Source organism: Paenibacillus larvae subsp. larvae, from assembly GCF_002003265.1.
Lineage (GTDB): Bacteria > Bacillota > Bacilli > Paenibacillales > NBRC-103111 > Paenibacillus_H > Paenibacillus_H larvae.
The window spans coordinates 3,406,029-3,463,699 of sequence record NZ_CP019687.1 but is presented as its reverse complement, the minus strand read 5'-3'; the positions used below and the strand labels follow the sequence as shown (position 1 = coordinate 3,463,699).

52 protein-coding genes, 3 rRNA genes, 2 pseudogenes and 1 riboswitch (2 of these 58 cut by a window edge) are annotated in these 57,671 nt (G+C 46.1%); of the genes and pseudogenes, 4 read left to right on the top strand and 53 right to left on the bottom strand.

Going from position 1 to position 57,671, the window contains the following annotated elements; all coding sequences use genetic code 11:
- The 37 genes and pseudogenes from hslO to BXP28_RS17735 all read right to left on the bottom strand — a co-directional run.
- On the bottom strand, nucleotides 1-801 hold the 5' portion of the coding sequence (gene hslO, locus BXP28_RS17920) for an Hsp33 family molecular chaperone HslO (protein ID WP_023482214.1). 72 nt of this gene lie to the left of the window's left edge; 801 of the gene's 873 nt are visible here — the first part of the coding sequence; the start codon lies at nucleotides 799-801; its stop codon lies off the left edge, out of view.
- A gap of 35 nt (nucleotides 802-836) precedes the next feature.
- The gene (locus BXP28_RS17915; protein WP_023482215.1) at nucleotides 837-1,604 is read right to left on the bottom strand and encodes a type III pantothenate kinase; all 768 of its coding nucleotides are present in this window, start codon (nucleotides 1,602-1,604) and stop codon (nucleotides 837-839) included.
- On the bottom strand, nucleotides 1,601-2,482 hold the full coding sequence (nadC, locus tag BXP28_RS17910; RefSeq protein WP_023482216.1) for a carboxylating nicotinate-nucleotide diphosphorylase: 882 nt from the start codon (nucleotides 2,480-2,482) through the stop codon (nucleotides 1,601-1,603). Before nadC ends, BXP28_RS17915 begins: the two co-directional genes overlap by 4 nt.
- On the bottom strand, nucleotides 2,475-4,085 hold the full coding sequence (nadB, locus tag BXP28_RS17905) for an L-aspartate oxidase (protein ID WP_023482217.1): 1,611 nt from the start codon (nucleotides 4,083-4,085) through the stop codon (nucleotides 2,475-2,477). The genes nadC and nadB overlap by 8 nt, the downstream gene beginning before the upstream one ends.
- 36 nt (nucleotides 4,086-4,121) lie before the next feature.
- Complete coding sequence (gene nadA / locus BXP28_RS17900) at nucleotides 4,122-5,060, bottom strand: quinolinate synthase NadA (RefSeq protein ID WP_023482218.1); 939 nt, start codon at nucleotides 5,058-5,060, stop codon at nucleotides 4,122-4,124.
- A gap of 178 nt (nucleotides 5,061-5,238) precedes the next feature.
- On the bottom strand, nucleotides 5,239-7,272 hold the full coding sequence (ftsH, locus tag BXP28_RS17895; protein WP_023482219.1) for an ATP-dependent zinc metalloprotease FtsH: 2,034 nt from the start codon (nucleotides 7,270-7,272) through the stop codon (nucleotides 5,239-5,241).
- A gap of 92 nt (nucleotides 7,273-7,364) precedes the next feature.
- Entirely contained in the window at nucleotides 7,365-7,904 is a 540-nt protein-coding gene (gene hpt, locus BXP28_RS17890; protein WP_024095437.1) for a hypoxanthine phosphoribosyltransferase, read from the bottom strand.
- A gap of 46 nt (nucleotides 7,905-7,950) precedes the next feature.
- Nucleotides 7,951-9,390, bottom strand: coding sequence for a tRNA lysidine(34) synthetase TilS (gene tilS / locus BXP28_RS17885; RefSeq protein ID WP_023482221.1), 1,440 nt, complete (start codon nucleotides 9,388-9,390; stop codon nucleotides 7,951-7,953).
- A gap of 42 nt (nucleotides 9,391-9,432) precedes the next feature.
- A complete protein-coding gene (locus BXP28_RS17880; protein WP_023482222.1) occupies nucleotides 9,433-10,344 on the bottom strand; it encodes a protein kinase domain-containing protein in 912 nt (303 codons plus the stop codon).
- Nucleotides 10,328-11,043, bottom strand: a pseudogene (locus BXP28_RS17875) (vWA domain-containing protein). The gene BXP28_RS17880 and the pseudogene BXP28_RS17875 overlap by 17 nt, the downstream one beginning before the upstream one ends.
- 220 nt (nucleotides 11,044-11,263) lie before the next feature.
- Nucleotides 11,264-13,759 carry a stage II sporulation protein E gene (gene spoIIE, locus BXP28_RS17870; RefSeq protein WP_077585155.1) on the bottom strand — a complete coding sequence of 832 codons (2,496 nt, stop codon included), beginning with the start codon at nucleotides 13,757-13,759 and terminating at the stop codon, nucleotides 11,264-11,266.
- Nucleotides 13,760-14,114: 355 nt separating this feature from the next.
- Nucleotides 14,115-14,594, bottom strand: a complete 480-nt coding sequence (locus tag BXP28_RS17865) for a S1 domain-containing RNA-binding protein (protein WP_023482225.1) — start codon at nucleotides 14,592-14,594, stop codon at nucleotides 14,115-14,117.
- 115 nt (nucleotides 14,595-14,709) lie between these two features.
- On the bottom strand, nucleotides 14,710-15,012 hold the full coding sequence (locus BXP28_RS17860) for an FtsB family cell division protein (protein ID WP_024095442.1): 303 nt from the start codon (nucleotides 15,010-15,012) through the stop codon (nucleotides 14,710-14,712).
- A gap of 61 nt (nucleotides 15,013-15,073) precedes the next feature.
- A complete protein-coding gene (gene yabQ / locus BXP28_RS17855; RefSeq protein WP_077585154.1) occupies nucleotides 15,074-15,619 on the bottom strand; it encodes a spore cortex biosynthesis protein YabQ in 546 nt (181 codons plus the stop codon).
- A 14-nt stretch (nucleotides 15,620-15,633) separates the two neighbouring features.
- Nucleotides 15,634-15,915: a sporulation protein YabP gene (yabP, locus tag BXP28_RS17850; protein ID WP_023482227.1), complete on the bottom strand. Its 282-nt coding sequence runs from the start codon at nucleotides 15,913-15,915 to the stop codon at nucleotides 15,634-15,636.
- Nucleotides 15,916-16,188: 273 nt separating this feature from the next.
- Nucleotides 16,189-16,446: an RNA-binding S4 domain-containing protein gene (locus BXP28_RS17845; RefSeq protein WP_023482228.1), complete on the bottom strand. Its 258-nt coding sequence runs from the start codon at nucleotides 16,444-16,446 to the stop codon at nucleotides 16,189-16,191.
- Nucleotides 16,446-16,718: an HU family DNA-binding protein gene (locus BXP28_RS17840; RefSeq protein WP_023482229.1), complete on the bottom strand. Its 273-nt coding sequence runs from the start codon at nucleotides 16,716-16,718 to the stop codon at nucleotides 16,446-16,448. The genes BXP28_RS17845 and BXP28_RS17840 overlap by 1 nt, the downstream gene beginning before the upstream one ends.
- Nucleotides 16,719-16,811: 93 nt before the next feature.
- Nucleotides 16,812-18,326, bottom strand: coding sequence for a bifunctional methyltransferase/pyrophosphohydrolase YabN (yabN, locus tag BXP28_RS17835; RefSeq protein ID WP_023482230.1), 1,515 nt, complete (start codon nucleotides 18,324-18,326; stop codon nucleotides 16,812-16,814).
- 14 nt (nucleotides 18,327-18,340) lie between these two features.
- Nucleotides 18,341-20,041 (bottom strand): putative polysaccharide biosynthesis protein, encoded by a 1,701-nt coding sequence (locus BXP28_RS17830; protein WP_023482231.1) that lies wholly within the window; start codon nucleotides 20,039-20,041, stop codon nucleotides 18,341-18,343.
- 125 nt (nucleotides 20,042-20,166) lie between these two features.
- Complete coding sequence (spoVT, locus tag BXP28_RS17825) at nucleotides 20,167-20,709, bottom strand: stage V sporulation protein T (RefSeq protein WP_024095446.1); 543 nt, start codon at nucleotides 20,707-20,709, stop codon at nucleotides 20,167-20,169.
- A gap of 206 nt (nucleotides 20,710-20,915) precedes the next feature.
- Entirely contained in the window at nucleotides 20,916-21,971 is a 1,056-nt protein-coding gene (locus tag BXP28_RS17820; RefSeq protein ID WP_023482233.1) for a peptidylprolyl isomerase, read from the bottom strand.
- On the bottom strand, nucleotides 21,958-25,479 hold the full coding sequence (gene mfd / locus BXP28_RS17815) for a transcription-repair coupling factor (RefSeq protein ID WP_023482234.1): 3,522 nt from the start codon (nucleotides 25,477-25,479) through the stop codon (nucleotides 21,958-21,960). Before mfd ends, BXP28_RS17820 begins: the two co-directional genes overlap by 14 nt.
- An 80-nt stretch (nucleotides 25,480-25,559) precedes the next feature.
- Nucleotides 25,560-25,790, bottom strand: coding sequence for an anti-sigma-F factor Fin family protein (locus BXP28_RS17810; protein WP_024095449.1), 231 nt, complete (start codon nucleotides 25,788-25,790; stop codon nucleotides 25,560-25,562).
- Nucleotides 25,791-25,886: 96 nt separating this feature from the next.
- Nucleotides 25,887-26,447 (bottom strand): aminoacyl-tRNA hydrolase, encoded by a 561-nt coding sequence (pth, locus tag BXP28_RS17805; protein WP_023482235.1) that lies wholly within the window; start codon nucleotides 26,445-26,447, stop codon nucleotides 25,887-25,889.
- Between the two features lie 443 nt (nucleotides 26,448-26,890).
- On the bottom strand, nucleotides 26,891-27,424 hold the full coding sequence (locus BXP28_RS17795; protein WP_024095451.1) for a hypothetical protein: 534 nt from the start codon (nucleotides 27,422-27,424) through the stop codon (nucleotides 26,891-26,893).
- Between the two features lie 481 nt (nucleotides 27,425-27,905).
- The gene (locus BXP28_RS17790) at nucleotides 27,906-28,505 is read right to left on the bottom strand and encodes a 50S ribosomal protein L25 (protein ID WP_023482237.1); all 600 of its coding nucleotides are present in this window, start codon (nucleotides 28,503-28,505) and stop codon (nucleotides 27,906-27,908) included.
- Nucleotides 28,506-28,590: 85 nt separating this feature from the next.
- Nucleotides 28,591-29,988, bottom strand: coding sequence for a bifunctional UDP-N-acetylglucosamine diphosphorylase/glucosamine-1-phosphate N-acetyltransferase GlmU (glmU, locus tag BXP28_RS17785; RefSeq protein ID WP_036655542.1), 1,398 nt, complete (start codon nucleotides 29,986-29,988; stop codon nucleotides 28,591-28,593).
- A 128-nt stretch (nucleotides 29,989-30,116) separates the two neighbouring features.
- Complete coding sequence (gene spoVG, locus BXP28_RS17780) at nucleotides 30,117-30,401, bottom strand: septation regulator SpoVG (protein ID WP_036655543.1); 285 nt, start codon at nucleotides 30,399-30,401, stop codon at nucleotides 30,117-30,119.
- A 115-nt stretch (nucleotides 30,402-30,516) separates the two neighbouring features.
- Complete coding sequence (locus BXP28_RS17775; RefSeq protein ID WP_036655545.1) at nucleotides 30,517-30,906, bottom strand: RidA family protein; 390 nt, start codon at nucleotides 30,904-30,906, stop codon at nucleotides 30,517-30,519.
- 19 nt (nucleotides 30,907-30,925) lie between these two features.
- Nucleotides 30,926-31,746, bottom strand: a pseudogene (purR, locus tag BXP28_RS17770) (pur operon repressor).
- Nucleotides 31,747-31,907: 161 nt separating this feature from the next.
- Nucleotides 31,908-32,762, bottom strand: coding sequence for a 4-(cytidine 5'-diphospho)-2-C-methyl-D-erythritol kinase (ispE, locus tag BXP28_RS17765; protein ID WP_036655548.1), 855 nt, complete (start codon nucleotides 32,760-32,762; stop codon nucleotides 31,908-31,910).
- A 113-nt stretch (nucleotides 32,763-32,875) separates the two neighbouring features.
- On the bottom strand, nucleotides 32,876-33,058 hold the full coding sequence (locus BXP28_RS17760) for a small, acid-soluble spore protein, alpha/beta type (protein WP_024095455.1): 183 nt from the start codon (nucleotides 33,056-33,058) through the stop codon (nucleotides 32,876-32,878).
- Between the two features lie 219 nt (nucleotides 33,059-33,277).
- Nucleotides 33,278-33,553: a biofilm formation stimulator Veg gene (gene veg, locus BXP28_RS17755; RefSeq protein WP_023482244.1), complete on the bottom strand. Its 276-nt coding sequence runs from the start codon at nucleotides 33,551-33,553 to the stop codon at nucleotides 33,278-33,280.
- Nucleotides 33,554-33,797: 244 nt separating this feature from the next.
- Nucleotides 33,798-34,676, bottom strand: a complete 879-nt coding sequence (gene yabG, locus BXP28_RS17750; RefSeq protein ID WP_023482245.1) for a sporulation peptidase YabG — start codon at nucleotides 34,674-34,676, stop codon at nucleotides 33,798-33,800.
- Nucleotides 34,677-34,726: 50 nt separating this feature from the next.
- Nucleotides 34,727-35,632, bottom strand: a complete 906-nt coding sequence (gene rsmA / locus BXP28_RS17745) for a 16S rRNA (adenine(1518)-N(6)/adenine(1519)-N(6))-dimethyltransferase RsmA (protein ID WP_023482246.1) — start codon at nucleotides 35,630-35,632, stop codon at nucleotides 34,727-34,729.
- Nucleotides 35,629-36,183 (bottom strand): ribonuclease M5, encoded by a 555-nt coding sequence (gene rnmV, locus BXP28_RS17740; protein ID WP_023482247.1) that lies wholly within the window; start codon nucleotides 36,181-36,183, stop codon nucleotides 35,629-35,631. The genes rsmA and rnmV overlap by 4 nt, the downstream gene beginning before the upstream one ends.
- 117 nt (nucleotides 36,184-36,300) lie before the next feature.
- Nucleotides 36,301-37,452 carry a resuscitation-promoting factor gene (locus BXP28_RS17735; protein ID WP_036655552.1) on the bottom strand — a complete coding sequence of 384 codons (1,152 nt, stop codon included), beginning with the start codon at nucleotides 37,450-37,452 and terminating at the stop codon, nucleotides 36,301-36,303.
- 275 nt (nucleotides 37,453-37,727) lie between these two features.
- Nucleotides 37,728-37,948: riboswitch (cyclic di-AMP (ydaO/yuaA leader) on the bottom strand.
- A gap of 256 nt (nucleotides 37,949-38,204) precedes the next feature.
- On the opposite strand from BXP28_RS17735, the gene BXP28_RS17730 reads away from it, so the two are divergent.
- Both BXP28_RS17730 and BXP28_RS17725 read left to right on the top strand, forming a co-directional pair.
- On the top strand, nucleotides 38,205-38,948 hold the full coding sequence (locus BXP28_RS17730) for an ABC transporter ATP-binding protein (RefSeq protein WP_036655553.1): 744 nt from the start codon (nucleotides 38,205-38,207) through the stop codon (nucleotides 38,946-38,948).
- Nucleotides 38,948-40,162, top strand: coding sequence for an ABC transporter permease (locus BXP28_RS17725; RefSeq protein WP_023482250.1), 1,215 nt, complete (start codon nucleotides 38,948-38,950; stop codon nucleotides 40,160-40,162). The genes BXP28_RS17730 and BXP28_RS17725 overlap by 1 nt, the downstream gene beginning before the upstream one ends.
- On the opposite strand, the gene BXP28_RS17720 is transcribed toward BXP28_RS17725, so the two are convergent.
- A complete protein-coding gene (locus BXP28_RS17720) occupies nucleotides 40,155-40,922 on the bottom strand; it encodes a TatD family hydrolase (RefSeq protein ID WP_023482251.1) in 768 nt (255 codons plus the stop codon). The two genes, BXP28_RS17725 and BXP28_RS17720, sit on opposite strands and share 8 nt — an antisense overlap.
- Nucleotides 40,923-40,959: 37 nt before the next feature.
- Nucleotides 40,960-42,225, bottom strand: a complete 1,266-nt coding sequence (locus BXP28_RS17715; RefSeq protein ID WP_023482252.1) for an HD domain-containing protein — start codon at nucleotides 42,223-42,225, stop codon at nucleotides 40,960-40,962.
- Between the two features lie 346 nt (nucleotides 42,226-42,571).
- On the opposite strand from BXP28_RS17715, the gene BXP28_RS17710 reads away from it, so the two are divergent.
- A complete protein-coding gene (locus tag BXP28_RS17710; protein WP_023482253.1) occupies nucleotides 42,572-42,826 on the top strand; it encodes an AbrB/MazE/SpoVT family DNA-binding domain-containing protein in 255 nt (84 codons plus the stop codon).
- 124 nt (nucleotides 42,827-42,950) lie between these two features.
- On the opposite strand, the gene rsmI is transcribed toward BXP28_RS17710, so the two are convergent.
- From rsmI to BXP28_RS17660, 10 genes are all read right to left on the bottom strand, one after another.
- Nucleotides 42,951-43,820, bottom strand: coding sequence for a 16S rRNA (cytidine(1402)-2'-O)-methyltransferase (gene rsmI / locus BXP28_RS17705; RefSeq protein WP_023482254.1), 870 nt, complete (start codon nucleotides 43,818-43,820; stop codon nucleotides 42,951-42,953).
- Nucleotides 43,821-43,830: 10 nt separating this feature from the next.
- Nucleotides 43,831-44,586, bottom strand: coding sequence for a tRNA1(Val) (adenine(37)-N6)-methyltransferase (locus tag BXP28_RS17700; RefSeq protein WP_036655555.1), 756 nt, complete (start codon nucleotides 44,584-44,586; stop codon nucleotides 43,831-43,833).
- A gap of 90 nt (nucleotides 44,587-44,676) precedes the next feature.
- Complete coding sequence (gene yabA / locus BXP28_RS17695) at nucleotides 44,677-45,012, bottom strand: DNA replication initiation control protein YabA (RefSeq protein ID WP_023482256.1); 336 nt, start codon at nucleotides 45,010-45,012, stop codon at nucleotides 44,677-44,679.
- Nucleotides 45,013-45,030: 18 nt separating this feature from the next.
- Nucleotides 45,031-45,840: a PSP1 domain-containing protein gene (locus BXP28_RS17690; protein WP_023482257.1), complete on the bottom strand. Its 810-nt coding sequence runs from the start codon at nucleotides 45,838-45,840 to the stop codon at nucleotides 45,031-45,033.
- A gap of 2 nt (nucleotides 45,841-45,842) precedes the next feature.
- Complete coding sequence (gene holB / locus BXP28_RS17685) at nucleotides 45,843-46,808, bottom strand: DNA polymerase III subunit delta' (RefSeq protein WP_023482258.1); 966 nt, start codon at nucleotides 46,806-46,808, stop codon at nucleotides 45,843-45,845.
- 51 nt (nucleotides 46,809-46,859) lie between these two features.
- Nucleotides 46,860-47,306, bottom strand: coding sequence for a YaaR family protein (locus tag BXP28_RS17680; RefSeq protein ID WP_036655559.1), 447 nt, complete (start codon nucleotides 47,304-47,306; stop codon nucleotides 46,860-46,862).
- A gap of 46 nt (nucleotides 47,307-47,352) precedes the next feature.
- Nucleotides 47,353-47,682 carry a cyclic di-AMP receptor DarA gene (darA, locus tag BXP28_RS17675; RefSeq protein WP_036655561.1) on the bottom strand — a complete coding sequence of 110 codons (330 nt, stop codon included), beginning with the start codon at nucleotides 47,680-47,682 and terminating at the stop codon, nucleotides 47,353-47,355.
- Between the two features lie 32 nt (nucleotides 47,683-47,714).
- Nucleotides 47,715-48,380, bottom strand: coding sequence for a dTMP kinase (gene tmk / locus BXP28_RS17670; protein ID WP_023482261.1), 666 nt, complete (start codon nucleotides 48,378-48,380; stop codon nucleotides 47,715-47,717).
- Between the two features lie 70 nt (nucleotides 48,381-48,450).
- A complete protein-coding gene (locus BXP28_RS17665; RefSeq protein ID WP_230460608.1) occupies nucleotides 48,451-49,920 on the bottom strand; it encodes an aminotransferase class I/II-fold pyridoxal phosphate-dependent enzyme in 1,470 nt (489 codons plus the stop codon).
- Nucleotides 49,921-50,114: 194 nt separating this feature from the next.
- Nucleotides 50,115-50,300 (bottom strand): sigma factor G inhibitor Gin, encoded by a 186-nt coding sequence (locus tag BXP28_RS17660; RefSeq protein ID WP_024095463.1) that lies wholly within the window; start codon nucleotides 50,298-50,300, stop codon nucleotides 50,115-50,117.
- A gap of 166 nt (nucleotides 50,301-50,466) precedes the next feature.
- Between BXP28_RS17660 and BXP28_RS17655 the strand changes: the two genes are divergently transcribed.
- A complete protein-coding gene (locus BXP28_RS17655; protein WP_024095464.1) occupies nucleotides 50,467-50,982 on the top strand; it encodes a hypothetical protein in 516 nt (171 codons plus the stop codon).
- A gap of 207 nt (nucleotides 50,983-51,189) precedes the next feature.
- On the opposite strand, the gene rrf is transcribed toward BXP28_RS17655, so the two are convergent.
- From rrf to BXP28_RS17635, 4 genes are all read right to left on the bottom strand, one after another.
- Nucleotides 51,190-51,306, bottom strand: a 5S ribosomal RNA gene (gene rrf / locus BXP28_RS17650).
- A gap of 234 nt (nucleotides 51,307-51,540) precedes the next feature.
- Nucleotides 51,541-54,521, bottom strand: a 23S ribosomal RNA gene (locus tag BXP28_RS17645).
- 241 nt (nucleotides 54,522-54,762) lie between these two features.
- A 16S ribosomal RNA gene (locus tag BXP28_RS17640) occupies nucleotides 54,763-56,317 on the bottom strand.
- The 16S, 23S and 5S rRNA genes sit together here, the layout of an rRNA operon.
- Before the next feature lie 868 nt (nucleotides 56,318-57,185).
- A protein-coding gene (locus tag BXP28_RS17635) for a carbon-nitrogen hydrolase family protein (protein WP_023482264.1) crosses the window boundary here: on the bottom strand, nucleotides 57,186-57,671 show its 3' portion. It continues 372 nt past the right edge of the window; 486 of the gene's 858 nt are visible here — the last part of the coding sequence; the start codon falls outside the window, past its right edge; it ends in the stop codon at nucleotides 57,186-57,188.

The window sequence follows — 57,671 nt, the reverse complement described above, 5'->3', positions numbered from 1 at the left end:
ACATACAATCTCTGCTCCCTCTTCTTCTATGAGGGATTTCAGCTCATCACGCCCCAGGCTGATCAAGGTGTTCTTCACTCTTTCACGGGAACAGAAACATTTGAAATACACGGGGGATTTCTCAAGGATTTGCACAGAAGGCAGAATATCGGCCAATATATCCTCGAGTGACTTGCCTTGATCCAATAATGTTGATATAGGAGGAACCCCTGCAAGCTGCTGCTCAATCTCGGTAATAGTCTGGTCGGAAAGTCCCGGAAGAAGTTGAATAATCCACCCTCCAGACGCTCGAACCGTATAATCCACGTCTACCAGTACACCTAGGGCGACGGCAGAAGGAGTTTGTTCGGATTTGGCAAAGTAGTACGTGAAATCCTCGGCCAATTCTCCTGAAACAATGGGAATGCTTCCCCTGTAAGGCTCTTTCAGCCCCAGATCCTTAATGATATACAAAAAACCGTCTGTTCCTACTGCGCCCGCTACATCCAGTTTATCGACCGCATTCAAAGGGAGATCTACAAGCGGTTCACTTACATATCCTCTTACTTCTCCCTTAGCGTTCGCATCCACCACAATCTGTCCAATCGGTCCTCCGCCTTTCACCTGAACCGTCAGCTTCTCTTCCCCTTTCAGCATTGCACCCATCATAAGGGCGGCTGCTGCAGTTCGGCCTAAAGCGGCGGTAGCTACGGGAGTAGTTCCATGTCTTTGTCGCATTTCTTCTGTCAGATGGGTCGTTTTCACGGCAAATGCCCGGACTTTACCATCCATAGCCGTACCGCGGATTAAATAGTCTTTCATGCTTCTACCTCATTTACAACTTTCGTCAGTTTTCTTTATTTTGCATTCTTTTCGTAAATAAAGCGTAGCCCTTCCAAGGTTAACAAGGGATTCACTACGGAAATAGTCCGGGATTCGCTGGCGATCATCTCGGCCAAACCACCGGTTGCTACTACTTCAGGGCTTGTGCCGTATTCTTCGATTATTCGTGAAACAATACCGTCCACCTGTCCCACATAACCATAAACGATGCCGGCCTGCATGGCGGAAATCGTATTTTTGCCGATTACGCTTTTAGGCTTTATCAGCTCAATGCGGGGCAGCTTGGCAGCGCGCTGGTATAGGGCTTCCGTAGAAATACCGATACCGGGTGCAATTGCACAACCCAAGAGCTGTCCGGACGCATCGATATAATCATAAGTTGTAGCTGTACCAAAGTCTACTATGATGCACGGTGCCCCATAAAGCTCCAAAGCCGCTACAGCATTGACAATCCGGTCTGCCCCCACTTCCTTGGGATTATCAACGCGAATGTTCAGGCCGGTTTTTATTCCAGGTCCTACTATGTAGGGAGCCCTATTTAAGTATTTTAAACAAAGTTCTTCAAGGACAAACATAAGTGGCGGGACGACCGAAGAAATAATTACGCCTTCGATTCGTTCGACGCTGATGCCCGCTAGGCGGAAGAGGTTGTAAATCAGGACTCCATATTCATCACTGGTTCCCGAACGGTTCGTGCTGATCCTCCAATTACGGTGTAAAGCACTCCCCTCGTATAGGCCAAGTACAATATTCGTATTTCCCACATCTACAACTAAAATCACTGGAGATCCCCTTTCCTGTTGTTCAAGTCCAGGCTGATATCCAGTGCAGGCACGGAATAGGTAAGCCTGCCGACAGAAATGACATCCACTCCGGTTTCCGCAACCTGCTTAATGGTTTCCAGACTGATGGATCCCGAAGCTTCCACTATAACATGGGGCAGTTCCCGCTTGACACGCTTTACCGCCTCTTTCATCCGGTCAGGTTTCATATTATCCAGCATGATGATGTCGGCCTTGGATTTAATTGCCTCCTCAAGCTGCTGCTCATTCTCCACTTCCACTTCAATTTTCATCGTATGGGGAATGGCATCTCTAGCGGATAGAATAGCCTGCTGAATACCCCCGGAGCCTTTTATATGATTATCTTTGATCATAACTGCATCATAAAGGCCGAATCGGTGATTGTGACCTCCGCCTACACGGACCGCATATTTTTCGAGAAGACGATGGCCCGGTGTTGTTTTTCGAGTATCGACAAGCCTAACAGGCAGCCCTTCCAAAGCATGAACAAATTGTCTGGTCCTTGTAGCTATTCCTGATAAACGCTGCAATAAATTTAAGCTGAGCCGCTCTCCCATTAAAAGGCTGCGGGTACTTCCCTTCACAACGGCGATAATTGTTCCCTTGGAAATGGATCGGCCCTCCGTCACTTGAGGCCTAAAGTCTAATTGAGAGTCTACTAGAGTAAAGACGGCACGGGCGACCTCTAACCCTGCAAGTATTCCGTCTTCTTTCACATGAATAATGCCTTCTGATTCATGTTGTTCAGGTATGGTGGACAAGGTGGTTATATCCCCGGTCCCCAGATCTTCCTCCAGCCACGTTTCCAGCAGAGGATATAATTTTCGCATATTCAATTGGGGTATAGCTTCAGACATTAGGAAAACACTCCTCCACTGCTTCCTTGCGTATAAACGAGATATGCTTAATCCAGGTATCGTTATGACTTTCTGGATAATCCCCACGGAAGTGCCCGCCTCTGCTTTCTTCTCTTTCCAATGCGGCTTGAGCTGTCAGAAGAGCACAGGTCAACAGGTTGGCAAATTCGTATTCTTCCCTCTTGGTAAGACTGCTTTCAAAAATAGGAAGCTGCCTCCTTAGCTCTTCCAAGGCTCTTAACAAGCCCACCTGTGAACGGGTAACCCCGACATACCGGACCATAATCTTTTGGAGTTTTAAACGGCGTTCCACCATAGGTTGCCTAGGTGCTTCTCTTCTTCTTTCCCGTATTTCCATGGGTGAAAAATCCGGTAAAGCCGAGTATTCCTTGATACGGCTTACAATCCGCCGTCCAAATACAATTGCTTCCGACAATGAATTGCTTGCCAGCCGGTTAGCCCCATGTACACCAGTGGAAGATACTTCCCCGCATGCGAACAGACGTTTAACCGTAGTTTCCCCGTAAATGTCTGTCTTCACCCCGCCCATCATATAATGGGCCGCCGGGGCAACCGGAATCCAATCTGAGGTTAGATCCAGGCCGTAATGAATACAGGTTTCATAGATACTAGGAAAACGTTGCCTGATAAAGCTTTCGGACATATGGGTAATATCCAGATATACAAAAGTGGAATTTGTTCTCTCCATTTCATTGACAATGGCTCTGGCCACAACATCACGCGGTGCAAGTTCCAATTGGGGGTGATAGAAATTCATGAACCGCTCCCCCCGTGTATTCCGCAAATATGCACCTTCCCCCCGAACAGCTTCGGAAATGAGAAAACGCGGTGCCCCGGGATAACAAAGCGCCGTTGGGTGAAACTGAATAAATTCCATATCCCGGATCTCGGCTCCGGCCCTGTATGCCATCCCAATGCCATCTCCTGTGGCAATATCCGGATTTGTTGTATAGCGGTATAACTGCCCGGCACCTCCGGAACATAAAACTGTTGCCTCCGCCTTGACAAATACTTTTGTACCGTCGGGCTTTTGTACCAGAGCCCCGTAGCATATACCTTCCCTAGTAACAAGATCAATCACAAAATGGGCATCCCACAGTTCAATGTAGGGAATTTGCCGGGCTTTCTCCGATAAAGCCCTAATAATTTCCGCTCCTGTAGCATCTCCATGAGCATGCAGGATTCTTCTCTGACTGTGAGCTCCTTCTCTGGTTAATGCCAGCTCGCCATTCTCCTCGTCAAACTGTGTTCCTAGACGAATCAGTTCCTGAATCCCTTCAGGTCCTTCATTGACGAGGATATCCACTGCTTCCCTAGAGCACAAGCCCGCCCCCGCAAAGAGGGTATCCTGTAAATGATACTCGGGAGAATCCTCGCTGGAAACAACGGCAGCTATTCCCCCTTGGGCATATCTGGTATTACTATCGAGCAGTGATTTCTTGGTAATCAGAAGTACGTTCTTGCTCTCGCTTGCCTGAATGGCAGCATAAAGCCCTGCAATACCCGCTCCAATAACCATAACATCGGTCTGAACCCAAGGGATTACAGAGAGGTTAAAATCCGTTAAATATCTGGGTATCATGTTTATCACCAGTCCCAAGAGAAAGAGTAGCGCATGCTACTTCACCTGTAACATGCGCTCTAAAGAAAGTCTGGCCTGATCGGCAATATGGGCAGGTACAAAGACCTCCGGCTGCATGGTTTCCAGACAGCGTGCCACCTTTTTCAAATTGTTGACTTTCATATTCGGGCAGACCAGATATTTAGTTGCAAAATGAAACGTTTTATGAGGGCTGTCAAGCCGGAGCTGATATCCTGTTCCATCTTCCGTACCTACGATAAACTCCTGACAACCGGACTCCCTGCAGTATTTGATAATGGCAGTTGTGCTTCCCACAAAATCCCCCATAGCTACAACCTCAGGGCGGCATTCGGGATGCACGACAAATTGGGCGTTCGGATGTTTGGCCTTCATGTCTTCTACATCTTTGACCGTCAGCATGTCATGGGTATTACAGTAGCCTTCCCAAATAATCATGTTTTTGTTTGTGAATTTTGATACATAATTGCCCAAATTTTTATCCGGTACCCATATTATTTCGCCGGTCTCCACTGATTCAATCACTTTAACCGCATTGGCAGAGGTACAACAAATATCGGTTTCCGCTTTAACATCAGCCGAGGTATTAATGTAGGCAACCACAGTAGCATGCGGGTGCTTACGCTTTAGCTCCTTGAGGCCCTCAACATTCACCATATCGGCCATAGGGCAGCCTGCGCGTTCATCCGGTATAATCACCTTTTTGTCCAGAGCCAGTATCTTGGCGCTCTCTCCCATGAAGTGAACACCACAGAAGACAATTATATCCGCATCTGTTTCTGCCGCTTTTTGTGCCAGCAAGAACGAATCTCCGCGAAAATCGGCAATATCCTGAATCTCATCCCGCTGATAGTAATGAGCTAGAATGATCGCATTCCGCTCTTTTTTTAGCTGTTTGATTCGTTCCTTCAATTCCTTCGTTTGCTCTGCTTTCCTTTGCAAAGCCAAGGCTTCCATAACCGGCTTCCTCCCCTAATTTGCAACCCGGCATTTCTCTCTCCGGCTTGAATGTTAATCATCCACGATTCAATGCTAAATATAAAGTTTACAATTAATTTACACAACCCCAGAGCCACTGTCAATTAGAAAAAACCGGACGGCACAAGGAGTGCGTCCGGTTCTTGGTCACAATTGCTTATTCATCTTTTTTATCTTTTTTGATATCTGGATTCTCCTCTTGGGCGGGTTGATCCTTTGTTTCTTCAGGATGTTCTTTATGGTTAGCCTCTTTGGACTCTTCCGGAGCTGAGATAGTTTCTTCATTGTTTTTTGCCAGCTCTTTGCTTTGTCTGGAAGCATCCTGCCCTTGAATGTTAACCTTTACATCATCAGGTTTTTCTTCAAGTTTACCATGTTCCAAAAGCTGAATAATTTCATCCTTATCAAGCTGCTCTTTCTCCAAGAGAGTTTGAGCAACCAGATGAACCTTGTCTTTATGCTCAGTCAAGATCTGCTTAGCACGGTCATAACATTCCAGTGTTATGCGCTGCATTTCCTGATCGATTTCGTAAGCGATGGCATCACTGTAATTTTGCTCGTGGCCGATATCCCGGCCCAGGAATACCTGTCCCTGAGTACTGCCGAATTGCATCGGTCCGAGTTTCTCACTCATACCGAATTCCATTACCATCTTACGGGCAATACCGGTAGCACGCTGGAAGTCACTGTAGGCTCCTGTTGCGATTTCTCCTATGAAAAGCTCCTCAGAAACACGTCCTGCGAGGAGTCCGGTAATTTTATCCAGAAGTTCCGATTTCGTATTCATCATACGGTCCTCGCCTTCTTTAGGCAGCATCATAACATAGCCGCCGGCGCGTCCCCGAGGAATAATCGTAACTTTATGAACCATATCGGCATTCTCCGCATAGTAACCTACGATAGCGTGGCCCGATTCGTGATAAGCCACGGTTTTCTTTTCTTGCTCGCTGATGATTCGGCTTTTCTTTTGAGTACCCACAATCACACGGTCGAACGCTTCTTCGATCTCGCTCATGGAAATATCTTTCCGATTACGCCTTGCGGCAATCAGAGCCGCTTCGTTAAGCAAATTCTCAAGGTCCGCACCAGTGAAACCGGTCGTATACCGGGCCAAAGAATCCAGCTTCACGTCATCGGCAATCGGCTTGTTACGGGAATGTACTTTCAGTACGGCTTCACGTCCTTTTACATCCGGACGGTCAACTGTTATCTGACGGTCAAAACGGCCCGGACGCAGGAGAGCAGGGTCAAGAATATCCGGTCTGTTCGTTGCCGCGACGATAATAATACCTTCGTTAGCCCCGAAACCATCCATTTCTACAAGTAATTGGTTAAGTGTTTGCTCACGCTCATCATGGCCGCCGCCAAGACCGGCTCCACGCTGGCGTCCTACCGCATCAATCTCGTCAATAAAGATGATACAAGGCGCGTTCTTTTTAGCATTTTCAAACAGGTCACGTACGCGGGATGCGCCCACACCGACAAACATTTCAACAAAGTCCGAACCGCTTATGCTGAAAAATGGTACACCGGCTTCTCCGGCTACGGCTCTGGCAAGCAGGGTTTTACCTGTTCCCGGAGGACCATTCAACAAAACCCCTTTCGGGATTCGGGCACCCACGGCAGAAAATTTGCGAGGGTCCTTAAGAAATTCAACGACTTCGACAAGCTCTTGTTTTTCTTCATCCGCACCGGCTACGTCCTGGAACGTAACCCGCTTCTTCTCTTCGTTATATAATCGGGCCCGGCTTTTGCCAAAGTTCATCACTTTGCCGCCCCCACCCTGGGCTTGATTCAACATGAAGAAGAATAAGATGAAAATAATCACAAATGGAACGATCCCGGTTAACAGGGTGAGCCATCCGCTATCCCCATCCATCTTCTGATACTCTTCCGTCTTGACGTCGCTTTCGGCGATCATCTGGAAAAGATTAGGATCTACTGGGGCACGAGTAATAAAGCTCTTCTTATCCTGACTTTGTGGATTTTTGTACTTACCTGTTACAAGATAAGTGTATCCATCCCATTTGAGGGTGACGGATTCCACGTTTTTGCTGGATAGCTCTTGACGGAATTGGGTATAGGATATTCCATCCTTTTGATCATTCTGGTTGCTTATAAAATGAACAATACCGACAGTAACCAGGAAAATAAGTAAATAAAAAGCGGTATTCCGGATAAAGCGATTCATCCGCTACCTCCTCTCACGGCACACTTTTATTATTTTACCACAGCATGTTTAAGCATCACAAGAAATGGCTCAACATACGGGTTGTGTAATGCTTAATTGGAATAGATCTCAGGCTTTAACACACCGATAAAAGGAAGGTTCCGATATTTTTCGGCATAATCCAGTCCATATCCCACAATAAAAGCATCATCAATTTTAAACCCGACATAATCAGGTTCCAAATCTACAGTTCTTCTGGCCGGTTTATTAAAAAGCGTAACTACGGAAACGGATTTTGCGTTTCTCCGCTTCAAAACATCAATTAAATAACTTAAAGTAAGTCCACTGTCTATAATATCTTCGACAATCAGAATGTCTCTGCCTTCCACGGATGTATCCAAATCTTTAATAATTTTTACAACGCCGGAAGATTTTGTTGAAGCTCCATAACTGGATACAGCCATAAAATCAATTTCCAGCGGTACGGTCATTTGTTTAACCAAATCCGCCATAAAAATAAAAGCGCCTTTCAGCACACAGATGACCAAAGGGTTCCGGCCCTTAAAATCTTCGGACAGCTTGCCCCCTAATTCTTTAATTTTTTCCTGAATTTGTTCTTCCGTAAAAAATACTTCTTGAATGTCGTTTAACAAGGATGTACCCCCTACTTTATAGTATGAAAACAAGTAAATTCACATTCTAACGAATGAACGGATCGCCAGAATGGAAACATTTCACCCGCAGCAGGCGCTTGGTTTCCGGGGTAACCAGAGCATGCCCAGAACGCCTCATACCGGGAATCCATAATATCTTGTCATCCGCATCTGTCAAGAGCGGAATACGGTCTCTCCGGCTTGGCGCAATCTTAGCATCAATGAACATATCTTTTACCTTTTTGGAGCCGTTTAAACCCAGTATTTCCATTCGGTCTCCATCCTTCCTGCTGCGAAGACACAAAGGCTTATTCAGCCCGTCCCAGTCGAAACACGCTTCATCGCGGCTGAAAGGGATATATGCGGAATCCGGTACATTAGAAATCAGCTCTTCCACAGTAAACTTTATCTGCAGACCCGATTCCGGGACAGATATATGTTCAGAGGACTGCTCCAATCGGACAAAATAGGAAAAACTCCTCGCCGCTTCCGTTTCCTTCTGAATGCGAATTGCCTCATACTCCCGGATAAAGAGTAACTCTTCAGGCAAATTCAAGCGGACGTTGGAGTGAGCATCCTGCAAAATCGCCAGACGAATTTGTTCCACGGTGATAAAATCAATTTTTTCCGCCTGTAAAGCAAGATAATTTAATATTAGTTTAATCACACGTCTTTGTAAAGCAAGATGCAGAGAAAGAAAGGCAGTCCGCCCAAAGGAATACGAATCCTTTTGGCATTTTACCAGCGAAGACATCTCACGCCTTGCTTGTTCATCCATATAATCATCTTCACCTTTTACCATTTCAGCCAGCCGGTTTAAAGCCTCGGGAAGATGTTCATTATAGGAAGAAAGAAAAGGAAGTACATCCAAGCGCACTTGATTGCGGAAATATTTGCGGGAATCGTTACTACTGTCCCGAAAAAAATGCAATTGATGTTCATGGCAGTAGCTTATTACCTCATTTTTGTATATACGAAGCATAGGCCGGACCAGTTCCACATTTTTTTCTTTTCTCTTGATAGGAATACCGGTAAGGCCGGAGAGGCCCGTCCCCCTGACTATTCTCATCAATACGGTTTCCGCCTGATCATCCGCGTGATGAGCGAGTGCTATTTTGTCCGCATTATATACATTTGCAATCTTATGTAAAAATTCGTATCTTTTTTCTCTTGCCGCCACCTGAGGATTCAGCGATGTCTCCCGAATATAGGCAGGAACGTCAATCACTCCGACTTCACAGGGTATACCAAGGCCGGATGCAAAGGACATCACATATTTTGCCTCTTCCGCGGACTCTTCTTTACGAAACTGATGGTTAACATGAGCAGCAATCACCTTCCACCCCTGCTCATCCGAAAGCCTGTACAGCATATGAAGAAGGGCAATGGAATCAGGACCTCCCGATACTGCAACTACTACTGTATCCCCGCCTTGAAACAGGTTCTGTTCATGAATGTTTTGTTTTATTTTATCCAGCAGAACCACTGTGCCATCTCCTCCTTACAACACCGAAAACAAGTCACTCTTCTAACGCAGATGAAAATAATACAGGGTCGTGCCGAGCATCAACAAAGACACAAAAAAGCAGACCTTTACCCAGGAGGGATGGCTGGATGAAACGGCGTTCCTAGGTTTAGCATAAAGCTGCTTCCACAAAAGCACCGCTTCCCTCGTTCCTGAGAAAGTACCGCGAAGAGCCCGGAGTAAAAACGGGGATAACTTTTTTAAACAGGGATTTGCCTTAATCACTTCTTCGAGCATGTCAATGCTTCTATTCTGAGGCAGCATCAACGCAGGATCTCCCAGCGAATTTTTGCCGGCTACAGCCAAGATGACCATAACTGCAAAGGAAAACAGGTCATAGCCTTCCTCTGCCAGACGTTCCCCCGCATTCCAATATCCCCGGTCATACATCTCCGTAAATTGTTTGACCGCTTTTCCCTTTGGTGTGACGCCTCCGAAATCAATCAATTCGGCTTGCCCGTATCCGCAGACCACCATATTTTCGATTTTCAGATCCCCAAATATCCACCCGTTTGCGTGCAGGTCCCGGAGCCTTTTCAAAATTTGCAGGCCGATCATATAAATCCAGTCTATCCCCATATCCGCCAAAAAGGAAAGCAGGGGTTTTCCTTCTATGTACTTCATGACAAAAAAAGGGGTTTCTTTCCCCTGAATAACCGCATCATCCACATCAATTAAATATCCCCGAAACGTTGTAGTTTTTTCGGATACTTCCTTGAGGGCATTGACCTCTGACTGATGATCCAGCGGATCAAACCCTATCTTCATAGCATACCTCTGCTGGCCGCTGCGCACAAGCATGACCTGGCCATTAGCTCCTGCACCCAGCAGTTTTTCTACAAGATAAGCCCGGCCGTTCCACTTTCCCTTCAAGGTCATGCCCGGAACCAGGCTATCTTTATACCACGTAGTCACTCAACATCCCATCCTCGTCACTTGACGGCGGTCTTCCTGACACATATTGAACTACGCGCAGCAAGGCCGGCCCAGTGGGTGTGGTACCCTTCATGTTTAATTTATAGAACATCTTGTCTATATTTGCAAGTTCTGACGTCCATCCGGCATCCATCTCCACGTGTTCCTCAGAACCGGACTTTCCGGGAAAATGGAATACAGCCAATTCGCTGTGGCCGGAACGGGAGCGCAAACTTAACAGAAGATCACGAATTGCTTCCCTGACTGCATTCAGTTTAGGTTTCATACTGGCACTTGTGTCAATCAAGAGAGCTACTTTCAGATCAGTACTCTCACTAAGCTCATCTATTAGATGAACTACTTCCGACCGTTTGCCTGGAGGAAGCCCTGTAATTTCAGAAGTGCCTAAAATCTGCTGGAGCTCTTTGCTTACCACCTCCTGCATGGATTGAATTACCGTTTTCCGTGTCATCATTTGGACGGTTTGTGTAAGCAGATGCGCCGGAGCAATACGGCTCATCCCCCCCCTGCTTCCGCAATCTCCCTGATTTCTTCTGCACCAAGCATTCCAAGTTCACCCTGGTCGACAACACCGATCACATTGACCGTTATGCCTTCCTCTTTGGCATGTGCAGCTGCCACTACCGGACTCACTCCGACATTGGAACAACCGTCGGTTATCAATAAGATTTGTCTCATTTATTACCCTCCTAACCAGCTTGCTAGTGTTGTATCACTAGTTTCGCCAAGTTGGAAGGCACTTAATCAAATCTTCTTCACAAAACAACCTATTTTCATAGACAATTTGAAAACAGTTTGCATAGGCCGGTGAGGAAATCCCTCCAGCCGCTGCCCGTAACCCATGAAAGGGATTGGAATTAGCGATATTATCAAGGATTCAAAGGCGGACTATCCATCATCAGCTCACCACCTTCGGACGTTCCATTCTGTGAAGTCCGGGCCACCGGAAGGTTCCCCATTCCGGTCTGTATTTCTCCACCCGGGCTACAACAACGGTCATATCATCATGAACATCCCCCCTATGATATTTCATGACTTGGTCCAGCAAAGCATCCGCGATCTCCTGTGGAGTTTTCGCTTGAAGTTCATGAATGACCCTTTTCATCCAGACTTCTTTATTCACGGTATGCCCGGGAGCGTCATATACACCGTCCGTCATCATAATTAACGTATCTCCGGGCTGAAGCTGGACACTGACCAGATCAATATCAATGTCCTGAATAATCCCTACAGGCAAATTGTTGGCACTGATCGGAATCACCTGACCGCAGCGTTTAATAAAGCTGGGAATCGAACCTATTTTCATAAATGTTGTCTCCGCACTGTATAAATCGATCAGAGCCATGTCGACCGTGGCATACATTTCTTCAGGAGAACGAAGGAGCAGTACGGAATTTACGGATTTGATCGCCAGTTTCTCATCCATACCTGACTGAAGCAGCTGCTGCAGAATGCTTAGTGCTGTAGAACTTTCAGCCCGGGCCCGTTCCCCGTTTCCCATCCCGTCGCTAAGGGCTACAGCGAATTTACCATTGCTGAGCTCCACTGTACTAAAGCTGTCCCCAGATAATAAATCCCCCCCTTTCGCAGCACTTGCTATGCCTGTTTCCACCTCATATTCCTTCGCCGAACCAAAAATGACGGTAGCCAGCCCCTCCGAACGCGGCAATTTCTCTTCACTGATTACAGCAATATGTTCATCCAAAATTTCACTTAACATGGGTGCAATAATTTTGCGGCATTCGTCATATCCGTGTGTATATTGATGAACAACCTCTATCTCTACGTTGCCTTCATCCAGACTGATAATTTCAATAGAGTGGATGGAAAGCCCCAACTGTTCAAGTGCCGAACGGATCTGCTCTTCCTGGATGAATAATTCCTGGGCTTCCCTCTGAATTTCTTTGGCCAGATCGTTCATAATCTGAGAAACTCCGGATAATTGATCTGCTACAAGCTGCCTGCTCTCGGCAATCTGCTGTTTCCAACGCAGATTATTCTGATAAAGATCATACTGCTGCTTCATGATGTTGAGCACCTGCTCCGTCTTGTGGCAATGCTGCTTCCATTCCCGTAGAATTTGCTTTTTTTGAAAGTTCGGATTGAGTTCAATCTCTGTCATCATGCCTGTCATATATTCGTAAGTCTGATAAAAATTTTTCTCCCAACAGGAAGCCTGTTTCCGGCACGTAATACATGTCTTTTGTGAAACAGCCTCAATAAAATGAGACATCTGATCCTCCTGATTATCCTTTGTCTTTTCTGCCGTTACTTGCTTAAAGCTTTGTGAAAGCTGCTGAAATACGTCTGAAAACTGTCTTACCCGGCCTGCTGTTACATCTCTAACTTTTTTCGCATAATCCTGCTGGGATTTCACATGCTCCTGCGTGCCCGGAACGTACTTGGATAACGTCTTTACCAGACTTTTGGGGGTAAGCAGGAACAGCGTAACGGCGACAAGAGACTCCAATGTGGAATTAAATACTTCAGCCTGACTTCCCATGTAAACGGACAATATGGAAGTACCAAGAAACATACCAAACCCGACAGCCATTCGTTTTCCCTCTTTTAACAAACCGGCGAGCATCCCGGAAAAAGCAAGCAAACTCATCTGATAGACAGCGTTCACGTTGGCCAGACTCAGGATTAATCCCGTGATTACTCCAACGGAAGCCCCAAGGGGCGCTCCCCCTACCAAAGCAAAGACAAGAATCAGATACCGGGAAATGATATGTTCAACCGTTACCCCACCGAACAACCATCCCACCGTACCTGTCATTACAGAGGCCAGCAAAATAATGAGACAAATAATCTCCTCGTTTTTTAATTGGTAGTTTTTCCGGGTCAGGGTAAATACAGGAACGGCCTGCATGAAGATGAGTGTCAATACTAAACTCAGAATCCCCTCAACCCCGGCCATCATCACGGAATACCAGGAAAGGTCGGTATTGACCAGGCATCTAAACAACTGTACCAAGAAGGTGGACAAAAATACGATGGCAGGAGCGTAAGAGACATCAGATCTCTCAAACCTTTCAATTCCTTTTTGGATAAGTAGAAAGATCAGCATAGAAGCTACGATAGAACTGGTATGTGGATGCAGAGACAAAACGCTGCCTGTTACTAAAGACAAGGCTGCCCAGGGAAGCATGTCCCTTTTTTGAAAATAGATAACCGCAAAGAAAGCCATAGAAAAAGGAGCAAGCTGATCCAAGATAGTGGCTCTACCAAGCAGAAACCCCATAAGAAGAAGCAAAAGGACCCATTTTTTGGCAATAATTGATTGGACAGCCCTATTCTCTATTGCCTTGGCCTTCACTCCCGTACCCGTTCTGTGTATTAGATTGGACCAATACATCCCCGGGGAGATTCCGGCGTTTCTTTTTCCTATCATTTTGAACACACCACCCATTTCCTATTTGTGTACCCATTATAAAAACAATCTAGTAAATAGTTTGTCAGAATGCGGTGATAGAGAAAAAGAAATTTCCGACAAAGTTACAGGGAGCTGGAAAAGACGTCGAATCCGCTTACTTCGCTACCTTACAGGAATATAGACTGAAAGCCAAAGTCGCCTCTTCCCGAACAATCTGCTTGCGTAAAGCGGAGAAACATAGTAGGGTCTTGTCGATTAAGCCGCCGAGCCAACAAAATATCCTGAAATCTGTATTTCAGAAATAGAAAAAACCACATTTGCTTGTGCAAACGTGGTTTGTTTTGTTTTATCGGATTATTTCGCTAATTAGAATTTAGAAATCTCTTCTTCCGCCTCTACCGCCGCGTTTGGACTCGGTATTTTTCTTCAGCGAGGAAATACGTTCTTCGCTATCCTTGAGGAAACGACTCATCTTGTCTTCGAAAGACATCTTACTTGGGCCAGATTTGAATCCACCCCGGCCGCCGCGATCCCCTCGTCCATACCCGCCACGGTCAGAACCAGATCGGGAGTCGAACCTTCCACCTTGCCGTACCGGGCTAGCTGCTTCAGGAGGCTTTTCTTTCGTCTGCTTGATCGATAAGCCAATCTTCCCGTCCTTGTCCACGTTGATGACTTTCACAAGAACTTTGTCATCAATTTTGAGATGCTCATTAACATCTTTCACATAATTATCTGCGATCTCCGAAATGTGAACAAGACCAGTGACTCCCTCTTCCAGCTCAACGAAAGCCCCAAAGTGAGTAATGCCTGTCACTTTTCCTTCTAACTTGCTGCCCACTTCAATTGCCATAAAGTAAAATGTTCCTCCCTTAAATTGTTGAAAGAATGGCTACGCCGATTATACCGCATCAAGAATATACGGTCAACAAGGCAATATGCCTACTTTAGACCGTTCATCATATTTATTATTTATTCGTCGAGAATAAAGTTTCTCCTTCTTTAGTATAATTCAGTTCTTGACGAATTTTTTGTTCTATATACTCATCGTCACCCAAACGGGTGATTTCCTTCTGCAGGTTCTCATTTTGCTTCTTTACCTGTTCCAGCTGCTGATCCAATTGTTTATTGGCAGCTTCCTTTTCCTTCATCATGCCGTACTGTCCCCACAAGGTCACACCGGCCCAAAGCAAAAACGCTGCAAAAACAATCATAATAAGACGCATTCTACGGCGGGTTCCCGGATTATTACGCTTCGTGGTTTTTGTCATGCCTTTTCCTCCTGGCTTAGGTTTCCCAAAACTACATTACCTATCTTAGCTGAAAGTGAATCTATTTCTTAAACCAATGAAGAATGTTCTTCCATAAGGAGGATATCCAACTGGGAAGCTTTAGCCTTCTCCATATTGGTCCTGTCAGCCAGAGCAGCACCTTCCAAAAAGGATAGAACAATTGTATCATAATTTTATAAAGGAAAATAGCTATCGCCATTAAAAATCCTAAAATAATAATAACCAGCCGGTACAGCCCCTTGACCGGTTTGATCACTAAAATATGGATAGTCTTGTTGAGAAAACGAACCAGCCCATGCACCGTACGGATAAGAAAATACACAGTGCGAATAGTCCATTTACTGAACAAGGGGTAGTACAGCAAAACGCCCAGACAGAGTCCGATAAATACGAACATTCTCACCTGTCCTTCGTTGCTTCCGAGAAGCAGCCGGAATACCAGAATCGTCGCCACAATCCAGTACACAATATCCACTATGGGCATAGCCCATTTAGGGAGCCGGAATCGTTCAAATAGAATGCGGAAAACATCAAACATGGCTCCGAGGGCAAGTCCAGCCGTGAACATTAGGAGTATGGTGATCATTTGTACCTGTAAAATCACCTGAACAACTTACCAAAAAATCCCTTGGGTTTTTCCTGGGAGTGTGCATCGACATAGGAAAGCTCACTAACAAGCCCTTCAATGGCGACTAATCCCTGTTCGAGACTTAAGTTCTTAATATGCAGGTTCTGACCCTTGATCATAAGAAATCCGCATTCTGTTTCTAGAAGGAATTCCTCGCTGTCGAAGCTTTCTACATTAAGAACGCCTGATACTTCGAGCAGCTTCCGATTTAACATTTTAATTTCCTGGCGTTTTTGCTTAACTTGTTCGATCATTGCTTGTACCCCTCCTTCTTACCACTACCATATGGGGGGAAGTCCTATTTTAGAACAAAAAAGAGAGTGATCTTATAACTCTAATTTTTCAGTACCCTATGGTAAAAAAGAATGTGAGGGCCTATGGAAAAATAGGTGCGCACAATAGACGGATATCTGGGGGCATAAATAGTATTCAAATATAACTGTATGATGGATAAATAAGAATTAGAATTTCAAAGGGGAAAGGTTGAAGCCCCGCAAGCTTAGGGCTTTACGGGGCTTTTTATTGTTCTAGGAGATGGCTTCTTCCTTGATGACCGTGTACATCTCGGCAGCTGTCTCTTTGCGTGTCGTATCGGCCAGCATCTCTACGCGGACCGTCACTTTCTTTTGTCCGAACTGTATAGCCAGTTCATCACCGGCTTTGACCGTCGAACTTGGTTTGGCTTCCCTTCCATTAATCCATACACGGCCTTGCTCGGAAACGTCCTTCGCTACGGTTCGGCGTTTAATTAGACGGGAAACCTTAAGGAACTTATCAAGACGCATTACTTAACCGCTTCTTTAAGTTTGTTGCCTGCTTTGAATGCAGGAACTTTGGACTCAGGGATGGTGATAGTTTTACCGGTTTGCGGATTACGGCCCGTACGCTCAGAACGTACACGGGTTTCAAAAGTGCCGAAACCGATCAGTTGCACTTTATCTCCAGAGGAAAGAGCCTCAGTAACTTCGCCAAGGAATCCGTTCAATACAGTTTCTACATCTTTTTTTGTTAGTCCGCTTTTCGTTGCAATGTTGTTAATCAGGTCTACTTTATTCATTGTTTTTCATAACCTCCTCAGTTTTAGAAGAACTTCTTCACCTTCAGCACCTGTAAAGTATACATCCACACGATGCTTATTTGACTCTATTCTTTATGATTTAGGAAAATCCTTCTCGTGAAGGTGATTTGTAAGAACTTTTTTTGCCTGCTGCGATAATTCTTCCATCTCTGATAACCCAGTCTGCTCAATTTCACGGCCGTTTAAACGCAGTTGTTCTTCTATGTAAGAAAAACGTGCTGTAAATTTGCGGTTTGCGGCTGTTAGAGCTTCTTCCGGATCCACTTTCAAGAGACGTGCAAGATTGGCCACAGCAAATAAAAGATCTCCTACTTCTTCAGTCCGCTTATCCTGCCCCAGTTCCAGAGTTTCCCGTACTTCCTCCAGTTCTTCCTCTACTTTCCTGATAACCTCTTCCGGCCTGTCCCAGTCGAATCCGACTTTGGATGCTTTTTTTTGCAGCTTGAAAGCTTTCATAAGGGCCGGTAAATCACGGGGAACACCGGAAAGTACGGACAGCTGTTTCGGATCAATACCTTTTTTCCGTTTTTCTTCATCCTTCATCTGCTGCCAGTTTTGCAAAGCCTCTTCGGAATTATTGGCGCGGTTCTCCCCGAAAACATGAGGATGTCTGCGGACTAGTTTCTCGTTAAGACCGGCAATAATATCGTACACGGTAAAGGCTCCGGTTTCTTCCTCCATCTGCGCATGAAGCATCACCTGCAGCAAAAGATCCCCAAGCTCTTCACACATCGCATCCGGATCATCATCATCGATTGTTTCCAGGACTTCATATGTTTCTTCGATCAGATTCTTGCGGATACTGGCGTGTGTCTGCTCCCGGTCCCAAGGACATCCTTCCGGACTGCGCAAGATTTGAACAATTTCATGCAAACGGGCAAAACAGCGGTTTCGCAATCTCTCATCCTGATTGAGGGGGACGTAGACCAGTGATAAATTCCCGTATCCTTCTAACCGGTCCAGTTCGTAAAGAGGAATGCGGTGAATTTGTTCCTCCCCTTTTACCCCCAAGGCATGGCCTACGACCACTTCGTATTCATCCGGATATACATCCATCAAAGTCAGTTTAACATCCGAAGCGGTATAAGTATCGTATACTTGTCCTATAAGCTGATGCAAGTTCGTCTGTAAGGAATGACTGTTGAGAGCCGTCCCGTCCAGAAGCTGAAATCCGTCAATGGGGTCAAAGCCGAAGCGCAGAAAAGCCTGATCCAGGAAACTTTCTCCGCCCAGCACTTCCAGCCCGATACTTTCGGAGGCACAACGCTCCCTGAGCAGTTGGACCGTATATTCAGCCACCATCGGGTGTCCCGGTACGGCATATACAATCTCTCCCGAAGCCTTTTTTGCCTTCTCTATCAGATGCTCTGCTATTGCCTCATAAACTTCTCCGAATTGCTGCTTCTCTTCGTATAGCGCATCAAACGTTTCAAAGCGAATTTTCTCATCCTGCAGCAGGCGAACTACCGGATGTTGTCCGGTACGCAGGTATAGCGCTTCTGCGTTCTGCAGCTTTCTCCAGATGCCCAAGGTGAGCTGCTGTTCATCTCCAGTCCCGAGACCTACGACGGTTATATTTTCTTTCACGCTGTTTCCTCCCTTTATGGCCTCCGCTCTTCCGGAAGCAAGTTCAGTTTTGCCAGGATCGGCGCGAGCTTCTTCTCAAGGGCCGGTACGCTGTGCAAATCGCTTCGGGTGAGTACCCGGAAGCGGAATAATGCCAGGGCGTAGACGGCCGTCCCGCCCAGCACCCCCACAAGCGCGGCAACCGTATAAATGACGCGCTCTTTCATCGGCAGCAGCGTGCATAGCGCTATGCTGCCGTACACCCAAAGCGGCAGCGAGGCCGTCATAGCCGCCACTGCCGCTATGGGCCGCGCCGCGAAATCGCGCAGCGCGAAGGCCGCACCCGTGCAGCGTTTCAGCTGCACGATGTTTAGCCCCGCGGCGGCGGCATACGCCAGCACTGCGGCGGCAGCGGCTCCGTTGATGCCGTATCTCAGCATCAGCCACAGGTTGCCGGCCACCTTGATCAAGGTGGCGGCAAGCAGGTGTAAGGCCGGAGCGTATAAGGCTCCGGCTCCCTGCAGCAGGCTGCTCGTCACGACATTCATCATGCTGAATACCGCAGTGAACGCCAGAATTGCCATGGTCAGCGAGGCTTCACTATTGCGGAATAGCATGATGTTGATCGGGACGGACAATGCAGCAAGGCCGACTGAGGCCGCGAGTCCGATGATCCAGGTCAACCGGACACTGAATTCGGTCCGGCTTTGGACCTGGTCCACGCGGCCCCGTACCCGCGCTTCCGCAATGGCAGGTACCAGCACGGCTGTCATGGCGGAAGCAATCATCACGACGGCCTGCACAAGAGGCAAGCCGCGATTGTAGAGGCCAAAAACGCGTACCGCTTCGGATATGCTCGCTCCTTCCAGTTGTAAAACCCTCGGTATGGTAAAAGTATCGACCAGATTCAGAATCGGCATCACAATAGCCCCGAGGCAGATCGGTATCGCATAAGCCGTAATTTGTTTTATCAGCTTCCAGATGCTTTCCCGGTTCGATTCTAAGTTTCCCTTCCTGTTCCATTCTGTGGAAAATATCTTCTTTTGTCCTCTCCAGAACCAGCAAACCGCAACAAGACCCCCGACCGCTCCCGTTACGGAACCGAATGTGGCCCCCGCCGCGATCCACTCATCAGAAAAACCGGCATGCAAAAAATACAGGAGCAGGGCTACCAGGGTAATGACCCTGACCACCTGCTCAATAACCTGCGATACGGCCGTGGGAACCATATTCTGATAACCTTGGAAATATCCTCTCATCACGGATAAGGAGGGAACCAAAAGCAGAGCGAACGATATGCTCCGGATGGCATTGGATGCAGCGGGAACCCCGATCAGGGCTGCTATATCGGCTGCACATGTATACAAAATTCCGAAAAAAAATAGGCCTGTCACCATCAAAAGGATACCGGATACTTTGGCAACGCGAAGAGCACCGTAGTGATCTCCCAACGCCGCCTTTTCCGATACAAATTTAGACACTGTAGCCGGAAATCCGGCAGTAGCCAAAAATAGGATTAGGATATATAGCGGATATACAGCGTTGTAAATCCCGAATACGCCATCCCCGGCCAGGTTTTGCAGAGGTATTTTCTGCATGGTTCCGAGCAGCTTGGACATAACAGCCGCAATTCCCAATACGGCGGCTCCACGAAGCCAAGAGACCCGTCCTGTATTCTTCTGCTCTTTCACCTTTGTTCCCCTCATCTCTATTTTCGCTCCCGGCAATCTGCGCATCACTTCATTTTCTGCCTTTTATTATATCAGCATTTTTCTTAAATCCATAAAGCACTTTGAAAAAGAAAGAAGCCTCCTTCTTGATCTATACCAGATCTCTGAAGGAAGCCTTTGTACCGGCAGCTTTACTGTTCCATTTGTTTGGCCAGAAAACCTGCAGCAGTTTCCACCATTTTAGTTTCCACTTCACCCATGCTGACGGATTCATCTTTACTAAGCAGGATAACAGCTCCGATAGGGTCGCCTCCTGCCACGATGGGTGCGATGGCAAACGAACTATACGTTTCAGGGGTATCCTTGCAAATCTCATATTGTCCCGAAGCAGTTTCCAGGACTGATTTGCGGTTCTCCATGCTGGTTTCGACCAATTGGCCGATTGCCTTATCCAAATATTCCTTCTTAGACCCGCCTGCCACAGCTATGATGCTGTCACGGTCCGATATCAGGGAAATGTGGTTAGTACTTTCATACAACGATTCCGCATACTCTTTCGCAAAATCTCCCAGTTCTCCGATGGGGGAGTATTTTTTCAAGATCACTTCCCCGTCACGGTCAACGAATATCTCAAGGGGGTCTCCCTCGCGAATGCGAAGTGTACGCCTGATTTCTTTGGGGATCACCACTCTGCCTAAATCGTCTATGCGTCGAACAATTCCAGTTGCTTTCATGCTTTTCTTAGCTGCCTCTCTTTCCGTGAAGATATAGATACGACTGGAGCAAGTACCATTGTATTCGAGTTATGGAGGGAAATCAAATTCTAGCCATAGTATTCTTCGTCTGGCAATTTCTTATTCAGCCAGCAGACGACGAATAAAATAAAGGACACTCTTAAAGAGTGTCCTAGTGTCCTTGGAACTTGTCCCTTCTCTCTAAATTAAGGAGCCGGAGTGGCTGTAGGCTCAGCACTAGGTGCCGGTGATCCGCTTGGTGCCGGAGTCGGAGAAGGCTGTTCGCTCGGTTTTGGCAAGTTGTTCGTCTCGATAAGTTTTGGAACTTCCTGCTCAATGTAATCTCTCATTTTCTTCTGGGAAAGCTGGGACCTGATCTGATCCTTAACTTCGTCATACGTTTGTTTTTTACGGTTTTCCACTTTCATGATATGGTAACCGTAATCGGTTTCCACCGGATCACTGATCTTATTTTCCTCCAGTGACCATGCGGCCTGCTTAAAAGGTTCTACGAATTGCATCATTTGAGAGTAATCTACTTTTTCATACTTTCCGCCTTTATCCTTAGAACCGGGATCATCGGAGTACTCTTTAGCTAAGGCCGCAAAATCTTCTCCTTTCTCCAGTTTCCCTTTCACTTCCAGAGCACGCGTTTTGGCTTCATCTTTATTGCGCAGATCCTTACCTTCCTGGTCTTTAAGTCCAATAAGAATGTGGCTTACATCTTCCACTTCATAAGCATTCGGTTCTTGAGCCAGATTCTCGTCATACGCTTTTTTTGTTTCATCTTCCGTTACTTGTTTTTCAAATTCCTTAGAGGCATAGAAGTTTTGCTTCAGGATGTTCTCGATGTCTTTAAGCTCCATTTTCTCATCCTTCAGCACTTTATCCGCGCCACCTTCTTGCTGGTCCAGTATTTGTTTCATCTGTTTCATTTGGTCCTGGACTTTTTTATCGGCTTCCTTCTTGGCAGCATCATCCGCCTTCGCTTCCGCTTCTTTAAACATGATGATTTGTTTCAGCATGCTTTGCTGGTAAGCCGGATCTTCTGCAAACTGCTTATAAGCCGGGTTGAAAATATTATTCATCCCGATCAGCTTATTCAATTCGCCTCTGGTTACTTTGCCATTTTCTTTGTAAGTGGCAACAACTTCCTTGTCACCCTTGTCTTTTCCACAACCGCTTAAAACGGAAACGGTGAGGATTACAGTGATCAGGGCAAGTATCCATTTATTCAGAATGCGTGGTTTATTTTGTTGCATTTTGCAATTCTCCCTTCGTTTTCAAAGCCTCTTTGTATTGTACCAGAAACTTCTCTACCAATGCGATCGACTCCTCATTTCCCATTCCTTTACAGCGAACCATAATATGAATCTGCGGTCCGGCTACAAGCTTGATCCGCCCGTCAAATTGCGTGGATAGCTCAAAAAGCCTTTGTCCGTCCAGTTGTCCATTTTGGTCCGGTGATACTTTAATTGAGAAGTCTTCCCCTTTTTGGCTGATGCTTTCAATCTTATAGGCGGCCCCGTAGATTTTGAAACGGGCTACAGCCAATAGGTTTACTACCGCAGGAGGCAAATCACCAAACCGGTCCACCAGTTCTTCATGGAGGTCTTCCACTTCATCTAATGTACGAACATTAGCGACTTTTTTGTAAATTTCGATCTTTTGCATACTGTCATAAATGAAATCCGAAGGCAGATAGGCATCTACATGCAGATCAATCTGAGTATTCCATTCCGCAACAGGTTGGGTTTCTTCTCCTTCCATTTCCTGCTTGCGTTTATTAATCTCTTCAGAGAGCATTTGCGAGTAAAGATCAAATCCTACAGAAGCTATAAACCCATGCTGCTCGGCACCAAGCAAATTGCCGGCACCGCGGATGGCCAAGTCTCTCATGGCAATTTTAAACCCTGATCCAAGTTCTGTAAACTCTTTTATCGATTGCAGCCTTTTCTCCGCAACTTCCGTCAGTACCTTATCCCTTTGATACGTAAAATAAGCATACGCAATCCGGTTGGAACGGCCCACCCGGCCCCTCAGCTGGTAAAGCTGGGACAAGCCCATTTTATCGGCATCGTGGACAATTAATGTGTTCACATTCGGAATATCAACACCGGTTTCAATAATACTTGTGCTGACAAGCACATCATATTCCCCATCCAGGAAGTCCAGGATGGTTTTCTCCAGTTCCTGTTCACTCATTTGCCCGTGTGCCACAGAGACCCGGGCATCCGGAACCAGCATCGAAATCTGATCTGCTATCTGGGTTATCCCCTGCACACGGTTAAAAAGGTAATAGACTTGGCCCTCACGCGCCAGTTCACGTTCAATAGCTTCCCTTACCAGAGTAGGTGTGTGCTCAAGCACATAGGTTTGAACCGGAAAACGGTTTTCCGGCGGCGTTTCTATAACGGAAAGATCGCGTACTCCAAGCATGGACATATGAAGCGTCCTTGGGATCGGAGTAGCTGTCAAGGTAAGCACGTCCACATTTGTTTTAAGCCTTTTGAGCTTTTCCTTATGGGACACGCCAAAACGCTGCTCCTCATCCACAATCAGAAGTCCCAGCTCTTTAAATTTTACATCCTGGGAAAGCAGGCGGTGCGTACCAATCACGATATCTACCGTTCCTGCTTTAATACTTTTTATTGTCTCATTTTGTTCTTTCTTGGAACGGAAACGGCTCATGACCTGAATGTTAAACGGGAAGTCGGCAAACCTTTCCCGGAAGGTTTCATAATGCTGCTGGGCCAGAATGGTTGTGGGTACCAGGACAGCCACTTGTTTACCGTCTATAGCCGCTTTAAAGGCCGCACGGATAGCCACCTCCGTTTTACCGTAACCCACATCGCCACATAGAAGACGGTCCATTGGCAGCGGTTTTTCCATGTCCTTCTTAATTTCTTCAATGGCCCTCAGCTGATCATGGGTCTCATCGTAAGGGAACATTGCTTCAAATTCATGCTGATATGTGCTGTCCTTGCTAAAAGCATAACCAAGTGTAGACTGCCTTTCCGCATACAGTTTTATCAAATCATCGGCAATATCCTTAACGGAAGAACGAACTTTATTTTTAACACGGGCCCACTCTGCTCCGCCAAGCTTATAGATCTTCGGCTCTTTTTCTTCCGAACCCACATATTTTTGGATTAGATCGATCTGGTCGATCGGTACGGAAAGCTTATCCCCGCCGGCATATAAAATATGAAGGTAGTCTTTGTGTATCCCATTGATTTCAAGGGTACCGATCCCTACATATTTTCCGATTCCATGGTTCACATGAACGACATAATCACCGACTTTAAGCTCCTGGTAACTTTTAATCCTTTCCGCATTCTCTATCTTTTTATCTGCCTTCCGGACTTTTCTCTGTTTCTGCGTAAACATCTCGCCTTCAGTTATGACCACAAGACGAATGGAAGGCATCTCGAATCCGGTTTGCAGGTTACCGTTCAAAATTTCCGGTTCCGGAATGTGGTAGTCCTCGAGTACATGGCGGACTCTTTCCATTCTCTCTTCCCCGTTAGCCAGTAAAACCACTCTGGCCCCCGTCTTCTTCCATCGTTCCATTTCCGATTTGAGGACATTCATTTGGCCGTGGAAGTTTTGCATCACCCTGCACATAAAATTAACGATGTTCTGCGGCTGGGTTTGCGGAACCTGGCGTAAAAATAAGGAAAGGTACAGCACAGGAAAAGCAGGGCGGTGCAGCAGGCTTTCATATGTCTTAGACAACGACAAATCAGGAAGCGCCCGTCCCTCCTGAAGAGAGTGGGTAAACCAGTCCGCTTCCTCCCGTTCCAATTGTTTGGCTGTTTCAATCAAACGCGCCGGTTCATCCAGAAGAAGTATCCCGTCTTGCGGCATATAATCAAACAATGTATGGGATTCCGGATAGAATAATGAAATATATTTAAACATTCCGTTAAACGTCTGCTCTTCCCGGAGTTGTTCAATTTCGTACCCTATATTCTCAAGCAGTTTATCCTTAGCCGTCCTGTCACTCATTTTTTCGAGCTGTGCCTGCAAAAGTTCATAAGCTTGCTGAGAGACGCGCTGAAACCGCTTACTATCGGCCACAATTTCCCTGCACGGCGGAATCATAATAGCTGATTGTTTATCTATAGAGCGCTGACTCTCTACATCAAACGTCCGGATAGAATCTACCTCATCATCAAACAGCTCGATTCGCAGGGCTGCTTCTGCAGTCAGGGGATACACATCTATGATACCACCCCGGACACTTATCTCTCCCTTGGACTCCACACGATCCACACGTTCATAACCAAGCTCCGTGAGCCGGGTCAGGAAAGCGTTTATGTCCAGGACATCCCCCAGTTTGACTTCCATGGCGGCTGCTGCAAACATTTCTTTAGGAGGCAGAAGCCTTCTCAGGCCGGCATATGGTGTCACGAGAACACCCCGGAATCCTGCGGCAAGCCGGGTCAGAACATCAATGCGCTGAGCCAGCGTTTCAGGACTGGCCACGGCCACTTCGGCGGCGAGCAATTCCTGAGCCGGATACAACAGCACCTGATTTTCTGGAAGGCATTCAACCAAGTCTTCGGTTATTTTTTGGGCAGAAAACATATTGTGTGTAATTACCAGCAGAGGACGTTGCAGTTCCTGCATCAGGGATGCGATCATCACCTGTCGAGAGGAGCCGGTAAGACCGGCAACGAGCTGCTCTTTCATATCCGAACGGATGCCCGAAACAATGCTCTGAAAATCAGTATCCGTAGAAAAAGCCTTGATTAAAGCTTGCAATCCAAGTACACTCCTCTCACAAAAAGAAGCCTCGGCGGGCTTGCCTAGGCTATAAGATCTTGTTCATGATGCCATAAGCCTCACTGTAAAGGGTTTGGCAACAACGCCAACTCCGGATGGTACTCCAGTGCTTCCCTGCAGTACTCACAGATTACGTGCACTGTTGTTTCTCCATCCGCGTTATAGGCTATTATATCTCTCCGCTCTTCGGGGGTCAAGAAATGGAAGCCCAATTGGAACTCGGACAGCTCATCCCCGTTCAATTCCCCTTGAAGTGTACGGCAGTGGCGGCAAATATACTTTACAGTCATCTTTATGCCTCCTCTTCTTTTCCTATACCTTCCACACTTTTTAGTATGGCCATCTTGAAAGATGGTTAAGCATAGAGAGAAAGCAAAAAATCAAGACTATCCGTTAAACTTTGCCATGGTAGCCTCGAAAGTATGGTCCAAGAAAAATTCCAAAGCTTCACAAGTCTTGTCCAGAATAGACGGCAGCTCTGCCATCTCGGCTTTATTAAAATTCGATAGTACGTAATCAGCTATGTCCTGTCCAGGAGCAGGCCTGGAGATTCCCATACGGATACGTTTAAATTCCTGAGTTCCTATGTGGGCAATAACGGACTTGATCCCATTATGGCCCCCGGCACTTCCTTTATAGCGCAAACGGATTTTACCAAAATCCGTATCCCGGTCATCATACACAATAACTATGTCCTGCACGTCCACTTTGTAATAATCCATAAACGCCCGGATTGCTTCACCTGATAAATTCATATAAGTTACCGGTTTTAGCAAATAGACTTTTTCCGTACCTACCCTTACTTCAGCCAGCTCCGACTTGCATTTGGATTGAAAGCGTACGCCTCCCAATTTTTCTGCAAAACGGTCAATGGCCATAAATCCTATATTATGGCGGGTATGAGTATAAGCTCTTCCCGGATTGCCTAAGCCCACAAAACATTTCACTGTTTCCGAACCCCCAATTTCTTTAACTTTTATTTACTATTCATTGTAACAACTGCACCTATTCTTCTGTCCTACATAATGTACCGCAGAATTTGACGAAAAACATTTGTTTTGAACTTTAAAAGGAGTAGGTGAACAATATGTATGATAACGGTCAGCCATTACTGCAGGACTGCCACTTTCAGGACCATATCGAAGCTGAGGTTCCCGTCCAAGTATACTATCAAAATTCGCATAAAGATATAGGCTTCGTACGATATTACACCACTAACTTTATTAAAATCAACAACACCTATTACAATAGGCACCGCTTTACTTTCATTTCCCGGCCCGGTTATTAACCGGAATCAGGAATCGCGGATTGAATTTGAAAAATAAAAATAGAGCTATTCCTTAGCCTTTTGGGCTTTTTGGAATGGCTCTATCTCGGCAAGTCATTTATATTAGGGATTTTTCAAACCATATCTTGCTAATATGTCATCAGGAACTTTGTAACCTGTTTGTACATATTGTGTTTGTTTAGGCTTCGAGAAGCTGCCGTCACTATAATGCGTTACAGTTTCGACATATTCATAATACCCATAATAAGTATTATAACTGATTCCCAGCCTAAGTTCGGCATAAGTGACCAATCGACCTTCTAACTGATTTTTAATCCACCCGCTTATAGCAGCTACTCCTACGGCTATAAAATGGCCGGGTACACCTGCTGCTTTCCCCATTTGCTTGAATGCAATTCCCACAGAAGTAGCAATAGCACCCACTGTTTCCCCGTTCCCATAAGTCTTATACATATGTTCTACTAGAGTAAAACTGCCACCGGGGGTGGGAATGCTCCTTGGACTTATTCTTTCTTCTGCAATATAGATTATGTTTCCTGGTTCACTATTGCTAACTCTAGCATCAACTGAACCAGGGGAAAGCAAGAAACTACAGCCCGTAAAAGCTGCAAATGCGGAAAGTAAAATCTTTTTCATATATAAACTTCCCATATATGGTAATATATCATGTATGGGTAATTTTGTATGGCATTTTTCTATTTCTTGTCCTTCTTCATCCTTTTATCTATAAAATCTGTAATTCCAAATGCAATCATCATTAAAACAGAAGTACTTATGAAAGTAATCCAACCATTCGTTTTATGCATAGTATAATCAGAAAATATTTGATGAGTTATGATAAAAAAAAGAAACCCGACGATGTATTCCAATTGTTATCCCCCTCTATAATCGCGTCAAAAATTCACTTCCAATTACCAATTTTTATTAAATTAACCTTTATATAACATACTTCATTTATCCATCCTATTCAAGACCAAACTTGTTAGAACTTAGAACTAAGGGCCTTAGGTAATCTTTATTTGCACATAACTAAAAACAGCGGCCCCTCCCGTCAGATACGGGAAGAGACCGCCTTATTATTATCCTCATTTATGCTGCCGACCCTGGAATCCTATTTTTACTCCTCCTGCGGTTCTGCTTGTGTGCCGGTTTCATCTGCGGCCTCTTCTTTCTGTGGAACAAGAATGGTTATCAGAACCTCGTTCCCGTCCGTTACCACTTCCACTCCCTGTGGGACCTCAATATCCGAGACAAGCAGATTCTGGTTAACGCCCAGCTTACTGATATCCACTTTTAACTGCTCAGGCAATCTATCCGGCAGACATCGGACCTCCAATTCCGCCGTTTGAATTTGCAGGATTCCCCCTTCTTTAACATCCGCAGGTTCTCCTGTAAATTCAAGGGCTACAGCAGTACGAACCGGTTCGTCCAGATTAATCTGGTGAAGGTCCAGATGAACCACATCCCCATTAATCGGGTCACGCTGTACTTGTGAAATCATGACCGGCCGTTTGCCCACCTCCGGAATATCCAAATCTATTACCGCATTAGGATGAGTTTTCAACAAAGCCAGAACATGCTTTTTTTCCAGCGCCAATGGCGAGCTTACCAGTGTTTTTCCATAAACAATAGCAGGTATTTTGCCTTCTTTGCGGAGCTTGTTCAACTCTCCTCTAGTTCCTTTATTCCTGGTTGTCCCTTGTAACATGATTCCCATAAGAAAAGAACCTCCTTTACATGGATAAATTTTTATTACCCGAATGAAGGAGGTTATGAAACCATTTTTTCCGTATTTTTATTTTTTATTTTTTATTTTTTATTTTTTTTGCTAATAATCGTTTACGCATAATTTCTGCATATCCGGACTTATTCGTTTGTCTTTGGCGGGCAATGGCCAAATCGTTCTCAGGCACATCATGCGTAATCGTGGACCCGGCCACAACATAAGCGCCCTTGCCAATTTTCACCGGAGCAATCAGGTTGACGTTACTTCCTACAAAGGCGTCATCTTCCACTTCGCAGACGCTTTTATTAAAACCGTCGTAATTGACAGTAACTGCTCCGCAGCCGAAGTTTACATTTTTGCCGACTAACGAGTCTCCTACATAGCTCAGGTGGGATACTTTGGAACCGTCCCCGATGGTAGCATTTTTCACTTCAACAAAGTCACCGATCTTTACTCCTTGCCCGAGCTTGGCACCCGGACGCAGGTAAGCAAACGGACCTACTTGTGTCTCTGCGCCTACTTCGGCTTCCTGGGCCACCGATTGCTTGATGCAGGCGCCGTCATGAACTTTCGTGTCCTTTAAATGAGTGAAAGGTCCGATGATACATCCTTCTCCAATCACCGTCGAACCGGATAAAATGGTACCCGGGTGAATCACGGTATCCGATCCGATTTTTACATCCTTGTGAATGTAAGTATTATCCGGGTCAATCAGGGTAACCCCGTTCAGCATGTGCCCCCGGTTAATCCGTACTTTCATCAACCGTTCAGCCTCGGATAATGCAATCCGGTCATTGACCCCGATAGATTCTGCAGGATCTTCCGTACAGTAAGCTTCTACTGTTTCGCCATCCCCTTTAAAAATGGCAATAACATCGGTCAAATAATACTCCTTCTGGGCGTTATGATTTGTTACCCTGGAGAGGGCCGCGAACAATTTACGATTGTCAAAACAATACGTACCCGTATTGATTTCAGAAATAGCCGCTTCTTCCGGGGTACAGTCCTTCTGTTCGACAATCTTGGCAACCTGGCCGTTCTCTCCTCTTACAATACGTCCATATCCTGCCGGATCCGGCATTCTGGCGGTTAGGATAGTAGCCGCCGCCCCGGAGTTTTTATGAAGCTCCAGCATTTTATTCAGTGTTTCGGAACGTACAAGGGGAGTATCTCCGCATACAACAAACGTATAACCTTCTTCTTCACCGATAGTATCCTTTGCCTGCAGGACAGCATGGCCTGTTCCCAGCTGCTCCTCCTGCATGGCGTAGCTGACCCGGTCACCTAAAAAGTTCTTTACCGCTTCTGCTCCATGACCAACTACAACTAAAGTTTTTGATGTATCTATTTCATCCAAGGTGTCTACTATATGTCCTACCATTGGTTTTCCGCAAACCGGGTGCAGCACCTTGTATAGTTTCGACTTCATCCGTTTCCCCTGGCCTGCGGCCAGTACTACTGCCATAACCTTCAATCCTGACAACTCCTTTATCTGTTACTAGTGTCTATGAATGCAAAATTAATCTTCACTCAATATAGCTCAATTCCGGTCAAAAGAAAAGAGAGCCTCCGGCCCGGCCGGAGCTCTCTTGCAATAAATCATTATGCGCCTTCCTCAATAACTTCCTCTTCTGCAGCGGCACGGTCGTACTCTGCCAGAACTGCAGCCTGGATTTTCTCACGGGTTGTGGAAGAGATCGGATGGGCGATATCACGGAATTCTCCGTCTGGAGTTCGTTTGCTTGGCATTGCTACGAACATACCGTTATTTCCATCGATTACACGAATATCGTGGACTACGAATTCATTATCAATGGTAATGGAGGCAATTGCCTTCATTCTCCCTTCGGAGTTAACCCGGCGAAGTCTTACATCTGTAATTTGCACTTTGTGTTCACCACCTTTTTCCAATCACAGGACTTGGTGTATAATTCCACATTTTAGTGCAAACTCCTTCTCAAAAAATAGGAAAAAACGTATTTTTTATTAAAATTTATGGAAATTAATCCGTTTCGACAGAAATCGATGCAATCGCTTCAATTTCGACAAGGACATCTTTGGGAAGACGAGCCACTTCCACGCAGGAACGGGCTGGAGTATGATCCCCAAAGTATTCGGCATACACTTCATTGAGCTCACCGAACTGGTTCATATCTTTAAGAAAAACGGTTGTCTTGACTACATCGTGAAGTGAACCGCCGGCGGACTCCAGGACAGCAATTAAGTTTTTAAATACCTGATGGGCCTGTTCGCGAATTCCTCCCTGTACCAATTCCCCGTTAGGCTGAAGAGGAATTTGACCGGAGGTAAATACCATTGAATTAATCATGACAGCTTGGGCATAGGGGCCGATTGCTGCGGGTGCTTTTGTTGTAGATACAGTACGGATCATTAAATTATTCTCTCCTTTTTTATTCATCAAAATAATTACCAAGTTCTACCGAAATTTGTTTACTTTTAGAATCTACACCTCTAAGGCGGGCCAAAGAAACGTAATCTTCAATCAGATGCTCCTCCACTTCGGCAGATTCCACGAATACACCAACCCCGGCTACAGTAGCCTTAAATTCCTGGAGCAAATCCATCATTCCCTGAATGGTACCTCCTGCACGTTTAAAATCATCTATAATTAGCACTCTGGACTCTTCAGGGAGAGCTCTGCGGGAAAGAGACATCGTCTGAATACGCTTATTTGAACCGGATACATAATTAATACTGACTGCAGAACCCTCTGTCACTTTATTGTCCCGGCGCGCTGTCACTACAGGCAGATTCAAATAAGTCGCTGTCGCATATGCAAGCGGAATTCCTTTAGTTTCTACCGTCATCACTACATCAAAATTCCTTTCTGCAAATGCAGATGCAAAGATTCTTCCAATCTCATTCAAAATGCGGGGCTCGCTAAGGATGTCGGACATATAAAGGTACCCCCCGGCAGAATCCGTTCGGGATTTTCCAGTTGATGGATCAGCTTTAAAACGAAACTCTTGGATGCTTCCAAAGAAACTTTGGGAATATACCTGACTCCACCGGCTGCCCCTGCCAATGTATGTACGAGACCCAAACCTTCCCCTTCAAACACTTCTTTTATAATGCCCAAGTCCTCACTAATGGACGATTTGGCAGAACCATACCGCTCGGCAAACAAAGTGAGCGGAATTAAAGAATGAGGTCTATCCAACATAAAATGGGTCATTTCCACTAATCTTGCGCTACGTTTTAACTTTTTCATGTCGCACCCTTTACTAAAATCCGAATATTATAAAGTCAATATATCACTGTTATACGCTTTTATTCAAGCGTGGAAAAGGTTTTCTTCCGGTAAGCTTCCTATTTTTTTACCTTTTTCTTACCCTGTAACAAAAAGCCCCCTTTAGGGGACCTTCTTAATCTCTAAGGCAGCATTCTAACCGCATACACATTTTTGCAAAATCCGCGAAGACCATTATAAATCCGGGCAACTTTGGATTCTTTAGCAACCAGACCGAATACAGTAGGTCCGCTGCCTGACATCAGCACTCCGTCCGCACCCAGCTTTTCCATACACTCCTTCAACTGGCGAACCTCCGGATACATAGGTAACATCACATCTTCCAGTACGTTCCCCATCAGGCCGCAAACACCATTGAAATCTTTGGCCTCCAAGGCCTTTATCAATCCATGAGTATCCGGATGGGTTCTGATTTGGTCAGCCTGTAAACGCCCATATATGTCTGATGTAGAAACATTGATCGGAGGCTTTGCCAAAATGACCCAGACCTGCAGAGGATTCACCAGGGGGGTAAGCTGTTCCCCTCTGCCGGCCGCAAGGGCTGTTCCGCCGCTTACGCAAAAAGGCACATCCGATCCGAGCTCCGATCCGAGCCTTTGCATTTCCGAAAAGGAAAGACCGAGTCCCCATAAGCGGTTTAGTCCGCGAATAGTGGCGGCAGCATCACTGCTTCCTCCCGCCAAGCCTGCGGCTACCGGGATTTTTTTATCCAAATGAATATATACGCCGGACCGAACATGATACCGTTCTTTTATCAGTCTGGCCGCTTGAAAAGCCAAATTTTTCTCATCAAGGGGAATGTAGCCTGCCTGGCTGGATATAATAATGGTGTCTCTGGAAATCTCCTGCATTTCGATGCGGTCTGCCAGGTCAACCATAGTCATGACCATTTCGACTTCATGGTACCCGTCTTCCCTTTTTCTTAGCACATCCAGTGCCAAATTGATTTTTGCCGGTGCTTTCTCCAGTACTTTCACCACATTCACCTCTTCACGCGCTTTAAGCCTTATGAAATGGCTGCTCATTATTATAACAAATGAGAAAAAGAAAAGCTAAAGCTCTGTCCGCTTCAGCTTTTTTGTAATGTCTGCTAAGGCCGCTTTTTTTGGGCAGCCTGCTCGGCAATTTGAATAGCGCGTTTGACCATATTACCGGCATCTTTCGCTTTAATGCCTCCCCAGCCCTCTTTTTGTACGGTATCATAAAAGCCAAGGTCTTTTGCAAGCTCATTCTTCAATTGATCTGACATGGTACTACGGCGTCTTCTTCCCATATGAAATCCTCCTTTGCAGCAATCATATGCGACGATGCTTGCCGTAATAGTATGCGCTAAACAGATTTTCCTCATGCGAACCGGATAAATGGGGGACCAACGTATTATTTAGAAGCGAACTTTTTTGGGCCGTAAAATAAATAAAGATAAGGGAAAATGATTTCACCCTTATCTTTCAAAAAAGGCAGAACTCCCGTAGGGAGCCTGCCGGCAAGCCTTTCAGTGCTCAATATACGTAATCCGGGTTTGTCCCTCATCATTGCATACGGTAACTTCTACGGATTCCGTTAATATATCTGCGTAAGTGTAGGAAACTCTCTTGAACGTGTGCTGTTCCTGATCCAGCTTCACAATAAAAACAGAAGGGTAGGTTTCTTCGAGAACACCCGATCGCTCAATGGTCTTTCGGCGGCCACCGTTTGCTCTTAAACGAATCTTTTGTCCTACATGCGGATCCAAACTGCGTTTAATTTCCAACAGCGAATTTTTTGCCATTACCTCAACCACCTCTTTCCGTATATATTATACCCAAACCCTGACATTTTGTCAAGCGAACCAAATATTATATCAGGATGGCAAGTTTATTGTCAACAGTCTATCGGGATTAATTTCAGTTAACTCTTTAGACAGGGTTTGTTATTTTTATGGAAATTATACGGAAAGAAAAGAAAATGGCTCTTGTCGGCTTATATTTACTTATCTTTACACAAAAAAGCACCCTTTAAGGGCGCTATAGATGTTATGGAACGGATTCTTTTTCGTAAGCCTTAAGCCGGGGAACACCTAAGCGGTAGCTTCCTCTGGACTCCAATCCTCCTAAACCCTCGAGGCCTGTTACCGTCAGTTCGGCCATGTCAATCATAGAGATTGTATCCCGTATAGAGGTACAGGCCAATTTGGAAGCAATGCACAGCGGATCTAAGGCGTGAATCAGAATCCGGGCAGGAGAACTTGCAAAATTGGCTCCTGCATGAAGCAAAGCTTCAAAGTGAGACTGGCAAGCCCCCGCCACTATGGTTAGATTATCTCTACTCCGTTCATACTGACGGGCTATTTGAACAGCTTTAACAAAGTATAGCGAATTTTTATAACTCTCAAGGCTGTTCAAGTCCTTTCTCCGGTTCTTAATAAGCCCGTCATGTCCGGTTATAACCACAATATCCGGTTTAATCCGAGGCAATAAACGGTACAGGACATCCGGCATTTGTTTTTCATTAACATAAAAGCCCTCGGCAGGCACTCGAAGCTTGTTGTATAAATGAAGGCTTTTCTTTAAATAAGATGGGTCGCCATCCAGGTGAAGCACTTTCCCCGGCATTTCGAAAAAATGGGAGTGGGCCGCATTCTTTTGAGAGATTACGGATTGATTGCGGGAATGCTGTTGTTTGCGGAACTGCCCCATTCGTCTCATCGTTTCAAGCACCGTAGGCTCGTTAAGCCTGGGGTAATCACTTGAAGAGGATGAATTGGCCCTTTCCAGGTCCTGAACCGGTGCATCGGCCATCAACCGGTAATCCACTCCCCGCAATACCGCCTTCTCGGAGAATATAATTTGTTCAATGCGAAAAAGGATGTCTCCACCGTAGGATTTTCTCGTCACCAGGTCACCCTGCCTCATGGTAATCCCCTCCCCTAGGCTATCCTATGGCGGCATTGGGTAATTGGTGTCTATTTTGTTATTTTCCCTTGCTTATATTGGAGCAATATTTCACTGAGCCGGGCAAATTCCTCAATGCTGAGCGTTTCTCCCCGTCTAGAAGGCTGGATGCCGGCTTCCCGCAAAAGAGCTTCCATCTCTTTCTTATTTTCTTTGCTGCAATATCTGGCAGCCAGGTTGTTATAGATCGTTTTCCGTCTTTGCGCGAATGATGCCTGTATGACCTCAAAAAAGAAAGCTTCGTCACTTACCCTAACCGGTGGTTCCTTCCGCAAGGCAAGTTTAATAACGGCTGAATCCACGTTAGGCTGGGGGACGAAAACGGTACGTGGAACTATTGAAATAACTCTCGCTTCACAGTAATACTGGACAGCAATACTTAAGCTGCCGTAATCCTTTGACCCGGGGACTGCCGCCATCCGCTCAGCTACTTCCTTTTGAATCATGACCACAATATTTTCTAAAGGAAGCTTATTCTCAAGAAGTTTCATAATAATGGGGGTCGTTACATAGTAGGGCAAGTTTGCTACTACAGTAACCGCAGAAACTTGTTGAAATTTATCCCGGAGAAGCTCTTTTAAATCCATTTTGAGCACATCCCCGTGAATCACTTCGGCCGGGTACCCTTCCAGGGTTTCCGACAAAATCGGCAATAGCCTTTGGTCAATCTCAACAGCTACTACTTTACCCGCCTGTTTGGCAAGTTGCTGGGTCAATGCTCCGATGCCAGGTCCAATTTCCAGAGCACCCTTTTGCGAAGTCAGTTCAGCCGCTGATACGATCTGGCGCAGGATATTCAAATCCATCAAAAAGTTTTGCCCCAGACTCTTTTTAAATGAAAATCCGTGTTTTTGAATGATTTCTTTTGTTTTTCTTGGAGTAGCTACATCCCGGGAGGAATGGGAGTGTGAATTCATAAAGTCTCCTCTTCTTTATCCTGTAATTGTTCTACCGCCGCTTCAAATTCCTCCTTGGAGATTTGAAAAATAGAACAGCGTTTATAAAATTGCTTACCATTACAATAACCGATTCCAAGCCGCTTGGCTACTTCCAGACGGCGTGAGGCTGCTTCCGGATGATTGATCAGGCCGGCACGGATCAAGTCCTCCATAGTAAGCTGGGAGACTGCCCCTTCATACTCCGTACGAACGTTTTGCAGAGCTTTGCGGATAACTTCCGGAGTAGCATTCTCCACCCCGATATCCCCTTTATTTTCTGCATCCTCTTTGGTTATAAACGCGTGCTTGCATCCCTGGACTTTGGCTGAAATTATTTTGCGGATTCTTTCCCCCGCGTGATCCGGATCTGTAAAAATAATGACACCCCTGCGCTGCTGGGCCAGAGCTATACGTTTTATAGTAGCCGGATTAATTGCAGAACCTCCTGTTTCAATCGTTTCCGCCTCTACGGCCCGTTTAATGGCTGTTGTATCATCCTTGCCTTCAACGACAATGATCTCTTTAATCATTTAGTTTCCCCTTCTTCTCTTCCTTCAAACTTCACAGAACGCAGAAAAAAGAAGAGGAACCTCCTCTTCTTTTTCGCCATCTTGTATGGGAAGCAGTATACCCTGTTTATGCAGGGATTAGTCTTCGGATGGTTTGTTTGGTCCAATAACGTGAACCGTCAGGCCGCGTTTTACCCCAAAACGGTTCACATGGTCTAATGTATCGAAATAAACGTCGATTTTGTTGCCTTTGATCGCTCCGCCTGTATCTTCCGCACGACGATAGCCGATACCTTCAATGTATACCCACCATCCAAGAGGGATAACACTTGGGTCAACCGCAATGGTTCTTCCTTCTGCAGCTTTTGCACCGGAAGCCGTAGCCATACTTAAGCCTGGCTCTTGAGCGGAGTAGGCCGTCAACGTAACATTTTTCAAGATTTTTTTACTGTTAGCCAGGGGCCCGCCTGAATTCGTTTCAGGTTGTTTCACCGTAGATTTATTAACCATGGCGGGTATTTGTTTCGGTTCGGGAACCGAGGCAATCGTCACAGGTTCTTTTGTACCGACAGCAATGACTTTGTTTACGCTCTCGGACTGTACTTCCTGATTCACAATGGCTTCAGCAACCAGTACGCCATCTTCAAAAATCTTTTCTTTTTTCTTGGACAGGATGCCTTCCTTGCCTTCCTGCACAATTTGTTCCTTGCCTTTTAACAGCTGTTCCTCATTTTTCTTCACAACGTCAAAGGCAATTGGTTCGGTAATGTCCTCATACTCCTTTGTTACCCTGATAACCTGAATGCCCATATTCGGAGTTAGAGCTGAGTCCATGGAAGGTTTTACTTTATCCAAATCTGCCAAAGTTATATTAAAATCCTTCAATGCACTTTCTACCGTTCTTGCAGTTGTGTAAACAGTTTTGGTCTGTCCATCAGCTTTCAGTTCAACCGGTATAGCGTGGTCAATCACAATCTTCTGACCGTCTTGAATTTTGCTGTCCAGCGCTACAGACACATAATCGTGTTCTCCGATTGTAATAGCTTCGTCATCCAGTAGCCGCTGCAGGACCCATTGTCTGGTTTCGACGTTTTTCTCTTGTCCATTCACAACTAGGGATACGCTCTTGGTAGCCGTACCGTACAACAACACCAACAACATGAAAGTCAAAGCGAATGAAATAATGGCCACAATAGAAATCATACGCAAGTTTTCATGCTTCCATCGCAATGCGAAGGACATGCTGGATGATCGTTTTTCATGGGTCTCAGGGTTCGATATATTGCCCACTTCTTCGGTCCTCCTTCAAAGTCCCGCCGTCGAGTTTATGCATGATTAAAATGACGTGACTCAAGTAAAATATAATGAATGCCGTGCCTTGTTAGGCCTCCCCCGTATCCGATGACAAGGTAGTGGCACCAGCGGGTTCAATCCACCTCCTTCTTTAGTCTTTAGTGGATCCCTGACGGATCCTCGTCCTAACGAAAGCAAAAAAAGCCAGGGAAAGAGGAATCTTCCCGTGGCCTGAGAAAATCTGTCTTAATTTTTAAAGACGACACTACAATGTACCCTCTCTCATGTGCTTACGAGGTTAGCTGACGGATTCGGACTGAGAGTAGCCCTACCTTACCCACCCTTGCCGGTATTCTTCACCAGCCCGGACCTGTAAGGATTCACCCCATAATGGTCTGTTACCCTCCGATTAGGTTCGACTTTTCCCACCTATCGGTATTCACAGCGGTTCCCCCCGTTTTCCTGTTACCAGGAAATTCAGCGATCACATTGAGATAGCTTATTAAGTTATCATGAAAGTATATTACGCTGTTCCAGCATATTCTGTAAAGAGGAAGCCACCCTTATTTTCATTAAAATTTGGCTTTATTAGTCCATTATATGAAGATAACCCCCATCTTTTCTGCCTTTTCCTCATTAAAACTAAATTTTTATGAGAATTTCTAAGGAAATGTATTCCAATTATGCTTTTGACTCAGTTTTGATTATAATAGTTTTACAGCATTTAGCAATAAAAGCAGGTGATCATGATGACAGATGTCCTTACCGTTGAAGAACTTTATGGGGGCTATTTGCCAGGAAAACCCGTTTTAAAAAATATCACGTTCTCCGTTAAAAAAGGAGAAATGGTAGGCCTCATCGGATTAAACGGAGCCGGCAAAAGTACCACGATAAAGCACATCCTGGGGCTACTGGAACCCCAACAGGGATCCATACGCATCCACGGAAATACCCTGAAAGAAAACAGAACTTCCTACCGCAGCTCTTACGCTTATGTACCGGAAAGCCCTGAACTTTATGAAGAGCTGACTATCCAAGAGCATCTTGAATTGACTGCCATGGCCTATGGGCTGAATCGAAAAGAGCTGGAAGAAAGAGCTGAGATTCTGCTGAATGAATTCCACATGAAAGAAAAAACCGGCAGTTTCTCCACACAGCTCTCCAAAGGAATGAAGCAGAAGGTTATGATTATGAACGCCTTTCTCGTCAGACCTTCTCTCTATGTGATCGATGAACCCTTTCTGGGTCTTGATCCCTTAGCCATGCGCTCTCTCTTGGATTTAATGTCGAAATATAAGGAAAACGGGGCAAGCTTCCTGCTCAGTTCGCATATTTTATCAACAATTGAAAAATATTGCGACCGGTTCATTGTACTGGACCAAGGCGAAATTGTGGCTCAAGGAACATTGGAGGACTTACGCGGGAAAACGGGAATGCCCGCTGCCTCTTTGGATGAACTCTTCTATTATATGGTTAAAGGCGGAGTACGTTAATGCATCCTCAAACGTTATGGAAAAAAAGATTCGATCATTATATCCAATCTGTTATGGGATATTGGAGAGTTGTAGGAAGAAGCAACTTCGGAGGGTTTCTGGTTTTATTCATTATTGTTTTCTCTTATTATTATGGAAAAACATTGCAGACGCTTCCCGCCTCTTTCCCTTACTTATGGATCGCAATTCCCTTTTTGTCGCTGATGATCTGCCCGGGCAACATTCGTACTTTAATTCGGGAGCCTGATCGAATCTACCTCCTTCCTGTCGAAACAGAGCTGAGCCTATACTTTCAAAAAGCGTTCCGGTACAGTTTCGGCATCCAGGCTTTTCGTATATTTGCGGCCCTGATCCTGTTATGGCCTTTGTACCGGCATTGTACGGGTAATGAAGCCCGGCCCTTTTTGTCGATTCTTGCTTTTCTCCTTATAATGAAGGCTACCCATTTAATGGCTTATTGGCAGGAGACAAAGTGGATTCATCCGGTAATCCGGTCAGTTTCTGTCGCATACCGGTGGCTAACAGCGACGCTTATCCTCCTGATTCTTTTCCAATGGGGAGTTTTGTACGCCGCTATCTGTACTATTTTAGCCATCCTAATCTGGTTGGCAGTTTTTCGATCAACTCGGCGTTATATCATAGGCTGGGAATATCTGATAGACCGGGAAAAGCAGCATAAGTACAGGTTGAATTTATTTTTCAGCTGGTTTATGGAAGTACCGGAATTGGGAACACGTGTGATGCGGAGAAGATGGATGAACGGTATTTTTAAACGAATCCCTTTTGATTCTGCCCATACTTTCCATTATTTATATGCCAAGAGCTTCATCCGCTCTGAATTGTTCAGCATGACGCTCCGCACTCTGGGTCTGGCTTTCATGATCATGTGTGTCAGTTCGGCAGAAATCATGCGGGGTCTGGTAGCAATCGTCGCTTTTCTTATCATAACGGTACAAGTTTCTTCTATAGAACATATGCATACGTATACGTTTTGGATACATATGTATCCCCTTAAAGAAGGTCAGCAAAAAGGAGCTCTCGTGCGGATAACTGAAGTAACGCTAACAGCAGTGGTCGTGCTGTTAAGTGTGCCCTTCTTTATCCGCCTGGAACTCCTGGCAGGGGCGGCTTGGATTATTTTGGGACTTGCATGTGCCCTATGGGCCGGCCGGATTCGGTTGAAACGCAAGTTTAAGGAAATCTGGACTACTTAAGACCCAACAGGCGGATAGCATTCCGGGTAGTGATCTCTGCAAGCTCTTCAAGAGGCATTCCCCTGATTTCCGCAGCTGCTTCCGCCACTAGTCTGACATAACCGGTTTCATTACGTTTGCCGCGGAAAGGATGTGGAGTAAGATAAGGGGCATCCGTTTCCACAAGCAGCCGGTCAAGAGGAACCCGGGCCAAAACCTCCTTCGGCTGCTTGGCATTTTTGAAGGTAACCGGACCTCCGAAGGAAATATAGAAGTTCATATCCAGACATTGTTTGGCTGTTTCCCAGCTTCCCGAATAACAATGCATGATGCCGCCGACTTCGGCGGCATTTTCTTCCTGCAAAATGCGTATAACATCTGCATGAGCATCCCGGTTATGGATGACAATCGGCATCTTCAGCTTATGCGCCAGCCGGATTTGTTTTCGGAAGACTTCCTGCTGAACATCTTTCGGGGATGTGTCCCAGTAGTAATCCAGTCCGATCTCTCCAATGGCTACCACTTTCTCATGGCTGCATAATTCCTCGATCCAAACCAAATCTTCCTCTGTCATATCCTTAGCATCCTGAGGATGCCATCCAACCGTGGAATAAATGAAATCATAACGCTCCGCAAGTTCAATGGAGCTTGGAATCGTTTCACGATTAAATCCCACATTCACTATGCGGGTTACCCCTTGTTCAAGAGCACGCTGAATAACCAATTCCCGGTCTTCATTAAATTGCTCGGCGTTCAAATGGGTATGAGTATCCGTCAACATTCTTGCTGTCTCCCCTTTTCAAAAAAATGTAGGTTTGCTAACCCTTGTTTAACCACTGTTTCAAATTAGAGGTCCGGATATTTAAAAGCAATTCCTCCGGGTAATAAATATGGCGTTTTCCTGCCTGAAGTCCACTGATCGAACGGACAATTTCCGATTTTTTGGAGATTTCGGTGAGCTCTTCTTTCCGGTTCAGGAGCAGGATAGGAAGTTTTTCGTCTTTTTCACCGGGCTTATAAACATCATAAGAAAGATCGGAGGGGAAATCCACTTCACTATAATAATTCGGATCCTTGCCGAGGTCTTCCAAAGCCTCCTGAATCTCTCCCAACAAATCGGGGTGAGGACCGTCTACTGTTATGTATTTAAACAAACGTCTATTAATGAAACGGTGACACAAGTCAGACAGAATCTTATCCTTTTCGTTAATCCAATAGATCAGATTAGTTTGAACAAGAGATTCATCCAACATAAAATAAGAGTCTATAGTTATATGCCCACTCAGGAGACTACGGACCGGTTCCAGCATAAAATGGAATGTATAGCCCCCCTCATATAAATGCTTGGCGCGCATAAATATTTTGTGCAACAAGATTTCAGCACTCCGGGTTACGGGGTGAAAATAAATTTGCCAATACATTTGGTACCGGGACATTAGGTAGTCTTCCACAGCGTGCATGCCGCTTTCTTTTACTACAATATGTTCCTTGTAAGGACGGATTACCCGGAGAATGCGCTCTAAGTCAAACTTGCCATAGTTTACACCTGTGAAATAAGCATCGCGGAGCAAATAATCCATCCGGTCCGCATCCAGCTGACTTGATACCAGACTGACGACAATCTCCTTCTGATAAGTTTTCTTTATAACGTCCGCTACTTTCTGGGGAAAATCCGGAGAAACCTGCTTCAGTACCCGGTTTACTTCTGTATCTTCCAGTACCATGCGGCAGGACCATTCTTCGTGATTCGTACCGAACACTTTTTCAATGGAATGAGAGAATGGTCCGTGTCCCAAATCATGGAGCAAGGAAGCGCACAGGCAAAGAAGACGCTCCTCCTTAGGCCAATCCTCATAATCGTTTCTTTCAAACTGGGATATAATTTTTCGGGTAATCTCATATACACCCAACGAATGTGAAAAACGGCTATGTTCCGCACCATGAAAAGTGTAGAAAGAAGTACCCAGTTGGCGAATACGCCTCAATCTCTGAAATTCTTTTGTATTGATAAGGTCCCAAATCAGGCGATCCTTGACATATACATAATGATGAACAGGGTCCTTGAATACTTTTTCTTCCCTCACTGTCTTAACACCACCTTTGTCGAATCTGATCTATAGAATCGATAGTTATGTAGATTATTGTCGAAAAACATAAATAGAGACATTTCCAATTCCCCGTCCCGTCTAAGAAGCTTGTGAAATTTGTCATTGCCTGTTATTGGATAATAGTTTATTCTAAAGTCCCTTATATATCAAGGCTTAAATTGGTTTCGACCCATAGCGAATTTGTGAATTTTTAATGTTATGTCAGCTAAAGTCAGCTAAAGATCCAATGTACTGGTTGACTAAACTGGGAATGGTTGGTATAGTTAATAAAGAAAAAGAATGTCGAATATTGACGATTCAGCAATTGGAAGGAGAATCATAGATGATGAAATCTACTGGTATTGTAAGAAAAGTTGACGAATTAGGACGGGTAGTCATCCCAATCGAACTTCGCCGTACTTTAGGCATTGGTGAAAAAGACGCTCTGGAAATTTACGTAGACGGCGAGCGCATTATGTTGAAAAAATACGAGCCTGCTTGTATTTTCTGCGGCAACGCTGAAAACGTAACTTACTTCAAAGGCAAAATCGTTTGCCAAAATTGTTTGTCTGAAATGCCAATCCCTGTGACAAAATAAAGAATATAGGTTATAATAGAAAGAGCAATTTTTCTATTGGTAATTCTAACCTTTTTCATATCTCCTTGATATCTCTAGTTCCGGTGATATTTTCACTGTGAACTAGAGATCTTTTTTTCTGGGATTAAGAATCCAGCAAATGATTATATACTTCCCGTTTGGGCAATTTCCGGTCGGCAGCCGTTTGTTTGATCGCTTCTTTCTTGTTTCCGTGCAGGGCAAGATAGTGGGCTACATGTTCCTCCAGTGATAATTTTTTCCACCATATCTCTTCTTCGGCATCCGCCTCTCCAGTTCCTTCCATAATTAGGCAATATTCTCCTATTGGTGGATATTCCTCCAAATGGGCCAAACATTCACGAACTGAGCCTCTGACAAATTCTTCATGCCGTTTAGTCAGTTCCCTAGCCAGGCATATCTGCCTATTCCCCCAATGTTCCTCTATTCCTTCCAGCGTTTTGATAATACGGTGAGGGGACTCGTACAGTAAGAAGGTTGAAGACACATGCTTCCACCGTTTAAGGTGCTCTTCCAGCCTTTTTCGATCCCTTGGCATGAATCCCAGGAATGTAAAAGCATCTGTCGGCATCCCCGAAGCGATTAGTGCAGATAAAGCTGCATTAGGACCGGGAATGGGAATAACAGGAATCCCCTCTTCCATGGCCATCTGGGCTAAATCCGTCCCTGGATCGGAGATGGCAGGAAGCCCCGCATCACTGACCAGGGCTATAGTAGTTCCCTCTTTCATCAGGCGGATCAATTCAGGACCACTGGCCCGCTTATTATGTTCATGATAACTGACCAACCGTCCCGATATACCGAGATGGGTTAAAAGCTTGCGGGTTTGTCTCGTATCCTCAGCCGCTATAATCTCCGCCTCCTGTAAAATACGGACAGCCCGGTATGTAATGTCTTCCAGGTTACCGATAGGTGTTCCTACTAAATATAAGACCCCCCCGCTTTCCGTATTCTGATAGCTTTTTTGTATCTTCATCTATATCCCCTCATTCCAATGCTGTTCTTTCCCCGTAATAGACTGCCATAAGTTCATCACAATACTCATTCTGCTCGTTATAAACGATGAGGGGGGGTTGGGTCCTAATTTCAGGCTTGCCATCTTTCACTCCTTCTATAAGAACCATCATGGCTTCTTCCCCTATACGCGGATGAATAAACCGGATACGTTTCGGCTCAATCCGGTACTGTCTCATCAAAAAACAAATGTCTACCAGACGGCTGGACCTGTGTACCATGGCCATTTTTCCACCTGTGCGCAACAATTTGGAAGCAACGACAATCACATCTTCCAGGGTACAAAAAATTTCATGTCTGGCAGCGGCCACATGTTCATTTTTATTTTTTTCTCCTGTCGGTACAGGCAGATAGGGTGGATTAACAGTCACCAAGTCAAACTGTCCCGTTCCGAGAACTTGGTAAATGTGGCGAAGATCACCATGAATCATATGAAGCTGCTCCTGCAGCATGTTGAGATCCACATTTCTCATAGCCATATCTGCCAGTTTTTGTTGAATCTCAATACCCCATATATGGGCTTTAGTTCTAGTGGAAAGCAGCAAAGGAATAACACCATTCCCCGTGCATAAGTCCATAATTTTCCCCTTGTTTGGCACCGTGCAAAACCGGGCAAGCAGCACCGCATCTAAGGAAAAACTGAAGACCTCTTCGCTTTGAATAATGTGCAGGCCATGTGTCAACAAATCATCGATGCGTTCTTGTGGTAGTAAGGGAACCCTTGTCATAGTAACTCCTTTCTCCTTGTACATATAGAAAAAACCGTAGAGAGGTCCCCTACGGTGTGTACCCGACGCTCCTGCGGGAGTATACCCGCATTATTTATTCAAAAAGGATAGGCAGAACAAGCAGTCTCCCTCCGTCCGAAGATGGCCATAGTACACATTGCAGATATGGAAGCCTTCATTATAAAGCCTGGCGAGATTATCATGCCCTTCTCCAATGCTCGGTACATCTTCTTTAGACGTTCGCTGAATATATTCGTTTTCCTTTTCTTGAAGGACGGCACGAAGCTGCTGATTTTCAAGCATTAAATGCTTATTCTCCTCCAGCAGGGCAATAATTTTCTTCTTGAGTGCGCCTAATTCTTCATAGGCCTTGCCCATTTGCTCTTCAATTTGTCCGACTTCAACAAAAATATCCTGTTTATCCACTGTTTCACCTCAGTGCATTTACGTTACTTCTTGTTCTACCACGTCATCGAACGGTAAATCCATTATTTTACCGAGTTCAAATAACTGCACCTTGGCGGTTTTGGCATTCATATTAAGTGCCAGGACCTTACCATTCCCATAAGAAGTAATGACCATTTTCCCAACAGTAGGCAGGGTATCTTTGGCACTTTCATAGTTGTCATGCTCGTACTTCAGACAGCACATTAACCGACCGCACAATCCGGAAATTTTGGTAGGATTTAGGGAAAGGTTCTGGTCTTTGGCCATCTTAATGGACACAGGTTCAAAATCCCCCAGAAAGGACGAGCAGCACAGAATCCGGCCACATGGGCCTATTCCGCCAAGCATTTTGGCTTCATCACGAACACCGATTTGTCTGAGTTCAATCCGGGTTCTGAAGATGCTGGCCAGGTCTTTGACTAATTCCCGGAAATCGACCCGGCCTTCAGCCGTAAAATAAAAGATAATTTTATTTCGGTCAAACGTATATTCCACATCCACCAATTTCATTTTGAGCTGGTGTTGTCTAATTTTGTCCAGACAGATCGAGAAAGCATCTTTGGCTGCCTTCTTATTCTCTTCCACTAAAACGGAATCCGCCTGATCAGCAATGCGAATAACTTTTTTTAAAGGCAGTACCACATCCTGCTCCTGAACTGTCTTCTTGCCAATAACAACCTTTCCGTATTCGATCCCTCGGGCCGTTTCGACAATAACGGCATGTTCTTTTTCGATCGGCAGTTCAAGAGGATCAAAATAATATATCTTACCCGCTTTTTTAAAGCGGACACCTACAACTGAGTACAATTCTACACCCCCTGTATCCCCACAAGCATTTTCTCCATGACCAACTGCGGATTGGCGTTAGAACGCAAGCGTTTTTGAAGTTCAACAGCCTGCTCCATCATTTGCACCCAGTCTGTCACATCCCGACTGAATGCGAGGGAACTCATCCAGTCCAATTGATCCATATATACAAAAGGCTCATTGCGTCCAAGACGCAAGCGCACCATATCCTTCAACCATAAGATAATAAAATCAAACAGGACAGGCATATGCTCGTTCAAATTGGTTTTGATCAGCTTCTGCTGTACTGTGATGAATGATAAGGGAAATCTGGTTAAAGTCTCTTTCAGTAATTGTATCACTAGGTTTCTCATCTCTGCAAACCAATTTGCTTCTATGAGTTGGACCCCAGCCGTCATCTGGACGGCAGAGCGAACCAGTATCTCAGGAAAACCTTCTTCGATTAATATGCGTGTCATTTCAGCACGTGGCATAGGAGTAAATGAAATCCACTGAGCCCGCGATTGGATAGTTGGAAGCAAGGCATGTCCGTTTTCCGTAATGAGAATCGCCACTACTTGTGACACGGGTTCTTCCAAAAACTTGAGCAGGCTGTTAGCTGCCTGAGTTGTCATTGTTTCTGCTTCACTTACTATATATATCTTGGTACTCGAAGAAGCCGATTTATAGGAGAATTCCTTTTGCAGCTCCCGGATCTGATCGATTTTAATCGAAGCCCCATCAGGTTCTATCATATATAAATCTGGGTGATTCCCATGTTCAACCTTGCGGCACTCTCTGCATTCTCCGCAGGAATCACCGTCTCCATTCAAACAATAGATCGCTTTGGCAAATTCTATTGCCATTTGTTTGCGGCCCGTACCTACTGGTCCGCTGAAAATATAGGCATGGGAAATTTTATCTTCCCGTAAGCTGTTTTGCAGCATTCGCTTAGCCGTGGCTTGTCCACGTATAGACTGAAAAGACATAGCTGAATACACTCCGTCCGAATTTCTTAAGGCGGATCAACCATCATGTGCTTAGTAAAGAAAGTGTATTAACATCCCACGAATTTCACCAATCTGGTGCAATAAGTTAATCCGGCCCTGTTCGGTCTCCAGAAGTTCATCCGCCATTTGAAGCAGTTCCGCATCTACCTCTTCAAGCAGTTTGTACCTCTTGCTTCTCCCTCGGCGGTCCCATCCGCGTGTGTCCTTCAGATGGACCCCGCGGCGCGCTGTTTCCTCCAGAAACTTTTTAACCAGAAGTTTATACTCTCTGAGTTCTCTGAGGGTCATATTCCTAGAAAGACGGTCACCCTGCAGACCGATTTGCTCGAATAGGCGGACAAGCTGCTCCTGGGTGACCTTATTATCATGCCGGATCATCATTTCGGAAAAATTTTTCAGAGAAGTATGGGATGGCACCGGATTTTCCGAAACTTTCATATTTTTACTGGTGGGATGCCACCCTGGGTTAATTTTCACCTGGGGCCTCCTTTTGTTGGGAATATCGTTTATCTATATGATCTGTTTAGAAATGCTCAAAGTTTTCCACCGGCAGAACAAACACTGCAGCGCCGCCGACTTGAACTTCTACAGGGAAAGGAATGTAGGAATCGGCAGTTCCCCCCATGGGAGATACTGGGGTAACTAGTTGATCGCGTACTTTACAGTTGGCCTTAATGACCTCGAACACTTCATTGACGCGCTCATCTTCGATCCCGATCATGAACGTCGTGTTGCCCGCTCTTAGGAAACCGCCCGTACTCGCCAGCTTAGTGGCGCGAAACCCTTCCTTAATCAGGGCATTGGACAGACGGTTGCTGTCTTTATCCTGCACTACGGCAATTACTAATTTCATGGTTGATTCCTCCCTTTTCATTATACCTGATTTTAAGAAAAATGAGACCCATCCAGCAACATTTTCCCTATTTTGCCTTTGAGCCAACTAAAAAAGTCGGTTTGAATCCGGAGGGCGATATCCTCCACATTTCCTTCGGCTTCGATCAGACAGATTCGTTCGGGATTTTCTTTATAGATTTGATGGAATCCTTCCCTTACACGTTGGTGGTAATCCCTTCCTTTTTGTTCAATGCGATCAAGTCCCTCTTCACGCCGGGTCAGCCTACTTCGACTAATCTCCACCGGCACATCCAGCAGGTAAGTCCTGTTCGGCAGAAGTCCGGAGCTGGCAAACCTGTTGACTTCTATCACGCTTTCAAATTCTATTCCAAGCCCATAGGCCTGATAAGCCAGACTGGCATCAATAAAGCGATCGCAAAGAACAATCTTTCCTTGTTTCAGAGCGGGAAGGATAACTTCATGTACATGCTGGGCACGGGAGGCAGCATACAGCAGCACCTCTGTCTGATCCTTCATCTCCTGGTGTTCGGGAGAAAGGATAAGGGAACGGATCTGATCACTGATCGGCGTCCCTCCCGGCTCCCGGGTCTGGAGTACCTGAAACCCCTGTTTATTTAAAGCGTCTGCTAAAAGGCGGATTTGAGTTGTTTTTCCTGATCCGTCCGGTCCTTCGAATGTTACAAATACTCCTTTCACATTACCCTCCTAAAAATTCAGCTGAAACATAGCTGCGATAACCCAGCTTTGCCAGTTATATCTTGGACCCTTAGTATACCTGCAAATATCCGGCTGTGGCCTCTCTTGATCCATGAAAACGAATACCTTGAACGGCCAATTCCTCCAAATACCGGGCAGTTTCAGTTGTAATTAGTTCACCTGGGTACAAGACCGGAATACCCGGCGGGTAAGGAATCACCATCTCAGCCGAATACAGGCCGGCAGCTTGATGAATGGGAACACTGCGGCTTTGGTTAATCCGTTCAGTATTAGGATGGAGATCAAAGACAACCGGGGCGGATATTGACGAAACATGAGGGTTATTCATCATATTCGCTGCCTGGGCCTTTAGTTCCTCCTTATTGATACAAAAATCAGACTCCATACGGCGGAAGGCATTACTAGCCCGGGCCGCTTCTTCTTGAGTAGAAGCCAGGGTGAATAGAAGCAGTACCTGCCGAGGTGTTGCCAGTTCCACATAACACCCTTTAGACTCAAGGTTTCTCTGGATTTCCGGACCGCTCATTACGCCTCGGCGGTCAGAGACGGTTATTTTAAATGGGTCCAGCGTATCAAAAACACTATTAACAGTAGGTGATACTATCTCAAACCGGGGAAGTTCCTCCATCCTTTTGCGAAAGAATCGTACGGTATCCATCCCCTTCTGGATATCCGCTTCCCCCTGTATGTGCATCTGGCGCCGGGCCAAATCCAGGGAAGCCAAAATAGGATACGACGGACTGGAGCTTTGCAGTATTGTTAGCTGCCGTTTAATCTCAGACCGGTCAATCAAGCTGCCTTGAACGTGCAGCATGGCCCCCATCGTCATGGCCGTCAGCATTTTATGTGTGGACTGTACGACCGCATCTGCCCCGGAGGAAAGAGCGGAAGGCGGAAGCTCGGGATGAAATCCGTAATGAGCACCATGGGCCTCATCTACCAGCAGAGGCTTACCATGAGCGTGCATAAGGTCGGCAATCGGTTTTAACTGCTGTCCCATCCCGAAGTAATTTGGATTGGTAATCAACAGTCCTTTGGCTTCGGGATAGGTACATAAAGCTGACGAGACGTCTTCCAGACGCACACCGGCCGCTATACCGCTCTCCTGATCCCACTGCGGTATTAGGAAAACCGCCCGCACACCGGCCAGCATTAAGCCGTGAATAATAGACTTATGAGCATTCCGCTGCACAAGAAGTAAATCCCCCCTCCGGCATACGGAGAGGATCATGGCGAGATTTCCTACGGTGCTGCCACCGACCAGAAAGTGCGTTTCTTCGGCACCAAAGCAATCGGCAGCCAGTTCCTGGGCTTCGCGGATCGCACCTTCAGGCTGATGGAGATCATCCAGCCCGGGAATTTCTGTATAATCGATCTTTAGGATCGATTCGTAAAACGGGGCTTGCCAGTTCATGGCTCCCCGCCCCGATTTATGTCCGGGTACGTGGAAGCTGGCCGGATTCCCGTCTGCATGTTGGATCATTTGTTCATATAAAGGGGCTCTGTGTCTTGGTAGCAACAGTAATAATCTCCCTTCCTGTTTTTCTGTTTCTCTTGATTATACCAGAAGGGGAATTTTTCTTGACTTCAATATTATGAAAAGGCAGTTCCATATTTTTCAAAGTAAACATGGAAGGGAAGCTGACTGTCAGGGTTACAAGAAAAAAAGGCCGCAAAAGGGCCATTGAAATCTGGGTAATTAAATAAAGTAATTTACTTTTTTAACAGATACTTTTTCATTTGATGAACAAAAAAAGGATATTTGGTATCGCATACATCGGTGCGCACCATTTCTGCCTCACATGCTTCGCAAATAAAACCGTCCAATACCGTAATGCCATCGGTTTCTTCCCTGCCGCAAATAATACAGGTGCATGTGCATACCACCGGCTTTTCCATCGGATCATCCCGTCCTTTTTGCAATTCTTAGAATCCGTTTTCATTCTAGTATACCCAGAATCTCTTCTCTTAAACCTTATCTAAAAAAGAGTCTTCCATTCCATAACAAATAGAGCCTATCCTACCGATAATTATGGTACTACCTGTCTTAGAAAGGAAGATCTATTTGCAGCATCCACTTTCTCAAGAAGCCACAATTTATGAATATACGCTGCTCCGAAAGTTTAAAATGAACCCTTTGTTCGGAAGCTTGTATGCCTTAACCGCATTGGTCTGGTGTCTGAAAACAGTCTCATTTATAGATGCAGGTTTAAGTGTCTTAAGCGCAGGGGTTATCTTCCTGCTTCATGCCCTTTTATTAATGGCATTGGTAAAAATAGGACCTTACCGTCCAGATACAGGCTGGACCTGGCAGTACCAGTTGCTTTGGGTGGGCTATCTCCCAACCAAATATGTTAAATACACTACAATGATGAAACTGCACTTGCACGTATTTGCCATAGGAGGATTGGTTATATTAGCTTTTTTTGTTTGGCTGCCTGTACTAGTGCGGGGAGATCTGTTCTTTTTCCACCTCTGGATTCTGTTACCGCGGTTTTTCTTTCTGATGCGCTGCAAACAGCTCAAGGATGTTTCATGGGTGCTCATAACCCGGTGGACACTATCTTGCTACCGTCAATAGTCTCCTGTTATAACTTACGCTAGGGAAGTTGATACCACCTTTTGGTTATCTTACTTTTGCATCCAAAGTGTCCAACTAAATCCCTAGCCTCACTCTCCCCTTCACTCAGAAAATATAAAGAAAGTATACGCGTCTCGAGTCTTAATGGTGAAAAATCATTAAAACAAAAAAACCTTTTTGGATTAGTTCCAAAAAGGTTTTCTTATTGCTTGGCAACGTCCTACTCTCCCAGGACCCTTCGGTCCAAGTACCATCGACGCTGGAAGGCTTAACGGCCGTGTTCGGGATGGGTACGCGTGGTTCCCTTCCGCTATCGTCACCAAACCGGATTTTTCGAAGCATTGCTTCTTCGATCAGACTGCGAAAAAATATCCTACCTTAGACTACCATTTTTGCGAAGCAAAATATGGCCATTCAGATCGGATTTTTCGAAGCGTTACTGCTTCGATCAGGCTGCGAGAAAATATCCTGCCTTAGAAAAGGCATGCAGCTTGAACCAGCCTCTTGCACCCTGAAAACTAGCAGCGAAGCAAAGTGTACTTAGAACAGTTGTTTCTTTAGGATAAACCCTCGACCGATTAGTATTGGTCAGCTCCACGCATTGCTGCGCTTCCACCCCCAACCTATCTACCTCGTCGTCTTCAAGGGGTCTTACTACTTGGGAAATCTCATCTTGAGGCGGGCTTCACGCTTAGATGCTTTCAGCGCTTATCCCTTCCGTACATAGCTACCCAGCTGTGCTCCTGGCGGAACAACTGGTACACCAGCGGTACGTCCATCCCGGTCCTCTCGTACTAAGGACAGCTCCTCTCAAATTTCCTGCGCCCACGACAGATAGGGACCGAACTGTCTCACGACGTTCTGAACCCAGCTCGCGTACCGCTTTAATGGGCGAACAGCCCAACCCTTGGGACCTACTTCAGCCCCAGGATGCGATGAGCCGACATCGAGGTGCCAAACCTCCCCGTCGATGTGGACTCTTGGGGGAGATAAGCCTGTTATCCCCAGGGTAGCTTTTATCCGTTGAGCGATGGCCCTTCCATGCGGTACCACCGGATCACTAAGCCCGACTTTCGTCCCTGCTCGACTTGTAGGTCTCGCAGTCAAGCTCCCTTCTGCCTTTGCACTCTTCGAATGATTTCCAACCATTCTGAGGGAACCTTGGGACGCCTCCGTTACTCTTTAGGAGGCGACCGCCCCAGTCAAACTGCCCACCTGACACTGTCCCCGAACCGGTTCACGGTCCCGGGTTAGAACTCCGATACGATCAGAGTGGTATCCCAACGCTGCCTCCACCGAAGCTGGCGCTCCGGCTTCTTAGGCTCCCACCTATCCTGTACAGATCGTACCAAAGTCCAATATCAAGCTGCAGTAAAGCTCCATGGGGTCTTTCCGTCTTGTCGCGGGTAACCTGCATCTTCACAGGTATTAAAATTTCACCGGATCTCTCGTTGAGACAGCGCCCAAGTCGTTACGCCATTCGTGCGGGTCAGAATTTACCTGACAAGGAATTTCGCTACCTTAGGACCGTTATAGTTACGGCCGCCGTTTACTGGGGCTTCGGTTCATAGCTTCGGGCCTTAAGCCCTAACCACTCCCCTTAACCTTCCAGCACCGGGCAGGCGTCAGCCCATATACTTCGCCTTGCGGCTTCGCATAGACCTGTGTTTTTGCTAAACAGTCGCTTGGGCCTATTCACTGCGGCCCCCTCGAGCTATTCACTCTACCGGGGCACCCCTTCTCCCTAAGTTACGGGGTCATTTTGCCGAGTTCCTTAACGAGAGTTCTTCCGCGCGCCTTAGAATTCTCTTCTCGCCTACCTGTGTCGGTTTGCGGTACGGGCACCTGCACCTGGCTAGAGGCTTTTCTTGACAGTGTGAGATCAAGACCTTCGCTACTGCTATTTTCACTCCCCGTCACAGCCCGGCTTTCATCGTGTGCGGATTTGCCTGCACACCAGCCTCACTGCTTGGACAAGCACTTCCATCAGCTTGCGTCCCTACCCTACTGTGTCACCCCATCGCTCATAGCGGTGTTTGGTGGTACAGGAATTTCTGCCTGTTGTCCTTCGACTACGCCTTTCGGCCTCGCCTTAGGTCCCGACTTACCCTGAGCGGACGAACCTTCCTCAGGAACCCTTAGGCTTTCGGCGGATCAGATTCTCACTGATCTTTTCGTTACTCATACCGGCATTCTCACTTCCAAGCGCTCCAGCTGTCCTCACGGTCAACCTTCTATGCTGCTTGGAACGCTCCCCTACTGCCCTTAATTAGGACCCATAGCTTCGGTGGTGTATTTAGCCCCGTTACATTTTCGGCGCAGAGTCACTCGACCAGTGAGCTATTACGCACTCTTTAAATGGTGGCTGCTTCTAAGCCAACATCCTGGTTGTCTGTGCAACTCCACATCCTTTCCCACTTAACACACACTTGGGGACCTTAGCTGATGATCTGGGCTGTTTCCCTCTTGACAATGGATCTTAGCACTCACTGTCTGACTCCCGGGCACCGAGTGGATGGCATTCAGAGTTTGACTAGACTTGGTAACCCTTGGCGGGCCCCGCACCCAATCAGTGCTTTACCTCCATCACTCTAACCCGAGGCTAGCCCTAAAGCTATTTCGAGGAGAACCAGCTATCTCCGAGTTCGATTGGAATTTCTCCGCTACCCCCACCTCATCCCCGAATTTTTCAACATTCGTGGGTTCGGGCCTCCAGTGAGTGTTACCTCACCTTCACCCTGGACAGGGGTAGATCACACGGTTTCGGGTCTACGCCTGCATACTTCCAAGCAATACAAAGTATTGCTACTTCGTAAGCTTATGCTTTGCCCTGTTCAGACTCGCTTTCGCTGCGGCTCCGGCTCTTCACCTTAACCTTGCATGCAAGCGTAACTCGCCGGTTCATTCTACAAAAGGCACGCCATCACCCTGATTTCCCGAAGAAAATCATAGGGCTCTGACTTCTTGTAAGCACACGGTTTCAGGTTCTCTTTCACTCCCCTCCCGGGGTGCTTTTCACCTTTCCCTCACGGTACTGCTTCACTATCGGTCGCTAGGGAGTATTTAGCCTTGGCAGATGGTCCTGCCGGATTCCGACGGGGTTTCCCGTGTCCCGCCGTACTCGGGATCCACCTTGGAGAGAGCAGACTTTCAGCTACAGGGCTGTTACCTTCTGTGGCAGGCCTTTCCAGACCTCTTCGCCTAATCTGCTCCTTTGTAACTCCGTATAAGGTGTCCCACAACCCCAGTGAGCAAGCTCTCTGGTTTGGGCTCCTCCGCTTTCGCTCGCCGCTACTGACGGAATCACGATTGTTTTCTTCTCCTCAGGGTACTTAGATGTTTCAGTTCCCCTGGTCTGCCTCTTCACTTCCTATGGATTCAGAAGTGAGTGACTGCGCATAACCGCAGCCGGGTTCCCCCATTCGGACATCCCCGGATCAAAGTCTGCTTACGACTCCCCGGGGCATATCGTTGTTCGCCACGTCCTTCTTCGGCTCCTAGCGCCTAGGCATCCTCCGTGTGCTCTTACCAGCTTAACCTATGCTTTGTATTTCTTTGAAGGGCTTTCGCTGCACCTGAATGTTTTCAATCACACGTAAGGTGAACATTCATCTGCAAAGTCGCTCACTTCAAACGAAACACTTCGCTTTATATTAAGGATGTTCTAAGTTCTCGCTTTGTTTCGCTATCTAGTTTTCAAGGTACAAGGGTTGAAAGGTCGCCCTTTCAAAACTGACAACGAGTGAGTAAAGCCTTCTTGTACATTTCTGTACTCCATAGAAAGGAGGTGATCCAGCCGCACCTTCCGATACGGCTACCTTGTTACGACTTCACCCCAATCATCTACCCCACCTTCGGCGGCTGGCCCCTTGCGGTTACCTCACCGACTTCGGGTGTTGTAAACTCTCGTGGTGTGACGGGCGGTGTGTACAAGACCCGGGAACGTATTCACCGCGGCATGCTGATCCGCGATTACTAGCAATTCCGACTTCATGCAGGCGAGTTGCAGCCTGCAATCCGAACTGAGATCGGCTTTTGAGGATTGGCTCCGGATCGCTCCTTCGCTTCCCGTTGTACCGACCATTGTAGTACGTGTGTAGCCCAGGCCATAAGGGGCATGATGATTTGACGTCATCCCCACCTTCCTCCGGTTTGTCACCGGCAGTCATCTTAGAGTGCCCACCTCTGCGTGCTGGCAACTAAGATCAAGGGTTGCGCTCGTTGCGGGACTTAACCCAACATCTCACGACACGAGCTGACGACAACCATGCACCACCTGTCTCCTCTGTCCCCGAAGGAAAAGGTCTATCTCTAAACCGGTCAGAGGGATGTCAAGGCCTGGTAAGGTTCTTCGCGTTGCTTCGAATTAAACCACATACTCCACTGCTTGTGCGGGTCCCCGTCAATTCCTTTGAGTTTCAGTCTTGCGACCGTACTCCCCAGGCGGAATGCTTACTGTGTTAACTTCGGCACCAAGGGTATCGAAACCCCTAACACCTAGCATTCATCGTTTACGGCGTGGACTACCAGGGTATCTAATCCTGTTTGCTCCCCACGCTTTCGCGCCTCAGCGTCAGTTATAGGCCAGAAAGCCGCCTTCGCCACTGGTGTTCCTCCACATCTCTACGCATTTCACCGCTACACGTGGAATTCCACTTTCCTCTCCTACACTCAAGTCTCCCAGTTTCCAGTGCGAACCGGGGTTGAGCCCCGGGCTTAAACACCAGACTTAAAAGACCGCCTGCGCGCGCTTTACGCCCAATAATTCCGGACAACGCTTGCCCCCTACGTATTACCGCGGCTGCTGGCACGTAGTTAGCCGGGGCTTTCTTCTCAAGTACCGTCACTCCAGGGGCAGTTACTCCCCTGGCCGTTCTTCCTTGGCAACAGAGCTTTACGATCCGAAAACCTTCATCACTCACGCGGCGTTGCTCCGTCAGACTTTCGTCCATTGCGGAAGATTCCCTACTGCTGCCTCCCGTAGGAGTCTGGGCCGTGTCTCAGTCCCAGTGTGGCCGTTCACCCTCTCAGGTCGGCTACGCATCGTCGCCTTGGTAAGCCGTTACCCTACCAACTAGCTAATGCGCCGCAGGCCCATCTGTAAGTGACAGGTTGCCCCGTCTTTCATGACTTCTTCATGCGAAGAAACCAGCTATCCGGTATTAGCTCACGTTTCCGCAAGTTATCCCGGTCTTACAGGCAGGTTGCCTACGTGTTACTCACCCGTCCGCCGCTAACCTGGCGTCTCCCGAAGGAAACACAAGGTCCGCTCGACTTGCATGTATTAGGCACGCCGCCAGCGTTCGTCCTGAGCCAGGATCAAACTCTCCAATAAAGTTGTTTCTTTATCGAATGAGCTGATTGCTCAACTATACTTTGCTGACGAGAATTTCTTCTCTTAGTCACTTTGCGTGACCCGCTTTATCACTCGTTGTTCAGTTTTCAAAGGACAATCATGCTGCCAGTAGCGTTTCGACAATTTGTCATTTGTTTCATGACAACAGGAATTTCATATTAACATATTTCCGGGTCAATTGCAAGGGCAATTTCTTCCAAATTATTAAATTTGCTCTCTTCGAGCCCGTTTTCCTTTTACTTCGAACAGCCCGTCCGAAGCAGCTCATTTAATTTACCACGATTCCGTTTCTTTTGCAACAGGTATTATCTTACAATTTATTCCTATTAGGTGCATACCGAATAATGAAATAACAAACAATAAAAATGACTGATAAATACAGGAGGGATGCACGTGGTCGAGAACAATACGCATGACGGGAATTATCAAGGAACCAAAAATATTCATGCGGATAAACGGGGCAAACGCCGGCAATAAAACAGCAGAAAGGAATCCTTCCACCCACATATGGTACAGAAAAATTCAATTTTATATGTTAGATATTTGAACGTTTAGATATATGAGAACCTTCGCCTTTCTTATACTTCTACACAAAAAGCATGTAAGGAATCGGCTTCCTACATGCTTTTCACCTACTGTGAAGCTATATTGATAACGCGAAGTACTATTGAAGCATTTGTTCAGACAAGCTCAGATGCCGCTTTCTCATAACTCAATTTCTATTTGAACAGGTATTAGATTATTAGGCAAGCCAGAAGCTGTCTTTTATGCAGCCTGCTCCATTCAGCAAATCACCATTATGCTACCAATGTATATGAAATTAATTGTACGCCAATTTTCATCTATCTTATCTCCAATCCGTATATAAATCGGTCCGGCGGTCCCTCCAAATGGTAACAGAGCCTTTTTGTCTAGTGTAATATAACAGGGTTAGATCTACATCAGCGGTTATGATCATATCAGTGTTAATCTGTCCTTCCGCTTGAACTCCTCCTGGCGGGAAAGGTATGTCGTTCGGTGTCAGCACGGCTGCCTGACCATAATTCGCCCGCATGAAATCAACAGTCGGTAGAGAACCGACAGTTCCTGTAACGGCTACATAAACTTGGTTCTCGATAGTACGGGCATGACAGGTATAACGGACCCGGTAAAAACCGTGCCGGTCATCCGTGCAAGACGGACACAATAAGATGTCTGCTCCTTTGGCTCTTGCCATACGCACCAGTTCCGGAAATTCCATGTCGTAGCATATCAGTCGAGCCACGCGCCCTTTTTCCGTATCGAACACCCGAAGCTTATCTCCAGCCCCCATGTTCCATGCTTTTACCTCGGT

Coding starts and splice junctions, on each gene's coding strand:
- darA (WP_036655561.1), bottom strand. CDS start 47,682: ATGAAATTAGTAATTGCCGTAGTGCAGGATAAAGACAGCAACCGTCTG.
- BXP28_RS17840 (WP_023482229.1), bottom strand. CDS start 16,718: ATGAATAAAGTAGACCTGATTAACAACATTGCAACGAAAAGCGGACTA.
- yabP (WP_023482227.1), bottom strand. CDS start 15,915: ATGATCGAACAAGTTAAGCAAAAACGCCAGGAAATTAAAATGTTAAAT.
- nadA (WP_023482218.1), bottom strand. CDS start 5,060: ATGGAAGCCTTGGCTTTGCAAAGGAAAGCAGAGCAAACGAAGGAATTG.
- ftsH (WP_023482219.1), bottom strand. CDS start 7,272: ATGAATCGCTTTATCCGGAATACCGCTTTTTATTTACTTATTTTCCTG.
- rsmI (WP_023482254.1), bottom strand. CDS start 43,820: ATGAAGATACAAAAAAGCTATCAGAATACGGAAAGCGGGGGGGTCTTA.
- BXP28_RS17760 (WP_024095455.1), bottom strand. CDS start 33,058: ATGGGAAGAAGACGCCGTAGTACCATGTCAGATCAATTGAAGAATGAG.
- yabG (WP_023482245.1), bottom strand. CDS start 34,676: ATGAGGCAGGGTGACCTGGTGACGAGAAAATCCTACGGTGGAGACATC.
- BXP28_RS17810 (WP_024095449.1), bottom strand. CDS start 25,790: ATGACTGTAAAGTATATTTGCCGCCACTGCCGTACACTTCAAGGGGAA.
- BXP28_RS17790 (WP_023482237.1), bottom strand. CDS start 28,505: ATGGGAATCATGTTACAAGGGACAACCAGGAATAAAGGAACTAGAGGA.
- BXP28_RS17710 (WP_023482253.1), top strand. CDS start 42,572: ATGATGAAATCTACTGGTATTGTAAGAAAAGTTGACGAATTAGGACGG.
- yabQ (WP_077585154.1), bottom strand. CDS start 15,619: ATGATCACCATACTCCTAATGTTCACGGCTGGACTTGCCCTCGGAGCC.
- nadB (WP_023482217.1), bottom strand. CDS start 4,085: ATGATACCCAGATATTTAACGGATTTTAACCTCTCTGTAATCCCTTGG.
- BXP28_RS17725 (WP_023482250.1), top strand. CDS start 38,948: ATGCATCCTCAAACGTTATGGAAAAAAAGATTCGATCATTATATCCAA.
- nadC (WP_023482216.1), bottom strand. CDS start 2,482: ATGTCTGAAGCTATACCCCAATTGAATATGCGAAAATTATATCCTCTG.
- spoVT (WP_024095446.1), bottom strand. CDS start 20,709: ATGAAAGCAACTGGAATTGTTCGACGCATAGACGATTTAGGCAGAGTG.
- BXP28_RS17700 (WP_036655555.1), bottom strand. CDS start 44,586: ATGACAAGGGTTCCCTTACTACCACAAGAACGCATCGATGATTTGTTG.
- BXP28_RS17865 (WP_023482225.1), bottom strand. CDS start 14,594: ATGGCAATTGAAGTGGGCAGCAAGTTAGAAGGAAAAGTGACAGGCATT.
- holB (WP_023482258.1), bottom strand. CDS start 46,808: ATGTCTTTTCAGTCTATACGTGGACAAGCCACGGCTAAGCGAATGCTG.
- BXP28_RS17845 (WP_023482228.1), bottom strand. CDS start 16,446: ATGCGTCTTGATAAGTTCCTTAAGGTTTCCCGTCTAATTAAACGCCGA.
- BXP28_RS17820 (WP_023482233.1), bottom strand. CDS start 21,971: ATGCAACAAAATAAACCACGCATTCTGAATAAATGGATACTTGCCCTG.
- BXP28_RS17795 (WP_024095451.1), bottom strand. CDS start 27,424: ATGAAAAAGATTTTACTTTCCGCATTTGCAGCTTTTACGGGCTGTAGT.
- spoIIE (WP_077585155.1), bottom strand. CDS start 13,759: ATGATAGGAAAAAGAAACGCCGGAATCTCCCCGGGGATGTATTGGTCC.
- BXP28_RS17660 (WP_024095463.1), bottom strand. CDS start 50,300: ATGGAAAAGCCGGTGGTATGCACATGCACCTGTATTATTTGCGGCAGG.
- BXP28_RS17775 (WP_036655545.1), bottom strand. CDS start 30,906: ATGATCCGTACTGTATCTACAACAAAAGCACCCGCAGCAATCGGCCCC.
- rsmA (WP_023482246.1), bottom strand. CDS start 35,632: ATGAATTCACACTCCCATTCCTCCCGGGATGTAGCTACTCCAAGAAAA.
- BXP28_RS17830 (WP_023482231.1), bottom strand. CDS start 20,041: ATGCGCAGATTGCCGGGAGCGAAAATAGAGATGAGGGGAACAAAGGTG.
- rnmV (WP_023482247.1), bottom strand. CDS start 36,183: ATGATTAAAGAGATCATTGTCGTTGAAGGCAAGGATGATACAACAGCC.
- BXP28_RS17720 (WP_023482251.1), bottom strand. CDS start 40,922: ATGTTGACGGATACTCATACCCATTTGAACGCCGAGCAATTTAATGAA.
- BXP28_RS17730 (WP_036655553.1), top strand. CDS start 38,205: ATGACAGATGTCCTTACCGTTGAAGAACTTTATGGGGGCTATTTGCCA.
- BXP28_RS17860 (WP_024095442.1), bottom strand. CDS start 15,012: ATGACAAAAACCACGAAGCGTAATAATCCGGGAACCCGCCGTAGAATG.
- veg (WP_023482244.1), bottom strand. CDS start 33,553: ATGGCAAAAAATTCGCTGTTGGAAATTAAACGCAGTTTGGATCCGCAT.